A 57,671-nucleotide genomic window follows, 5' to 3' on the forward strand; every position below is an offset into this window, starting at 1 on the left:
TGAAGGCCTTCTTCGTCTCCCCGTTCGTGCGCCTCGAGGACGTCAGATACGAGTTCCACGTATCGGAGCCGGGCACCAAGCTCTCCGTGTCCATCACCGACCACGTCGATGACGCTCGGCTGCTGACCGCATCGATCGCGCTCGGCGAGCAGCCCCTGACCGATGAGAGCATCGCACGGGCAGTCCGCCGCATGGGACCGATGAGCGCACGCGCGCTCATCCTGATCCACTGGCAGGCGTTGCAGTTGATTCTGAAGCGGGTACCCTTGATTCCACACACTCCTCCCCCAACCCAGGAGACCTCGCTGTGAGCTCGTCGCCCGCCGAACAACTCCTGTTCACCGCGCTGCGGCACGGCCTCGGCGCAGGCGAGCTGACCATCGTGGGCCGAGACGGACGCGAGCGGGTCATCCGCGGCCGGCTACCCGGGCCCGCGGCCACCGTGGTGCTCAGAAGCCCCGTCGCCGCGCGGCGCACCCTGTCCGGAGGGGGCCTTGGGCTGGCCGAGGGATACCTGGACGGCGTGTGGGACACGCCGGATCTGCAGTCCGTCCTGGATCTGGGCGTGGCCAACATGCCCCCGCACAAACCGACGCGACCTTCACTCAAGACCAGAGCGACCCGCGCCTGGCACGCCCTGCGCGACAACGACGTTGCAGGGGCTCGCAAGAACATCGAATACCACTACGACCTCGGCAACGACTTCTATCGGCTCTGGCTGGACGAGTCGATGGCTTACTCGTCCGCGCTCTTCTGCGAACCGGGAGCCGAGGATCTGAGCTCCGCACAGGTGCGCAAGTGGGACCGCCTGCTCGACCAGCTCCAGCCGGGATCGCGCGACCATCTGCTGGAGATCGGCTGCGGCTGGGGCGGCTTCGCGATCCACGCAGCACGCGAGGCTGGCTGCCGGGTCACCGGCGTGACGATCTCGGCCGAGCAGCACGACTGGGCCGTCGCCGCCGTGGAGCGGGCCGGCGTTGAGAACCTCGTCGAGATACGGATGCAGGACTACCGCGAGATTACCGGTCAGTTCACCGGCATCGCCTCGATCGAGATGTTCGAAGCGGTCGGCGAACGCTGGTGGCCCACGTTCTTCGGCCGCGTCCGGGATCTGCTTGCCCCGAACGGGGCGGCCGCTATCCAGGGCATCACCATCGAGGACGCCCGCTTCGAGGATTACCGCGACCATCCCGACTTCATCCAGCGCTACATCTTCCCGGGCGGCATGCTGCCGAGCCCCGAGCGCTTCCGCGTCGCCGCCGAGGCGCAAGGGCTGCGCATGTGCGAGCCCCACTTCTTCGGGGCCAGCTACGCCGCAACGCTGTCGGAGTGGGCCCAGCGCTTCGAGGCAGCCGCCCCGGGGGTGCGGGCGCTCGGCTTCGACGAGCGGTTCATGCGTATGTGGCGCTACTACCTCGCCTACTGCCAGGCCGGCTTCAAGGCGGGCACGATCGACGTCATGCAGGTGCGGCTGGAGCGCTGACGCGGGCCTGAATTGGCTATTTCGCGGCGCACCGTGCATACTACGTGCATCACAGGACTCCGAAGAGCGAGTCCGAACACCCAAGACTCGGTTCATCCTATCGCGCCATCTCCACGTCGCGCGTGCCACCAGGATCGACTGCGTCTGACACGCAGTGCGGTTCTATTTGAGCGCGCACAGACAGGAGAATACGCGTGAGTTTTGACAACCTGGGTCTCGACCCTCGTCTGATGAAGGCGGTGGGCTCGATGGGCTACACCGTGCCCACCCCTATCCAGACCGAAGCGATTCCGCTCGTTCTGGCCGGCCGCGACGTCGTCGGTATCGCCCAGACCGGCACCGGCAAGACCGCAGCGTTCGTGCTGCCTCTCATGCAGAACATCCCCGCCAAGCCCGGCGGCATTCGCGCGCTCGTCGTCACCCCCACTCGCGAGCTGGCCGTCCAGATCGAGGGCGTGGCCCGCGATGTTGCCCGCCATACCCGTCACCGCGTGGCCGTGGTCTACGGCGGCGTGGGCTACGAGCCGCAGAAGCAGGCCCTCAAGCGCGGCGTCGACGTTCTGGTGGCGTGCCCCGGTCGCCTGCTCGATCTCATCTCGCAGGGCGACTGCAACCTGGGTTCGGTCGAGGTGCTCGTGCTCGACGAGGCCGACCGCATGCTGGACATGGGCTTCTGGCCGGACGTGAAGCGCATCATCGCCAAGGTTCCGCCCACCCGACAGAACCTTCTGTTCTCAGCGACGATGTCACCTGAGGTCATGAAGATCATCCAGGCGACCCTCGACAACCCGGCCCGCGTCGAGGTCTCCCCGGCGACAACGCCGGTCGAGGCCATCGTGCAGTCCATCTACCCGGTCGGCGGCAAGGACAAGGCGGATCTGCTTCTCTCGATCGTGAAGGAGCACGGCCTCAAGAAGGTGCTCGTGTTCACCCGGACGAAGCACCGCGCCGATCGCGTCGCTCGCGTGCTGGACAAGGCGGGCGTCCGCGGAGCCGCCATCCACGGCAACCGCAGCCAGGCACAGCGCCAAAAAGCGCTCGAGAGTTTCCGCAAGGGCCACGTGCACGTACTCGTGGCAACGGACGTCGTTTCGCGCGGTATCGACATCGACGACATCACGCACGTGGTGAACTTCGACCTACCGAACGTACCGGCGGACTACGTCCACCGTATCGGCCGTACCGCCCGTGCTGGACGCAGTGGAGCCGCCATCTCCCTCTACTCTCCCGAAGAGCACGAGCAGCTTCGCGACATCGAGAAGACCATCGGCTCCACGCTCCCCTGCGAGGACCATCCGGGTTTCGCCTACCGCGATGCGCGGGTCGTGCCTGACCCCGAGCGTTCGGCCGCATCGCCGAACAAGCAGGGCGGCTCGAAGCAGGGTGCCGGTTCCGGCGGCGGCAAGCCGAAGCGCAACCGCCGCGGTGGAGGGCGCAGCGGCTCAAGCCGCGCAGGTGCCACGGGTTCCGGCACGCTCGACACCGTGGCCAGCATCGGCGCGAAGTCGAGCGGCAGCCACCACTCCGGCGCGAATCGCAGCCGCTCAACGGGCGCGGGAAGCACCGCAGCATCGTCCGGCGGCACGTCGTCAGGGAACACCGTGACCGCGGGTAACACCAACGGTTCGGGCGCTGAACCGCGGCAGCGTACGCGTCGCCGCAGGCGTCCGCCGACCGAGTAGTCCCGCCTCGAATCCCCGTCTGCGACATCGCAATCCGCCTCTTTGCGGGTTGCGATGCTCGTATCGGTCGATATTCGGGTAGCCTTACCAGTACACGCACACATGCCGCTCGATAGCTCAAGCGGGCGCAGCACAGAGGGAGCCCCATGGCTGAGGAGACCTGCACGTCGGTGACACCGGCGCCGATTGAGAACCCCAACGGTCGCGATGCCGCGCTCGACAACTGGACGTCGATCGCCCAGCAGCAGTGCCCCGTCGACCCGGGGCTGTACGTCGAGTACGACGTGAAACGCGGGCTGCGCGACCAGGCCGGTCGGGGCGTCTTGGCCGGGCTCACCCGGATCGGTGACGTCGTCGGGACCGCACGCGAAGGGGACCACCTGGTTCCCGCCCCCGGGCAGCTGCTGTATCGCGGCATCGAGGTCACCGACCTGGTTGACGGTTTCGTCAGTACCGGACAGGCGGGGTTTGAAGAGACCGCCTACCTGCTTCTGTTCGGTTCACTGCCGACCACCCCGCAGCTCGATGAGTTCGGCGCCTACCTGTCCGAGATGCGCAGGATGCCACGCTCCTTCATTCACGACGGGATTCTCCGCATGCCGAGCAAGGACATCATGAGCGCGATGATGCGCGGGGTGCTGGGACTCTACACGCTCGACCCGGCGGCTGATGACACGTCAACCCGCAACGTACTTCGCCAGAGCCTGCACCTCATCGCCAAGTTCCCCATGCTTGCGGTCTACGCGTACCAGGCGTACCTCGACGAGTTCCACGGCAAGAGCCTCGTGATCCACCGGCCCGAGCCGGAGTGCTCGACCGCCGAGAACTTCCTGCACATGCTGCGCCCGAACAGCGCCTTCACCAAGCTCGAGGCGCTCGTGCTCGACATGATGCTCGTGCTGCACGCCGAACACGGCGGGGGAAACAACTCGACCTTCGCAACGCACGTGGTTTCGTCGACGGGCACGGATACCTACTCCGCCATCGCTGCTTCGCTCGGCTCCCTGAAGGGTCCGCGGCACGGCGGCGCAAGCCTCAAGGTGGTCCAGATGTTCGACTCGCTGCGCGAGGACATCACCGACTGGAAGGATGACGAAGAGATCGCGGACTTCCTGCATCGCGTACTGGACAAGCAGGCCTTCGACGGTGCCGGTCTCATCTACGGCATGGGCCACCCGGTGTACTCGGTCTCAGACCCCCGCACAGTCATCCTGCGGCGCTACGCCGAACAGCTCGCGTCCGAGAAGGGCTTCAGCGAGGAATTCGAGCTGCATACCCGCGTGGAGCGCCTCGCGCCGCTGATCGTCTCTGCCAAGCGCCGGGTCTTCAAGGGCGTCAGTGCCAACATCGACTTCTACTCGGGGTTCGTCTACCGGATGCTCGACATCCCCGCAGAGCTCTACACGCCTCTGTTCGCGATATCGCGCGTAGTGGGGTGGAGCGCGCATCGGCTCGAGGAGCTCGCCGACGGGGGCAAGATCATCCGGCCGGCGTACAAGAGTGTCTCGCCCCTGCAGTCCTACGTTCCGATCTCCCAGCGCTGAGAATGGGACGAATGTCATCCAAGGGTGATGATTTTCTGCCGACTTCGCTCGATAACTAAGTCTACTTTGTCTGCTACTTCAGAGTCGGGCAGTTCCTGGATACTATCCGGTGCCTGGAACGCGTGTGGTTGCGGTCACTATCACCGAACATGCGTTTGGAACTCCTTTGTTATCAACATTCGCACCCACCGATAATGAACTGATAGCAGCGATGTTTTCGCAGGTCAAAGAAGTAGATGAATTATCAACCGAACAGACTCAACGTCGCGGCTCAGGAAACCTCGCTGACATTCGCCTTTATCATGCTTCTCAAATCTGGGGCGGGCACGAAGACATACTTCCTGCCAATACGCTTCTGAACCATGTAGCCGTCGTCGACGAGCGAGAGCAGGTCGGCCCGTGCGGTGGCATACGCAACATCGTGCGAGGCTTCGTGCGACTCCATCGTTACTTGGACGCCGGGGTCTTTGAGCGCACGAATCAGAATGGCTCGCTGGCGGTGATTCAGTTTGAGGTTACTCTTGAGGCTGCGCTGGAGACTCTCGTCTTCCCTCGCCTTTCTGCTCATGTACTCATGCAGTTCGTTCAGCGACTGCTCAATAGCATGCAGGTTAAAGGTAACAAAATAGGTCATGTCACAGCCGTCTTGCTCGGAATAGATGTATGCCTTGTCGTACTGTCCCCGCCTTCCAAGAATGACGCGTGAAATCGCCAGGTATTCAAAGAGCCAGTAGCCGCGCTTCAACATGTAGAGATAGAACAACGCCCTAGCAGTTCGTCCATTCCCGTCAACGAAGGGGTGAAGATACGCGAGCCAGAAATGCAGGACGATTGCCTTGAGGACGGGATACTCAAAGTCGCCGTCATTGTTATTGGCGTAGTCGCAGAGCGTCTGGAGTTGCGACTCTATCTCGCTCGCGTGGGGCGGCGTATGAAGAATCTCATTGCGCCTGTCGTCCACCACTACGATGTCATCGTCCTCAGTCCTAAAACGCCCCGAGTCCGCTGCGTTGTCGAATGTTCCCTCGGTCATAGATTCCTGCAAGTCGAGAATCCTCTGAGGGGTAATCGGCTCTGCGACGAAATCCCTGATTCTCTGGATAGTCTTGAAGTTGTTGAGGATCATGCGTTCGGCGCGGTCGGCAGGCGCTCGCCCTGTTCGAAGCATCTCCTTGGCGACCCGCGTAGTGGTAGCAGCCCCCTCTATCTGACTCGAAGCAATGGCTTCCTCCATGAGCGAGTTGACGAGAAACCTCTTTCGGTTCTCTTCGGGGATTCCCCCACTGTCCATGGTGATACTGCCGCCCGCTCGTTTATCTATTTCGTGAAGGCATCTCAGCACCTCTGGTGTGAGCGAGTACGAGAAAGTACCCCCGTCGACATCGGCGACGAGCGTATCTCGTCTATCCAGCGCCCTTGTAAGTTTCAGAAGAAACCATGCGATCTTCGGGTCGAGTCCTTCGGGCAGCGGAATGTGCTTGAACTTATCCCAGAACAGATAGTCACTGTTTGCACGCCTGAGAACATCCCGCACGAGTGGATTCTGTGCAAGAGTCATCACTTCATTCACGCTGAGTGTCGAACTGCTCAGGTCAACGCTTGGCGCGGGTTCAAGAATTCGCCGCTTCAAAACGTGCCCCCAAACTATCAGTCGAGTCCTTTGTTGATAGTATCACGGCACGGACACCCGCCGCCCACGACATGTGTTTCCATCAATACCCATCTGATGTGCCGCCCTGGAATCCTACCTTCCGCTTCAGGGCGTGAAAAAGCCCCACTCGTGTGAGCAGGGCTTCAGGTGAAGCATTGGTGGGCCCGGATGGATTCGAACCATCGACCTCACGGTTATCAGCCGTGCGCTCTAACCAACTGAGCTACGGGCCCGGCTAGGGCAAAACGCCCGCATACCATATCGAACACGCCTCGAACGCGCAACCGCTTCTTCCCACGGCCCACGGGGCCCCTTGGAAGCGTGCCCTCCCTGCGCCGACGGTTACAATGCGTTGACAGGGTAGAGACTACCCAGGGGCGTCGGCGTGCGAGCGGAGGTGAGCGCGGTGAGACAGGTTCGCATAGCCAGCCTGGCGGTCGATCCGCGCTCTGACCAACCGGTCATCATTCTCAAGCCGCTCGAAGAGGAGCCCGGCACCGGCGTCCTGCTGCCCATCTGGATCGGGCAAGCGGAGGCTACCGCGATCCTGCTCGCCATTGAAGGTGTTCCCCTCAAGCGACCGATGACGCATGACCTGCTCAAGGATGTGCTCGAAACCCTCGACACCTACGTCGAGCGCGTGGAGATAACGCGCGTCGAGGAGGGCACGTTCTACGCTGCGATCACCCTTCGCGGCGAAGAGAGAACGCGTGTTGTCGATGCCCGACCCAGCGACTCGATCGCCCTGGCGGTGCGGATGGGTGCCCCCATCTTCGTGGCCGAAGCGGTCCTCGCCGATGCTGCCGTCTCTGACGAATCGGTGGTCGAGACCGGCTCCGTAGAGGCCGCCGAGGCAGAGATCGCGCGCTTCCGTGACTTCCTCGAGAACGTAGACCCCGAGGACTTCACCGAGTAGGCGCTTGCATAGCGCGCCACCGGGCCGATCACCCCTACTCGTACCTGAGCGCGTCGATCGGATCGAGTCGAGACGCCTTCCAAGCGGGATAGACGCCGAAGAACACCCCGACCGCCGCACTGAAGAAGAACGCCACCGTGACCGCCCACCACGTGACTTCCGTGGGGACCCACCGCGTGAGCACCGCCGACCCCGCCCAACCGATCAGCACCCCGATCATGCCGCCCGCAACCGACAGCACGATGGCCTCGATGACGAACTGGCTCAGGATGTCGTGCGTACGTGCGCCGACCGCCTTGCGAATACCGATCTCGCGCGTGCGCTCCGAGACGCTCACCAGCATGATGTTCATGATGCCGATTCCTCCCACCAGAAGCGAAATACCGGCGATACCCGCCAACATCACCGTAAGCGTCCCTAGCAGCGACGAGAGGATGCCCAGCGTCTGTTCCTGGGTGAACACGGTGAACTCGTCTTGGAAGCGAGGCCTGAGGGTTTGTTCCATGCGCGCCTTGATCAGGTCGACCTTCTCGGCGTCGACCGCCTTCACTATGATCGACGAGATCACCTTCGTGGCAAGAAGGCGCTGCGCCGTGGTCACCGGCATGTAGATCTGGTTGTCCTGGTCGCCCGAGAGCGTGCCGCCCTGTTCCTTGAGCAGTCCGATGACCGTGAACCGCTCGCCGTTGACCGTCAGGTCGCGGCCCACGGGGTTCTGGCCGGGAAAGAGCTCTTTGGCCGGAGTCGCGCCTAGCATCACCACGCGCGCACCCGTCGAGTACTCGCTCTTGTTGTAGTGGCGTCCGGCCACGTAGTCCGCGTTGAAGACCTGGTCGCCCTGTTCGTTCGCTGCCGCAATCGTGGAGCGCGCCGTGCGGTTGCCCGCCTTCAAGACACCCGCCGATTGCACCACCGGCACCACGATGGCATCGGCGCCCAGTCTGCGCTGCACCAGTTCTGCATCGTCGAGACTGAACTGCTTGCGAATGGTCGATCCGGGGCCTCCGCCGCCTCCGCCGCCTCCCGGGCCGCCACTGAAGTTGCCGGGGAAGGCAAACAACAGATTGGAGCCGAGCCCCTCGATGGAGCCGGTGATCTCCCCTTGCACGCCGGTGCCGATGGCGACGAGCAGAATGACCGCTGCAACGCCGATGATCACGCCGAGCATCGTCAGTGCACTGCGCACCTTGTTCGCGTTGAGGGCCTTCAAGGCGATGCGGAAGCTCTCCACGAACTTCACTGCGCGCCTCCGTCCTGTGCCGCCGCGACAACGGCGCCTGCGTCTTCCGCTGCCTCTGCTCCTGCCCCGCGCGCCAGCGCCGCAAGCTCCTCTTCAGCATCGATGCGGTCATCGACGTGGAAATCCCGGACGATCTGGCCGTCCTTGATCTCGACGACGCGCTGCGCATGCCGGGCCACGTTGGCATCGTGCGTCACGATCACGATGGTCACGCCCTCATCGCGGTTGAGCTGCTGAAGGAAGGCCATGACCTCGATGCCGCTCTTCGAGTCCAGGTTCCCCGTGGGCTCGTCCGCAAGCACGATGCTCGGCTCGGTCACGAGCGCGCGCGCAATCGCCACTCGCTGCTGCTGCCCACCGGACAGTTGGTTGGGCATATGCCCCAGCCGCTCGCCAAGCCCTACCCGCTCCAGTGCCGCGCGCGCCTTGCGGCTCCGCTCGGCACCCGCCAGGCCCGCGTATATCAGCGGCAGCTCCACGTTGGCCGTGGCGGTGGTACGAGAAAGCAGGTTGAAGGACTGGAACACGAAGCCGATGCGTTTGTTGCGCACGGCGGCAAGCTCGTTGGGGTCCATGCGCGACACGTCGACGCCGTCGATGGTGACCGTCCCGGTGCTCGGACGATCGAGCAGCCCGACGATGTGCATGAGCGTGGACTTGCCCGAGCCCGAAGGCCCCATGATGGCGAGCATCTCGCCCTCGCAGACCTGCAGGTCGACGCCGCACAGTGCGCGCACTTCAACGCCGTCCAGCTCATAAGCCTTAGTGACGCCGAGCGCCTCGAGAACGACGCCCTCCCGGCAGGAGCCGGCTGCGGCGCCGTCCTCCCCCGGGCGGGTCGTTTCGTCTGTCATGTGGCCTTCCCGTTACTGCTTGATTCGGACCGTCATCCCGTCCGTGTACTGGGTCGAGCCGGACAGAGCAACTACCGCGCCCTCTTCGAGACCCTCGAGAACCTCGACCTCGGTGTCGGTCGTTGCGCCCACGGTGATCTCGGTCTTGGTCAACGTGCTGTCGACGACGACGTACACGTAGTCGGTGCCGCCTTCGCTGAACAGGGCCTCGACGGGAATGGTCAGAGCCGAGCCGCGCGAGCTGACCTCGATGTCCGCGTCACCCTTCATTCCCAGAAGGATGTCAGAGCCGGTGTCTTCAAGAAGGACTTCGACCTCGAACACGGTTCCACCGGTGGCGGTGGGCTGCGCCGCAGGATTGATGCGCGTCACGGTGCTGATGAACTCCTCACCCGGGAAGGCGTCGAGCGTGACGATGACCTTCATCCCCGGCTTCACGCGATCGATGTCGGCCTCGTCCACCTCGGCGGTGAACTTGAGTGCGCCCAAGTCGACCACGGAGAACGGCGCCGCCTGAGGCGAGACCGCGGAGCCCTCCGTCGGGGGGGCTCCGGCGCCGACGGCAGCGCCCGGAGCGTTGAAGATCACGACGCCGTCAATCGGCGCGGTGAAGGTGGCCTTGTCCAGCGTATCCTCGGCAACATTGAGGGCTGCTGCCGCTTGGCGTACGCCCGCCTCGGCTGCGGCCCGCTGCGATGCCGGGTCGGCTCCCTGGGCACGGGCGAGCTGCGCCCGGGCAGCGTCGAGGCCGGCCTGCGCCTGCGACACGCCTGCGGACGCCTGCGACACGCCTGCTGTGGCCTGACGGTAGCCGGCTTCCGCCTGGGCTTCCGTGGCGGCCAGCACCGAGAGCGTGGGGCTGTTCGACGGGTAGACGAGCTTCGCGGCGTCGTAGGCGTCACTCGCGTTCTCCCACTGGAGCTTCGCGGCGTTCCGCTGCGAGCTGGCCGCAGACTGCGCCGACTTGGCGGCGGTGAGCTGTTTGCTGGCGGCGTTCACCGCTGACTTGGCGGCCCTCACGTCGGCGGAGCTGCCGCCTGTGGCCGAGACGTTGGCCAGCTGCGCCCGTGCGGCCGACAGTCCGGCCTTGGCCTGGGTGACCTGCAGCTCAAGTGACTCGGTGTCCATCTGCGCGATCTTGGTACCTGCGGTCACCGTCTCGCCATCGCTCACGTAGATGACGTCGAGCGTGCCCGGCACGGGAGGAAACACGTCGGCGCTGATGCCCGCCTCGACCTTGCCCGAAGCAGTGACGGTCACCGCCAGCGTCTTGGACTGCACCTCGGCGGTCTCGATCTCAGGACCGCTGCCCTGCGAGCCGACGAAGGCGAACGCCGCCGCTCCGATGATGACGACGAGCGCTACCACTCCCAGGATGATCTTCGTGCGCTTTGACACCGCTACTCCTCATGTTCGAACGTAGAGGCCCTCTGAGAACCTCTTCGCATTGTTCCACAACCAGAGGGCAGAATCCCGCCCCTGGCTCACTCTCAGACCACGAATCCGGCTTCGTGACCACACAAGACCGCCGCGACCTCCGCCATCGAGTGCGTGGCGTACTGCGCGCCCGCGTCAGCCAGACGTTCACGCGACGACACGCCCCACGTCGCGGCGATGGCCACCATCCCGGCCGCGCGTGCCGCGGCCATGTCGTGGGGGCTGTCGCCGACATACACACAATGCCCTGGCTCGCCGCCCATGAGCCCGGCTGCGTGCAGCAGGGGAAAGGGGTCGGGTTTGTGGAGCTCGACGTCATCCGAGCCCACCAGCACCTCGAAGAATCGCCCGAGCGAGAAGCGATCGAGCCCGCGCTGGGCGCCGCGATGCAGTTTTGACGTGACCACTCCCATGCGGTAGCCGGCCGCGGACAGCTGCTGGAGCGCCGAGTCGACTCCGGGGTACTCGCGAATGAGCGCATCGTGCACGCGGTCGTTGTGGCGGCGGTAGACAGCGAGCAACTCCTCGGCGTGCTCAGGCGAAAACTCGCGCATCTGCACGGCCAGCGGCACGCCCACATTGTGCATCAGCACGTCATCGGGAAGCGGTGCCCCGAGCACTTCATTCGTCGTGTAGCGCATCGACTCGAGGATGAGCTCGAGCGTGTTGACCAGTGTTCCGTCGAGGTCGAAGAGCACGACTTCGATGGCGTGAAGGAGAGGAGGAGCTTTCGTCATGTATCGAGCGTACCGCAAAGGGCGCCCCCTCGCGAGGACAGCCCGGCTTGCGGTGGGCGCTAGTTCTAGCCCAGCTGTTCAGCCACGACTTCCCCGGCCCACTTCACCAATCGCCCCGACTGCTCGACGAGAGTCTTCGATTCAGACTCGCGCAGTAGTCGACTCTCATACTCAACGGCGTTCTTCATGCCAAGTAGCCCTGTCAGTTGGCGTTCGTGTGCCGCAGGAACGGAGGGAACTGTCTTCTTGAGAAGGTGCAGCGCGGATCCATGGTCCCGAGATGCACTGCGAACTCCGCCCGAAGCGATGACGACCGCGTCTGCTGCGCAGATACCCGCGTGTATTGCGCTCAGGCCGGCAGCGTTCCAGCGGCCCTGCTCAAGGTCATCGACGGCCCCTGCTGAGAACTCCTTCGCCTTGGCGAGATAGGTCCGCGCCTCTTCTCGAGGCACTCGCCGCACTTCACTGCCCCTGCCCATGACCCCTCCACTCATGAACACTGGTCCCTGCGACTCGCACGCCGTCACTCAACAGCGAGTCGTACAGACCAGGTCCTCTCTTTCTCAATTGCGACGCTTCCTGGGGCGAATACACGATGGTCGACAGCGTCGCCCCGAACTCGCGCCTGAACGCCTCACTGTCCGATATGATTCGCTCCTCGATGGACTGCTTGGTCGTCTCATTCTCCGCCACGACTATGACATCCACATCACTGTCGGGCGTCTGATCCCCTCTCGCGTAGCTACCGAAAAGAACGACCGATTGGGACCCCGCTTCGTATCGGCTACGGAGCCACTCGAGTAGAGCATCGGGCACCTGGGCTTCGGCTGAGAAAACGGGGTCGATCATCGTTCTCACGTAGACGTTTTCGCGATTCAACCAGTACACGCTGCCGCGGCCAACGGGAGCAGATTCGACAATCCGCAGACTCTCTAGCGCCCACAAAACCTCACTGGCCGCTGGGTGCGAAAGGTGAACCCGTCGTGCCGCCTCAGCCGCGGTCAGGGGTATGCGAACGCCCCACAGCAGGCGCAACACATCGACGCGTCCTCGCGTCGAAAAGATGTCCGTGACTGTGACAGTGGCTCGCATGCAATTAAGGTACACCTACAATCAATACAAGTCCACTTGCATTGCCCACTGGGGTCACACGTGCTCCCGGATACGCATCGTCTTCTTGAGCGATGCCCAAGGGCGCCCTCTCGCGAGGGACGCCGCCGGCTTAGTCGAAGGACGCGCCCCAAAGCGCGCTCATGGGCACGGCCTGCAGATTCGAGCCGAACGGCACCGCAACGTCTCCGGTATACAGAAGTATCCCGCGGAAGAAGCGCTCCCCCGTCGCCTCTTCAAGCGCCTTCAGCCCGCGGAAGTCCGCCGAACCGACCGACTTGCCCGTCTTGACTTCGACTCCGCAGATCCGGCCATCGGACGACTCGAGCACGATGTCGACCTCGCGGCCGGCGACCGTTCGAGTATGCATGAGCCTGACACGGGTCTTGGCCCACGCCGCCTGTCGCTGGAGCTCGTTCACGACGAAGCTCTCGGCGAGTCTGCCCATCTGTGAGGGGTCTGCCAGAAGCCGCTCCACATCCAGCCCGGACAGTGCGGCGGCCAGACCTGTGTCGATAATCGCTATCTTGGGCGACTTCACCATGCGCCGCGCGATGTCCGGCGCAAATGCCGGGACCATCCTCACCAGCATCGCCGCTTCCAGCAGGGCAACGTATCGGCGAACCGTAGAGGCGGGCATTTCCATCGACCGCGCGACCTCGGCCAGACTGACCAGCGTCATGGTGCGAGCTGACAGCAGCGCGAGCAGTCGAGGAACCGCCGCCAGGCCTGCGATGTCGGTACGCAGCGCAATGTCCCGCCGGACAACCAGGTCAACATAGGAGCGATGCCACGGTTCCCTGTCGGCTCTCTCTCGGCTCACCGGCTCAGGGAATCCTCCTAGGCAGATCGCCTCGGCCAGGGCTGCTCGGTCGAACCCCTCGCCCTCGAGCCACCTGCCGCTTGCGGAGAACGTCGTGTCGACAAAGGAACCGCGCTTTGAGCGAAGCTCTGCTTGCGTCAGGGGCCCCAGGGTGAGCACCTCGAGGCGCCCGACCAACGCTTCTGCTGCCGCCGGCAACACACTAAGGTCCGCAGAGCCCGTCAGGAGAAAGCGCCCCGGACGTCGATCGCGATCGACCTCGTACTTGATTGCCCGGAACAGCTCGGGCGCTAGCTGTATTTCGTCGATCACCGCTGACGCTCCTGCGCCCGCGATGAACCCCTCTGGGTCCGTACGCGCGCCGTCAAGGACCGCAAGCTGATCCAGCGTGAGATACCGCTGTACTGTGCCGTCTTCAACGAGCATCTTCGCAAGAGTGCTCTTTCCCACTTGCCGGGCACCGTTCAACAGCACCACCGGGCTGCGCCGGAGGGCGTCGCGTACCGTCGATTCGAGGCTGCGGGAGTACATAGGTGGATTATCCGCCACACTGTGGTCGTATTGCAACCACGCAGCGGCGCCTTCGCACACCGCCCACGGCGATCACGACCGCGTCCGCAGCGCAGATCCCAGCGTGGATTGCGCTCGCGCCTGCGGCCCACGTCCCCGCGACGCCGAACCGATCCCCGGGGTCGTCTTTCCTATGTAGCAGTAACTTGCCATGTATGGTAAGTTACTGCCATGAAACGAGATGCTCTTCTCGAGATTGTTGGCCAGGAGCCCCTGTTCGGCACCGGCTTGCTGCTTGGGCCGGGTGCAGATGTCCCGGATGTCCAGAGGCAGCTGTCTCGGTGGACAAGCGACGGTACCGTGGTGCAGCTTCGCCGCGGCCTCTACTCGCTCGGGCCGCTGTTTCGCGCACGCGATCCGCATCCTTTCGAAATCTCGAATCGGCTTGTCCCCGGCTCGTACGTCAGTTTGGAGTCGGTTCTTGCGGCCCGCGGGATGATTCCCGAAGCGATGTTCGCGACCACTGCAGTGACGACCGGGCGGCAAGGTACCCGTAAGACGCCGTTTGGCTCCTTTGTGTATCACCACATCCGACCCGATCTCTTCTGGGGATACGTGCCCGAGCCGACGGGAGGCGATCGAATCGTGTTCGTGGCCGCTCCGGAGAAGGCGCTGCTGGACCTTGCCTACCTCAGGACGAACTCGGGTGAGTTCGGGTTCGCAGCCGAACTGCGGCTGCAGCACCTGGAGCGCGTCGACGCCGATCGTCTCGTCCAGTACGCTGCGCGCTTCGGCAGTCGAAAAGTCGAACGCTTCGCGCGCAACGTGATCGCATTGGCCGAGCGGGAACGAGAGGAGTATGGGAGCGAATGAGGGACTATCTGGATCAGCTCGTGGCCGCAGCTGGACAACGCGATGCGACGAACGTGATGCGAGAGTATCTCCAAGCAAGAATCCTCGAGGCGCTTCAAGAGCGAGGGGCATGGGGCTCACTCGCGTTCATGGGCGGCACCGCACTTCGCTTCCTGTATCGCATACCTCGGTTCTCCGAAGATCTCGATTTCTGCCTTGAGGGCTCTGCCGATGGATACGACTTCGCGAGACTCGTTTCCGCCACATGCTCGGTTTTCGAGCACGAAGGCTACGCGATCGACTCGAAGGTCTCCACTCACGGAGCGGTCAACAAGGCGTATGTGCGCTTCCCCGGACTCGAGCGCTCGTTGGGTCTGAGCCCCCATGCCGACCAAGCGTTCTCCGTGAAGCTCGAGGTCGATACGAATCCGCCCGCTGGCGCAGGAGTCGCGGTCACGACGGTGCGGCGGTTTGCGACGCTGCGTATCGCGCACCATGACAAGGCATCACTTCTTGCAGGCAAGACCGCGGCCATCCTGCTGCGAGACTGGGTCAAAGGCAGAGACATCTACGACCTGGTCTGGTATCTCAGCGATCCGACCTGGCCCGAGCCCAACGAGGAGCTGCTCCTGAATGCGTGCCGCCAAGCGATGCGCCCCGACCTCTGGGAGGACCGCAACGCGTGGAAAGGGGCATTGCATGCGCGCCTCGAAGAAGCCGCCTGGGACCACGTGCTCCAAGATGCGCAGAGATTCCTCGAACGACCCCAGGATGCCTGGATGCTCGAACGAGAAACGGTCCTCTCGGTGCTTCAGCAGCGCGGTTGGGTCGACTGACCGGTAAGGGAATCTTGGATGCAACGCAAGGGACGTCCTCACTCACGAGGACGCCCCTTGGTTGATTCGCTTGTGTCGCGCGGTACTACTTGACGACGATTCGCTTCGTGTAGCTGCTGTAGGACAGCGCGTTGCGCGAGCTGGACTTGTTCGAACCGTACTGTGCACGGAAGCGATACGTGCCGGCGCGCAGCTTGACCGCCTTGCGGTACGAACCCGAGCTGTTCGCGGTGAAGGACACCGAGCTCGTGACCCAGCGCCCACGGACGAGCCTCTGGACCTGGATGCGCCCATAGGCCGTGCCCTTCGGCAGCACGTTGCCGGACAGGTAGAAGGTGCGGTACGGACGCGGCCTCGCAGTCGACGCGCGCGGCGTCGAGAGCTTGGCCTGCGGCACCACGGCGAACGGCGCCTCGACAGCGGTGTAGAGCCCGTTGGCGAGCATCTTCACTCGGAACAACGTGCGCACGCCGCCGACCGGAGCCGCCAAGACGCGATACGCTCCGGGGACGCCGGCAACCGGGGCCATGGCCGCGTAGTCAGACCACACGCCGCCCGCGTAGCGCTGTAGCACGACCTCGAAGCCGTCGAGGCCCACGCTAGCAGCGTCGTTGAGACGAACCGTAACGTTCGAAGAGCGGGCGAACACAGGATAGTACGCCGAAGGAACGGCCAACTTGGCCAGCGTGTTGGTAGTGCCAGGCTCAACCACCGACAGCGGCGAGAGCGAGCTCAGCTGGAAGGTCAGCGTGTGGTTCACGGCGTCGACGGCCACCGGCACGGTCTCCCACACAGAGCCATTCCAGTGCCTGACGCCCAACGCCGCCGCACGGGCCGCAGGAATGCGCGGATCGTACGGCATCCGGACGGTGATCAGTCCGGTGAAGGTGCCCGTGAACGAGAGATCGTAGTTCTCTCCGAGGAACACGAAGCCTGCCGGAGCGGCTGCGGGCTCCTGTGCGAGCCTAACCAGCTTGAGGGTGCCCGCTCCCGTCACTCCGACGATGGTGACAGACGCCTCGCCCGCACCGCTCAGTCCGCCTGCGGGAACACCGATCGTGGTAGTGACGCTGGCCCCCGGGGCCACCGGCGCAGTTGCTCCGGCCGCAGGGAACGTGACCGCGCGAACGGCGCCCGTGGACACGTTGCCCACGCGGTCAACCGCCGCCACGGAGAAGGTGCGCGTCGAGCCCGGCGTGATGCTCGTCAGGGTAGAGGAGAGGGCCGTCGTCGTTGCCACTCGCGTGGCGCCGTCGTAGACCTCGTAGAACGCTACGCCGGACCTCGTGTCGATAGCGGCGGGCCAGACGAGCTTGATTCCCGTATCCGTCAGCGACGAGTAGTTCAGTGCGCTCGGCCCCGTCGGGGCGCTCTTGTCGATGAGCACGTAAGCCGTGCGCGCGGCCTCGAGGTTCCCCGAAGCGTCGACAGCGCGGTAGACGATGGTGTTCGTGCCGTCCATCGTGGCGAGGAACGGCGCAGTGTACGTCGTCTCGAAGCCGCTGTTCAGAGTGTACCGAATACCTGCAAGGCCGGAGCCGCCCACGTTATCGGTGGCGGTGATGGAAACAGTCACATCGGTGCTGACCCAGCCCGTCGGAAGAGTCGCCACGGTCGAGACCGGGGGCGTCATGTCCTTCACCACGAACGTGCGCGATGTCTGGGTCGATACGTTGCCGGCCTTGTCTACGGCCCAGGCGATGACCGTGTGCGTGCCGAGCTGGGACACAGGGGTCGTAGTCGCAACCGCAGACATGACGGTCTGGGTGGCGCCGTTGTCGATGCGATACTGGATGTAGCTGATGCCGGATGAGACTCCAGCCGATGTCGGATCACTCGCCGTGATGGTCGTGACCGCCGCCGCGCTGTAGCTCGCGGTCGCGTCGATCGCCGCGGTGGGCTTGGTCTTGTCGATGCGAATCGTCGCGGACTTAGTGGTCTCGACGTTGAGGGTGGCATCGGTTGAGTAGAACTCAAGGAGCGTGGCGCCCTCAGTCGGCACGGCGGATAGCGTCACACTCGTGGTGTTGTCCACGGTGGTGGTTGCTCCAGCGCCGCCGACGCGGTACGTGATGCTCTTCACTCCCGACATGTTGTTGTCGGTGGCCACAATGGACGGAACCACCGTCACCGACGTGTAGCCGCTGGCCGGGATGGCGGGATTCGCTGTCCAAGTGGTGACCGGCGCGCTCAGGTCCTTCTGGATCAGAACTGTCTTGGGGGTGGATGTCTGGTCCAATGAGTTCGTGGCCGAATAGGTGATCGTCGTAGTTCCGTCAGCGGCCACTGCCAAATCGATTGTCGCGGGCGACGTCGTGGTAGCCACAACCCCGGGCACGCCGTTGACGGTGTAGTTGATGCTCTTGATGGGTTCTGACGGTGAGGCTTCAACGGCCGTGATGCTCACCGTGACCGTCGCACTGCGAACCCACCCGCCCTCGGCGTCAATCGGCGTGGTGACGTGCGTGACCGTTGGCACAGGCAACGATACCGCCCAAGCCACCAACTGCATCGCGAACAACGCCGCGACTATCACGGCAGCCACCAAGGCAGCCTTACGCTTCGAATTCATTCGGGTACTCCCTCTCGTCAAACGGGCCCCTGAGGGGCAGTACAACGTAGACGAGTCTATCACGCAAGTCCTTACGGATTCCCAACCACACTGCGGGGCGCAAGGCCGAAGTGGCGACACCGGGGCATAGCGAGAGGCGGGGCCCTTTCGGACCCCGCCTCCGCGGTGAATCATGTTGCTTCGGTCAGACTACCTGACCGACCTGCTCCCCGAAGCCCTTGAGGAGAAGGGGTGCGGCGTGTCACCGTGCGACACGACCACGCGGTAGGTGCCAGCGGAGCTGACGCCGATGTTTCCGCTGAACTTGTTCGTCGAGGCGCCGTTGGAAGTAACCCACACGGACCTGACCGAGCTCCACCTGCCGTTCACGAGTCGCTGAGCAGTCAGCTTGACCTTGAACTGCGTCGTGCCGTTGTACTCAGCAGGACCGCTGACGGTGCCGGACACCCTGAGCGTACGACCGCTCGTGGAGAGCGAAGGCGTCTGGAACCTGAGCGGGGCCTGGAGGTAAACGTCACGCTTGACGACGGTGGTGTAGCCACCATAGTAACCGTTCGCGGCCGCCCGCATCGTCGGCCAGGTGATCTTGGCGGTGATGGTGTGCTTGCCACCGCTGAGACGACCGGTCGGGATGACGAACATGCCCGTCGAAGCAGACTGAACCAGCTTCAGGTTGCCAATCCAGACCTCGATGTTCTGAGCGCCATAGGCCTCAACATTGAGGTTGTAGTTCTTGCCCGGGGCGATGTAGATCTGATCGCCATTGCGGGCGCTGATGTTCTGGATTTTGATCTGAGCCTGGTTGAACAGGTTCTTGATGACGAGACCGTCCTTGAAGACCAGTCCGTCAACGGTGATGTCGTACTCGCCGGGAGCCATCTGGCCGACGCCATTGAAGACGCCAGTCGGAAGCAGCGAGCCATCACGGCCTACGTACGCCTCGCCGACGTAGTTGGAGTTGTTACGACCGTGGGTCGTGATGTCGCCAAGGTAGATCTGGACGGCATCGCTCACGTGGGCCGGCGTGAAGCCAGCACCGGTGAGGTTGAGACCGGAGTCGAGCTGGGTGCCCTCGGCCATCAGCGTGGCTTCCTTGATGAAGTCAACCTCGGGGCGAGCCGGAGCTGCCACGACGGAGATCTCATCGTAGAAGACGTTGTTGTACCACGTGGCGAGTTCGAACGATCCACCAACGAGCGCGTAGCGCTTGCCGGCCGACTCGAAGGTGATCGACGAGTCGTCGAAGGCCGGGATGGAGAACGACACGGCGTCATACTTGCCGTTGTTGTCGGTGTCGACCATGGGGTCGCTGTCGAGAACGATATCGTTCGTCCACTGCGGGACGTTGACGCCGTCGCCGTGAATGTTGTTCACGTCGTAGCCGTAGACATTATCGCTGTAGAAGTCGACGTCGTTAAGGTCGTCCCACTGGACGCGCTGACCGGTCTTGATGTTCTCGGCCCAAGCGATGACCTTGGCGAGGGCACGATCGCCCGCACGCATGGTCGGCTCGACGACCGTGAACTTGGTCGCGTAGTCGGTGAAGTCAACGCCGGTGGTGAAGGCGTTGCGCCAGCGATCGAACACGCGCAGGTACGCGGTGCCCGCGTTGGCGGACTTCACCGGAGCGGAGGCCTTACCCATGGCGTCGGTCGTCACGGTGACGGCCTGGCTGCCATTAGCGAAGCTACCGAAGGAGGTCGTGAACTTCAGGTCCCAGTTGGGAATCGGAGTGTTGAACGCCGAGTCGGTCACCGTGACGTTGTAGCCCATGGTATCCACGCCGTCAGCCAGCGCGATCATCTTGGCATCGCCCTCGGGAGTCGTGGCAAGAGCAGCCTCGACGCTCGCGCCGTGGAAGTAGGTGAAGCCGTAGCCCTCGAAGGCCTCGGTGTCGCCACACGGGTTGGCCCAGTCAGCGCTGCCGAAGAACACCGACGTGGTCGCACGAACCGGCGAGAACCAGCTTGAAGTACTGATCGGGCTCGGTGCGTTGCGGCGGCTGAGCGTGGGCTCAAACGACTTGACCTCGACGGTGGCAACGCCCTGGGCGTTGGTCGTCGTGTTGTAGACGTGACCCGTCGGCATGATCGCGTTGACCCGGTCGAACTTCGGAATCTCGAAGCGGACGGGGATGTTCGCGGTGCCGTTGGTGATCGTGTTGCCGTAGGCGTCGACAACGCGTGCGGTCAGGACGATCTTGTCTTCGCCGCCAGCGGCTGCGTAGCCGAAGGCGTCGTCCATGTAGCTGTCAGACTTGTCGTTGTAGAAGGTGTCGCCGTCAGCGTAGGCCGCGGGAGCCTTCTTGTCAGCGGTGATCTTGAAGCCGACCGGCACACCGGCGACTTCCGGGTCCTCGCCTGTGATGTCAACGGTCGCAAACGCCGCGGGCATGACGCTTCCGCTGCGGTGCTTCGCAGACACGGTCCACGTGTCGGGACCATTGGCAGTCATGAAGTTGAACGTGGTCGGCCAAGCGCTCGAGCTCGTGTTCGGGCCGGTGCCCGGGAAGAACGAGCCACCGCTACCGGAAGAACCGGCCGACTTCGACCAGCCGCGCCAGATGTAGCGGCTGACGATCGAGAGTCCGACGCCGTACTGGAACAGCCCGTTCTGCGAGTGAGCGTTCAGCTGGAACCAATCGGTGTCAATCGAGTGCTCGTCGAGCCAAGACGTGGGATTACCGTTGGCGTCCTGGAGCTGTATCTGGAAGCTCGGGGACGAACTGTCGGCCCACGTCATGGCGGTCGGCAGGATGACGACCTTGGCCGGCTCGCCGATGCCGCTCGTGTTGTTCGAAACGCTCACGGGGAGTGCCTCGTTGACAGTGGTCGTGCGGGTGTCGTCAACGAGAATCGATGCCGTGTTGACGCCCGGGGTCTTGGCGTACTGCCAGATCCACGAACCGGTGGAGTAGTTACCCACCTGCGCGCCATCGGTGAGGCCCGAGATGACCGGCGACGAATAGGTGGCGTAGCCGCCGACGTCGTTGCCGAACTGGTCCTTCGCGGTCGCGACGAGAGCAGTGTAGCCCTCAGCGCGGTTCACGTCGGCTGCCAGCGAGACGGTCTTGATGACGTCGGGAGCGACGGTCATGCTCTCGGGACCGCAGTAGCAGAAGACCGGAACCCAGTCGGTATCCGCTACGCCGTCAGGCAGGGAGTCTCCGTTGAAGATGCGGACGGAGTCCGAGTAGCGCGGGTCGATCAGCTGGGTAACGGCGGGGTTGGCCGTCCACGGCGTACCAACGTTGTGGAGCCAGATCTTCGCGCCAACGCCCACGGCACCAGCGGTGGTCGGGGCCTTGAGGGCTACGTTGAACGTGAGGCCGTCGTCCGGATCCGCGGACTGGCGATCCACGAAGTTCGACAGCGTGACGAGCCAGCCTTCGGCCGTGTTCGTCGTCTCCACGGTCGGAGTGGAGCCGAACGAGTAAGCAAGATCGGCAATCCAGGCCGCGTGGTTCGGACCGTTAACGAGCTCGAACTCCTTCGGGAAGAGCACCGAGACTCCGTTGTAGTCGTTCTCGTTCGAGTCCCAGTTGCCAGCGGTAGAGTCGGGATCGTCGATATCGACGGTCCAGGTCGTCACTGCGCCGACGGTAGGGGTAACGGACGGGAGGACCTTGTATCCATCGCCACCGTCGCAGCTCTGCTCGATGGCCGGGTCACGAACGCCGTTGCCGAAAGTAACGAGCGAGGTGCCGTCGCCGACGGGAGTGTAGCGGCTACCAGTGTACAGCCAAACATAGCCACCGCTCCAGCTCGTGCTGACGACCGCGGTGTACTGACCGGTCATGGTGTCCGGTACCGACTGAAACTCGTCGGGGTCGACGATGCCCCCGTCGAACGAACCGTAGTCGAACGCGCCGCCCAAGCCGCCGATGGCGGCACCGTGGAGCGGCGTCCAGGTAGCGGCGATTGACTCCATATCAGGAGTGACGCCGGTCTGGTAGGTGTCGTTGTAGGGCGAGTAGCGGCCCCACGAGAACCCGAGGTACAAGGGATCCAAGTTCTGACCCATCACCGCTTCAGCGACGCTGAGCTGGCCGATCGGGTCCGTTGTCGGATCGTTGGGGTCCGATGACGAGTGGACCCAGATCTCCGCATCGTCATTCGCGTAGCGCTTCACGACGCGGATCTTGCCGCCGCTCGTGAAGTCAACATCGCCGGCCCAGTACCACGGCAGCGCGCCGAGGGCGGCATCGAGAGCGTTCACGACACCCTGGACCGTGGTGGACGACGACACGACGACCGGAACGGTGGTGGTGTCGTACGAGAAAGACGGGTCGAACGACCCGGAGAGGTCACCGGCGTCGACCGTCACGTAGAACTCATAGAAGGTGACACCCAGGGCGTTGAGGCCGCCACCTCCCAGCGTCTGTGCCTTGCCGGTGGCGTCGTAGCTCTCAGAGCTCTGCTGCTGCGCCTCTACTCCGGCGGTGCCGGTGGTGAAGACGCTCAGCGTGCCGTGAACTCCACGGTCGTACTCGCCGCCGGTGGCAGCGAAGTTCGCCGCGAGCACCGATGACGTCACGTTGCCGGTTTCGGCTGCGCCTGCGGGCATAACGACGAGCGACGCGAGCATCGCCACAGCACACATCGTGGATACGACGCGCCTGAGACGACTGTTGCGTACGAATTTCGTCATTGACTTACTCCTTTCAATAACTCTCGAGTGATCGTTCGGATGGATAGGTATTACTGACACTGACACCTGTCCCGGGTTACTTCGACTAAGTGATCGCGTCGCCGGGACCTCTCAGGTGGAACGTCGACGTGCCTGACGCTCTCCGTCCCGAGGCGCTGCGTGCCCCAATCCATCCCCCCTCACGGGCTTCTGTCGGTGCCCCAGAAGGCACCCTTCTCCCTCACGTACATGACACAAAGCGGCAGCGAGCAGCGCTTTGCCGCTGCCACCCGATGGCATTGAAGCACAAAAGCACTGAGTGCAACAAGCCCATCGGAGTGGTGGATACCCTTCTTTCCGCTGCTCTGACACCCTGCATAACGAACTCTTCGTGAGTTTCTTACACGCTGAGGCAAAACTCGTCCGCTATTTCGGTGTCTACGGCTCGGTCTACTCCTCCTCCTCGAACTCTTCGGCAACGAGCTCTTCGGCTTCCAGTTCACGGGCGTCGTGACCGAGCAAATCCGTGGGCTCTTCCGCTCCCGGAGCGCCTTCCAGCTCGAGCGTCTCCTGGCCCTCGCCCACCACGCGCGGCTTGACCGCCTTCTTCCCGGCGCTCACGCGGGCTATGGCGGTCACGCGGTCGGTCTCCGAGACGTTCATCACCTTCACGCCCTGCGTGGAGCGACCAAGCTGGCTGATGTCGCCCGCCTTGACGCGAATGACGACGCCCTCTTCGGAGATGAGCATCAGCTCGTGGCCGGGGCCGACGATCTTCATGCCCGCGAGCGGCCCCTTCTTCGGCGTGATCGCAATCGTGCGAACGCCCTGACCTCCGCGGTGGTGCTCCGGGTACTCGCCCACCTTGGTGCGCTTGCCGTAGCCGCGTTCGGTCACCACGAACAGCTCGCTTTCGGCGGGGGCTATCTCCATCCCGAGGCACAGCTCGCCGGGCTTGATGTTCATGCCCTTGACGCCCATGGTGTCGCGGCCCATCGGACGCGCCTCGGACTCGTCCCACTTGATGGCCTTGCCCGCCGTCGACACCATCATGACCTTCTCGCCGTCGCGCACGCGGCGCACGCTGATGAGCTCATCGTTGTCGCGCAGGTTGATGGCTATGATGCCGTCGCGGCGGCTGCGGTCGTACGCGCCGATGGCGGTCTTCTTCACCATCCCGTGCGAGGTGGCAAACATCAGGTACTCGTCCGGGCTGAACAGCTTGGTGTTGATGACCGCCGCGATCTTCTCTTCTGTCTCGAACGGCAGCAGGTTCACGACCGCGGTGCCCTTGGCGTGGCGGCTTCCCAGCGGCAGCTCGTGCACCTTCATGCGGTAGACCTTGCCGCGCGTGGAGAAGATGAGCACGTAATCGTGCGTGCTGGCGATGAAGAGGTGCTCGACGAAGTCGTTGTCTTTGAGGTTGACACCCTGGAGTCCCTTGCCGCCCCGCTTCTGCTGGCGGTAGGTGGCCACGGGAAGACGCTTCACGTAGCCGGTGTTGGTGATGGTGACGACCATGTCCTCCTCAGCGATGAGGTCCTCGATATCCAGATCCTTGGCCGCGTTAGTGATCTCCGTGCGCCGCTTGTTGGCGAACTTGGCTTTCAGCTCGCCCAGCTCCTGCTTGATGATGTCGAGCACGAGCTGCGGCTCGGCCAGAACCCGCGTGTACCACGCGATCTTCTCGCGCAGCTCGGCGAGCTCTTCTTGGATCTTGGCGCGCTCCAGGCCCACGAGACGGCGCAGGCGCATCTCGAGGATAGCGTCCGTCTGGATCTCGGAGAGGCCGAAGCGCTCGATGAGCTTGGACTTGGCCTCCTGGTCCGTGTCCGAGGCGCGGATGATCTTGATGACCTCGTCGATATTGTCGAGCGCGATGACGTAGCCCTCGAGGATGTGCGCCCGCTCCTCGGCCTTGCGCAGTTCGTAGCGCGTCCGGCGCAGGATGACGTCCTTCTGGTGCTCAAGGTAATAGAAGAGCATTTCCTTCAGGGTGAGCGTGCGCGGCACCCCGTCAACGAGCGAGAGCATGATGACGCCGAAGCTCTGCTGCAGCTGGGTGTGCTTGAAGAGCTTGTTCATCACGACCTGCGGGATGCAGGCCTGCTTGAGCTCGATGACGACGCGCATACCCTTGCGGTCGGACTCGTCACGCAGGTCCGAGATCTCCGTGAGCTTCTTCTCGCGCACGAGGTCGGCGATCTTGGTGACGAGCTTGGACTTGTTCACCTGGTAGGGGATCTCGGTGATGATGATGCGCGTGCGCCCGGTGGAGGTCTGCTCGATGTGGGCCTTGCCACGGACCGGAATCGAGCCACGGCCGGTCTCGTAAGCCGACACGATGCCGTCGCGCCCCATGATCATGCCGCCCGTGGGGAAGTCGGGGCCGGGCACAGCGGTCATGAGCTCTTCGATCGTGACCTCGGGGTTGTCGATGAGCATGGTGACCGCATCAATCACCTCGCCGAGGTTGTGCGGCGGGATGTTGGTGGCCATGCCTACCGCGATGCCGGCGCTGCCGTTGACGAGCAGGTTGGGGAACCGGCTGGGCAGTACCTTGGGCTCGGTCAGCGACTCGTCGTAGTTGGGTCCGAAGTCGACGGTCTCCTTGTCGAGGTCACGCAGCAGCTCCATCGACATCTTGTGCAGGCGGGCCTCGGTGTAGCGCATGGCCGCCGCAGAGTCGCCGTCAACAGAGCCGAAGTTGCCGTGGCCGTCGACCAGCGGCACCCGCATCGCGAACGGCTGAGCCATGCGCACCATCGTGTCGTAGACGGCGGAGTCGCCGTGGGGGTGATACTTACCGATGACTTCACCGACGGTCCAGGCGCTTTTCTTGTACGCGCGCGTGGGGGTGAGGCCGGACTCGTTCATGGCATAGAGGATGCGGCGGTGCACAGGCTTGAGGCCGTCGCGCACGTCCGGCAGGGCACGGGCCACGATGACGCTCATCGAGTACTCGAGGAACGAGGTCCTCAGCTCCTGCTGTATCTCGATGGGCAGCAGGGTCGTCCCGCTGGTATCGATCGTCGTGTTCTCGTCGCTCACCTAGAGGTCTCCTCGCTGCTTCAGCAATCGGTAGATCAGCCAGAAGGCCGATCCGACGAACCCTGCCCCGAACACAATCAGTACCGCCGCACCCGTACGGGCCACTCCGGCCCCGGCCTGGGCTGACGCCGCCTTGGCAAGCGCCGCCATGCCCCAGAACAACATCATGACCCCGATCGGCAGGAGCACGATCGAGGCTCCGATCGTCACCTGCACCGCTGGCGCTGCCACATCCGGCTCCTGCGCCGCGAGCCCCGCCAAGAGCTCCGTCACCTCGGCATCGCTCGGGCCGCTGCGTGTTGCCGGCGCCTCGGGCTCCGGGCTCGATGCCGTCGGCTCCACCACCACAACCACTTCGGCCGCCTCAGGCGCCCCCGCCGCTCCAGCGGCCTCCGGCGCCTGGTCAGGCTCGACCGCGCGCCGCAGCTGCAGCTCTTCGAACGCGTCGCGCTCCCACGGCGGCGGCTCGAATCGCTTCGGCTCCCTGCGGTCGGACTCCTTGCGGAAGTCGAATCCCTGGTCGTCCACGACCCGGTCGCGCTCCCCTCGTCTTGGCTAGATGTCCAGGAACCGAACGTCGCGAGCATGGCGCTGGATGAACTCCTTGCGGGGTTCGACCTGGTCGCCCATCAGGTCCGTGAAGGCCTGCTCGGCGGCAAACGCATCATCGATGGTGACCTGAAGAAGCGTGCGCTTCGAGGGATCCATGGTGGTCTCCCACAGCTGCTCGGGGTTCATCTCGCCCAGGCCCTTGTAGCGCTGTATGGCGTACTTGGTGCCCTCGGGATGACGCGCGATAGCCTGCTGCAATTGGGGGTCGCTGTAGCAGTACTCGTGCTTCTTTCCCACCGAGAGTTTGTACAGCGGCGGCTGAGCGATGTAGATGTAGCCCTGCTCAAGCGCTTCGCGCATGAAGCGATAGAAGAACGTGAGGATGAGGCATCTGATATGGGCGCCATCGACGTCGGCGTCGGTCATGATGATCACCTTGTGATACCGCGCCGCGGACAGGTCGAACTCCTCGGCCACGCTCGTGCCCATAGCGGTGATCATGGCTTGGATCTCTTCGGAGCCAAGCGCGCGATTCAGTCCCGCGCGCTCTACGTTCAAGATCTTGCCGCGCAACGGCAGAATCGCCTGGAACGAACGGTCACGTGCCTGCTTCGCCGAGCCGCCTGCCGAGTCACCCTCAACGAGGTATATCTCGGAGAGCGCCGCGTCCTTGATCGAGCAGTCTGCGAGCTTGCCCGGCAACGTGGAGGACTCGAGCAGTCCCTTGCGGCGCGTGAGCTCGCGCGCCTTGCGGGCCGCGGCCCGGGCCTTTGCGGCCTGCGCTGACTTCGTGATGATGGCGCGGGCGGGCTTCGGGTGCTCCTCGAGAAACTCACCGAGCCCCTGGGCAACCACCGACTGGACGAGCCCGCGCATCTCGGTGTTGCCGAGCTTGGTCTTGGTCTGTCCCTCGAACTGGGGCTCGCGGAGCTTCACCGAGATGATCGCGGCCAGCCCTTCGCGGATGTCCTCGCCGGTCAGGTTCTCGTCTTTCTCCTTGAGGATGCCCTGGCGGCGGGCGTACTCGTTGATGGTGCGGGTGAGCGCGTTCTTGAAGCCCTCGAGGTGCGTGCCGCCCTCGTGCGTGTTGATGTTGTTGGCAAAGGCCAGCACCGAATCCGAGTAGCTGGTGTTCCACTGCAGCGCAACCTCGACGGAGCCTTCGGGACCCTCGGCCTCGAAGTAGATCGGCCGCGCGTGTACCGATTCCTTGTTCTCGTTGAGGTACTTGACGAAGTCGACGATTCCTCCGGCGTAGCGGAACTCCTCGCGGCGCGGCTCGAGCTCTCGCTCGTCGGTCATCGTGATCTTCAGGTTCTTGTTGAGAAAGGCCGTTTCGCGGAAACGGGTGGCCAACGTGTCGTAGTCATAGACCGTGGTCTCGAAGATGTTCGCGTCGGCCCAGAAGGTGATCTTGGTGCCCGTGGCCTTGGATGTCCCGCGCGTTGCCAGCGGAGCTATGGCCTTGCCGTGATCGAACTCCATGTACCAGATCTTGCCGTCGCGCTTGACCTCGGCACACAACTTCGAGGACAACGCGTTGACTACCGAGACGCCGACACCGTGCAGGCCGCCGGAGACCTTGTATCCGTCTCCACCGAACTTGCCTCCTGCGTGCAGAATCGTCAGCACGACTTCAAGGGCGGCCTTCTTGAGCTTGGGATGCTTGTCTACCGGAATTCCGCGCCCGTTATCGGTGACGCTGATGCCGTTGTCGGGATGGATCACGACTTCGATCGAGGTGCAGTAGCCGGCCAAAGCCTCGTCGACTGAGTTGTCCACCACTTCGTAGACGAGGTGGTGGAGCCCTTTGGGGCCGGTCGAGCCGATGTACATGCTGGGGCGCTTGCGAACGGCTTCAAGGCCTTCGAGGACCTGGATGTCCTTGCCCGAATATGAGTCCGCCTTGTTCGTCACGCGCGCTCCTTCGCTGTCAGTCTGATCGCGATGTGCGGGTCCACCGGTGCGTCCGCCGCGGCGTAACCACGCTCGCCCACGGCCCACCACGACATATTGTGGTTGCGGTAGGTAGTCTACCACAACCTATAGGGTGAAACAGGTCGAAATGGCTCTCAGAGGCCCCCAGACGGCTCCTCGCGCGTTTTGACAGCCTTCTGACCCTTCTGCCACTCCATCGAAGCCACCGTGGCCTTCACGACCGCCTCACGGAGCTGCGGGTCCTCTATGACTCCCGCCGACGCCTCGACCTGAGCGCGTTCGTTCAGGGACAGAGGCTGCGCGAGTTCCGGGGCCGGCTGATAGTAGGTGTCCTTCTCTTCCTCGACTCCCTCCTGGCGCACGCGCTCGCGAACCGCTCGAGAGACAGTGAAGCGGATGGTCCTGACCAACTCCTTACCGAGTTCTTCATTGAGACGCTTCGCGTAGGGGCCGGCCAGCGCAGAAAGCTCGGAAGCCCACACGTTGGAGTCCACATGGACCACGAGTTCGCCCGAGCGCAGATGGACCCGGGCCGTATGCTCGGCCACCGTGGGCCCAGCCGTCTTCTCCCAAGCCTCATTGATCCGCATCTGCAGATAGCGCCCGTCGCTCTTCACGTCGAGCCTTCGACCCAAGACGTCCAGCGCGCTTGCTAGCGGGGTCTGTTTGCCGGCCCTCTTCACGGCAGCTCCACCACCTTTGCTCGAGCGATGAGCTCCTCGGAGAAGTAGCCGAGGTTCGTCGTCGAGATCACGGTCTGGGCCGCTTCACCGACAAGGGAGGCCAGTGCGTGTCGCCGTCCCTCGTCGAGTTCAGACATCACGTCATCGAGAAGAAGGATTGGCTTTGCTCCCGCCACCTCTGCAACGACGGCCACCTCTGCAAGTTTGAATGCGAGAGCTATAGACCGCTGCTGCCCCTGTGAGGCAAAAGCTCGTGCGTCCTTCCCGTTGATGTGAAACACGATCTCATCGCGGTGCGGGCCTGTGAGGGTGGTCCTTCTTGTTCGCTCATCGTCCTTCTTGGCTGCGAGATGCCTCTCCATGGACGCCGCCTCATCCTCATCTGAAACCGCTGTGCCGTCTCTGTCCCATGACGGTACGTACCAGGCCTCCAGCGGCCCGTCGCCGGCGATATCTCCGTATACCTCAACAGCTTCTTCCATGATTCTGTCGAACAGTCTCCTTCGATGAATGACCAGTCTCGAGCCTAGTGAGACGAGGCGCTCATCCCAGGGGGCAAGCAGATCATCAGAAGTGTCGTCCTGCCTCAGAAGCGCGTTCCTCTGTCTCACCACGCGCTCATACTCGAGCCGGAGTCTTCCGTACGTCTTGGACAGCTGGCCGCCTATCCCATCAAGAGCAGCCCTTCGGCGCTCGGCCGAATCCTTGACTATCTTGAGATCCTCGGGCGTGAAGACGACACAGGGAATGATGCCTGACACGTCTGACACAGACTTCTTAGCCTTGCCGTTGACCCGATAGAGTCTGCGACCCCCCGCGGTGATGGTCAGTTCAACGGTGTGGTGGCGCTCGCCCTCCGCTGCTTCAAGGGTCAGCTTGGCTTCAGGGGCTCCGATTCTCACGAGATCTGCCCACGCCGGCCGGCGGAAAGAGTCGGCTTCGGTGAGCATCTCGAGAGCTTCGACCAGGTTGGTCTTACCTACGGCGTTAGGACCAACAAGGACCGTGAGCTGCGAATCGATAGTGAGTCCGTAGTCCTCATAGTTCCTGAAGTCCTTGACCAACAGTCGGGTGACCGTAAAGCCCACGGTCTAACCCAAGCGAACCGGCATGAGAAGGTAACGGAAATCCTCGCCCTCGCTCGACCTGAGAAGCCCGGGCTTCATGGCACTTTGGATCAGGAGGGAGACAGTGTCGGTACTCACGGAAGCCAGACCGTCCGTCATGAAGGAGTGGTTGAAAGCGATCTCGACGTCTTTTCCTTCGACCTTGACCATGAGGTCTTCTGAGGCATCTCCGACGTCTTGAGTTGTGGCTGACAGGGAGAGAGTCTGATCCTCAACACTCACAGAGACCCTCAGGGGAGCATTGTGTAAAGCCAGAAGAGAGACCCTCTTTACCGCCGCCGCCAGTTCGTCGGTGGCTATGGTGATGACCGTGTCATCGTCTGAGCGCTCAGGCACAAGCTGCTTGTAGTTGGGGAACGTCCCCTCTATGCGCCGAGCTACGAAGGTGGTTTCTCCCGACTCAAACACGACCTGGTTGTCTGAAACGCCCACGATCACATCAGACGAACCCGCGGCGATCTTGGTCGCTTCATCCAGAGCGCGACCAGGAACCACCACCTCGATCTGTGCGCCAGCTGATTCTTCGAGGATTACCTCATCCATCGCTAAGCGGTAGCTGTCGGTGGCAACCATCTTGATCATCGGCCCATCGATGACCATGAGTACTCCGGTGAGAACCGCCCGTGTCTCGTCACGCGAAACCGCCTTAGCCACCTTTCTCACCATCGAGGAAAGCACTGAAGACGGAAGTTTGAAAGACTCCGAAACGGCTACCTCGGGGAACTTCGGAAAATCAGATGAATTCAGTGTCTTCACCGTGAATGCGGACTGTTGACACCTCACAAGAACATGATCGCCTTCAGTCTCAAGGGTGACCGCTGCTTCGGGCAGTGAGCGAACAATGTCGGTCAGGAGACGTCCTGGTATGACCACCTGTCCACCGTCATCGGTCAGGGCGGGAATGGAGTGTTTCACTGAGACTTCCAGGTCGGTTGACTGGAGGGTCAACAGGCCATCGTCTGCAGAGAAATAGATACCGGAGAGTATAGGAAGCGTTGACCGAGAGGACATTCCCTTTGACACGATAGACAGAGCCTCTACGAGCTCACTACGGGCGATGCTTAACTTCATTGTTTTCCTCTCTTAGATATCTACACTCAATAACAATCATCATAAGGACGGTGGATATGTGGACGCTGACCGTTTGTGCTGGTGGCGAACCGCGTATCCATTCTTTTGCGGGTGTGGATAGACGGCTCATCTCATCCACAGTATCCACACCCTCTGTCAAGAATCCACACAGGAGACGAGTTGTCCCCCTCTAATCCAGAGGTTGTCCCCATGTATTTCAACAGGCCCCCGGGTCTAACCCTTCTGTTTGACGATGTTTGTCAGTTGTTGAATCTGGTTGTACACGTCGCGTTGGGCGCTCATCAACTTCTGGATCTTGTCGTTGGCGTGCATGACGGTGGTGTGATCGCGCCCTCCGAACTCCTCTCCTATCTTAGGAAGAGACAGATCGGTGAGTTCACGGGCCAGGTACATAGCCACCTGTCGAGGATAGACGATTGGCTGGGATCGTTTGCTTCCAATCAGCTCAGAATCACTGATGTTGTAGAAGCGACAGGTTTCTCGCTTGATTGTGTTGATGGATATCGGCTGCTGTGACTGATCGGGAAACAGGTCACGCGTGACCTGTTCGGCCATCTTCACATCCACCACATCGCGTCGCGAGAGCTCACAGTAGGCCATGATCCGGTAGATGGCCCCCTCCATCTCGCGGATGTTTGGCGTGGAGCGTTCAGCCACGTAGCCCAGTGCCTCATCTTCGAATACCACGCGCTGGGATTCGACGAACTGGCGAAGGATGGCCAACCGGGTCTCATAGTTCGGAGGCTGGATGTCAGCCTCAAGGCCCATCGCGAACCTGCTTTGATAGCGCTCATCCATATTGAGGTCGCGGGGCGGTCTGTCGGATGCGAGAACGATGGCTTTTCCTCGCTGGCGCAACTCGTTGAAGGTGTGGAAGAACTGGTCCTGTGTACCCTGCTTCTTCTCAAGAAACTGAATGTCGTCGATCAGCAGAACGTCGACAGAACGATATTTCTGCCGAAACGTGTTGGTGGTCTTGGCGCTGATCGACTCGACGAAGTCGTTGATGAATTCATCAGACGTGACGAACATGACCTTCTTGTGAGGGAAGTTCAGGTTCACGTAGTTGCCGATGGCCTGCAGAAGATGCGTCTTCCCAAGCCCGGAGCCGCCCCACAGGAACAGCGGGTTGTACTTGAGTCCCGGCTGCTCGGCCACGGCCATCGCGGCATTTCGAGCAAAGGCATTGGATTCGCCGACGACAAACGAATCGAAGGTGAACTTAGGATCGAACAACGGCCGCTCGCGATCCGCTTCTGATGTCTTGGTCGCAGGGGCCACCCTCTGCGGTTCGGGAGCAGGTGCCTCTACCGGAGCGGGTTCGGGTGTGGACGGAGCCGCCCCGGGGTCCACGACGATGCGGACCCGAAGATCGGTCCCTACCACCTGACGCAGGGCCGAGCTGAGGCGCTGCGCGTAGCGCTCTTCAAGCCACGACCGAGCGAACTCGTTTTGAACTCCCACGACGAATACGCCGTCATCAGTGAGGTCGAGAGGGACGGTGTGTTCGAACCATGTCGTGAAGCTCGGAGGATTGAGTTCTTCGCGGATGACCGCAAGAACGTCCTCCCAGATAGCCTTGATGTCCGGCATACGATAATCCCCTGTCGAGCGAGTGTGTGACTAAAGAGAGCTGGTGAGACTATCGAGATAGGACAGGCCGCGGTCGGTCAGCGTTCGCTTGCCGCCCTCTGCATCGATCAGGTCGAACTCCTCAAGCGACGCAAGGTCGCGATAGGCTGTGGAGATCCCAATGCCCAGCTCCTTGGACACGAGGCTCGGACCGGCCGAACCACTCTCCATCACAAGGGCCAGCACCTGCTTCTGTCGCGTTGTGAGAAGGGGGCCGGCCACATACTCGGCTTCCGGTGCGCTCAGAAGCGAAGGGTCTGCCGATTGACCAGGATCAGACTCGGGGGCTTGCGGCAGATGGCCTGTGGACCGGAAGACCCCGATGGGTGGTTTGGAGTTGGAGCCCGAAGAGACGGTGACCACGGCGCCGCGACCGAGGTTGTCCTCGATGGTGAGGGCTCCTCCGCTGAAGCCAAGATAGTCTCGGACCAGCGGAAGACCCGAGCCCACCCCCCGGATATAGGGCTTCATGGATGAGTCGGCAGTGGTGAAGCCCGGCAGAACGGCGTGATCCTTGTCGGCGATTCCCGGGCCCCGATCGGCGAAGCGAATCGTGCGCCCCGAGTTCAGGATCGAGACCACGGGCTCCGAAAAGTCCGCATGGATGAAGTTCTCGGAAACCTCTCTGATGACGGAGTACGGGATGTCCCCGCCCTGGTCGCTCGCGAGACGGTGAACGGTGGACGCCAGGGCTTCGATGTACTCGGCCACGGGGCCGGGTCCGACGTCGACAACCCGAGGCGAAGAGCCGGGACCCTCATATACAGCTACGCGCGCGAGAGAGCAGACTGCGCCGTGGCCGGCAACGCCAGCCGAAGAGCGCCGACCGAGGCTTTCCATGCTTGATGAGTAGAACGCCTTCATTTCCCCCAGCTTTCCACAATGAGTCGGTATTCCACAGGCAAATCCACACGGTTGTGTTGCGGACCGGCCTGCTTCGAGATCAAGCGACAAGCCCTCTGAGCAGCACGTTCATCTGATGCGAACAGGTATTCGACCTGCGCGACGTGGCGTTTCTTACCTTGTCCACAGAACTTTCCACACTGTGGAGAATGTGGGCAATCCAGCACCGAGCATGTCGGGCACGAACCCGCTGCTGACAGCGGGTGTATCCAGCACCAGAGCAGGTCGGGCTTTCTGCGGAGACTGTGGAAAGTGCCCTAGCCGGGCGGGCTTGCTGTGGAAACGCCCACCAGGCGAAGCGCCTGCCAGAGGGTCGCGGAGGGATCCGAACCAAAGCGGCAGACCCGCCACGTTCCCGAGATGCAACACGTAGATGAAAAGCACTGATAGAGAGCTTGTTTCAAGGTACGGCGCCAGGGGCTGAGCCCCCAGTAGACACGGCGGACTCTAGCACTGGCCCCGGAGACCCTCAATCATTCTTGAGAAGTTATCCACAGGTTCCACAAGCACGAGTCCTGCCTTTTCCACAGTGTCCACAGATTGCGCTCCGAGTTATTGGCTGGCAGGAGCGCCCGATTCGGACTATTCATCATTGACGGGTGCGACAAGCCGCACATATAATCGTCGGGCTTTGCCCCGGGAACGACGGGGACAGCCCTAGGAGGAACAGTGAAGAGAACGTACCAGCCTAATGTTCGGAAGCGTGCGAAGACGCATGGCTTCCGTGCTCGCATGGCAACCCGCGGAGGGCGCGCCGTTCTGGCTGCCCGTCGCCGGAAGGGTCGCAAGGTTCTAAGCGCGTAGACCACCGCGATCCAGTGTGGACGGTGGCGTAATGAGCACGATCAAGTCGTCGCGCGACATCCAGGCGATCTTCAGTCGGTCCCGGCGGGTGGCTCACCCGCTCGTTGTGGCCCTCATAGCTCGGACACCAGAAGGACGCGGCCGTGAGGGCCGCGTCGTCTTCGTGGCGGGCAAGCGAATCGGAAATGCGGTCACGCGCAACCGTGCCAAGAGGGTCTTGCGCGCGGCGTACCGTATTAGGGGTGGATCGTGGCCCGGCTACGATATCGCCCTGGTCGCCCGAGAGGGCACCGGCACCGCGAAGCCCGATGAACTACTCGCAGCGCTTGAGGATGTCGTTTCGAGGGGCGGGGCCGCCTGATGACCGCAGGAGAGTCTCTCCGGGCCACTCCTCGGCGCATCGCCGTGCTTCTGGTACGTGGTTACCAGATGTTCATTTCGCCGCTCACTCCCCCATCTTGTCGGTTCACGCCGTCTTGCTCGTCATATGCGCTAACATCATTCGAGCGCCACGGGTTGCTCAGGGGCGGCTGGCTCGCCGCTAAGCGGATCGCCCGCTGCCATCCCTGGTCCCCGGGCGGACACGACCCCGTGCCCTAGCCGGCCATATCAGATAAGGAGTCGACCCTCGTGGGTGAACTCTGGGAAGCATTCAAACAGATCATCTTCGACCTGCTGCAGTGGATCGAGGGGTTCACGGGTGATTGGGGCTTGGCGATCATCGTGCTGACGGTGCTCGTGAGGCTGGCGCTGATGCCCCTGACCATCAAGCAGACGAAGTCCATGTATGAACTGCAGCGGATCCAACCCAAGATCAAGGAACTGCAGAAGAAGTACGCGGACGACAAAGAGAAGCTGCAGGAGGAGACCCTCAAGTTCTACCAGGACAACAAGGTCAACCCGTTTGGCGGCTGCCTCCCGATGCTCCTGCAGATGCCGCTGCTCTTCGCCCTTTACCAAGTTCTGGGAGGAACCGCCGGCAGCCCGGGGATCATGATGCAGTACCTTGAGAACACCGGCGAGGTGGGGAAGTTCTTCTTCCTTATTCCAGATATTGCCAAGACGCCGGGCATGGTCTTTCAAGCCGAGGGGCTGGTCGCTACCCTGCCCTATGTGATTCTCGTCGCCCTCTTCGGACTCAGCGTGTGGCTGCCGCAGGCGTTGATGCCCGGCGAGAAGCAGCAGAAGATGATCGGCGCCTACATGGGCGTGATCATGCTGTTCTTCGGCTGGACCGCGCCGGCTGGCGTGCTTCTGTACTGGGATGTATCGAGCATCTGGGGTGTTGCCCAGCAGCAGATCATGATGGCTTCGATGAAGAAGGGCGAGCACGAGGAGCAGGAGCTCGCCGCCTTAGCCGCAGCCGAGGCAGCGGCGGCCAAGAAGGACTCCGCCGCCAAGGCGCGCTCCAATAAGAAGAAGAAGTCATAGAAGAGCGAAGCATCTGTCATCGCGTCCGACAAGGAGCGTGAACATGGAACGGGAGTGCATCACGGTAGCGCCCACGGTCGAGGAGGCCGTTGACGCCGCACTCGAGGAACTCGGGGTCCAGCAGGACGCCGTGGAGTACGAAGTCCTCGAGTCACCGGGTAAGGCCATCTTCGGTCTCGGCTCGGACAAACAGGCTCGCGTGCGCGTGTGGATCCGGCAGTCATACTTGGAGGACCTCGAGGAAGCCAAGAAGGTGGCGGACGAGGTGCTTGACCTGGAAGTGGAACCCGCTACCACTCAGGCAGCTGCAGAGGCGGCCCCCGAAGAGCCCGAGCTGAGCGATGAGGACCTTGATAAGGTGGCCGACACGGCCGTTACCGCACTGAAGCAGACGCTCGCCCATCTGGGGCTGCCCGAGCCGACGATTGAAGAGTACGAGGGCGATGAAGGAGAGATTATTCTCGACATCATCGGTGGCGAACTCGGCATCCTCATAGGACGGCATGGGCGCACATTGGACGCTCTTCAGACCGCGGTTGGTGCTATCACAACGCGCCAGCTGGGCTTCCGGTATCCCGTGGTTGTAGATGTTGAGGGCTATCGGCACCGCAGGCGGCAGAAGATCGAGGACATTGCTCGTAGGGGTGCCGAGCGCGCAGCGAAGCATCGCCAAGACGTGAGGCTGAGACCCATGACTTCGTTCGAGCGCCGCGTGGTTCACGTAGCGCTTCGAAGTGATGCGAGAGTCGTCACGTCCAGCGAGGGCCAGGACCCTTATCGCCAGGTCGTGATCTCCCCGAAGTAGGCGACGCGCACGGGAAGCTCCGAGCAGGGCCCCGTGAGGGGCCCTGCTTCGTTCGGGGCGGAAAACGGGGCCGAGTTCCCGACCTCTGTCTGCGAGACGATGTTTCACGTGAAACATCGTCGGATATGATGATGGTCGGAGTCCTTGGAGGTTTCACGTGAAACATCAGACATCTCGGCAGGAACAGAAACTGACCCATTGGCTCCTCTCAGCGGGCATACCGGTTGAGCCTACGGCGGTGGCGCTGATCGTCCGACATGCCGAGTGGCTGCTTGAGACGAACAAGTCGCTCAACCTCACGTCGCTCTCCGATCCCGAGGACATACTTCGCCTCCACGCCTTGGACTCTCTCCTCGTTCTGCCGGAGGTGCGCTCCGCAGGCAGCGGGCTGATCGTGGATATCGGCAGCGGTGGGGGCTTCCCCGGACTACCGCTCGGCGCAGCCCTTGGTCGAACCACGCTCCTGGTGGACTCGGTGAAGAAGAAGGCTGACGCACTTAGGCGCTTCACGCTGCAGGAAAACCTCGAGTCGTGGGTTTCTGTCAGCGGAGAACGCTCTGAAGCATTGGCGCGCTTGCAGGGAGCCGTTGCCGACTGCGTTGTGGCTCGCGCGGTTGCTGAACTGCCGGCACTGGTCGAACTGGCCGCTCCCCTCTTGCGTCCCCAGGGAGTTCTGGTGGCTCTGAAGGGGCAGCCGGATGCCGAGGAGCTCAGGAGGGGCGAGGTCGCGGCGCGACGTTGCGGGCTTGTGGTATCAGCCGATCGGGCCTACGAGCTCCCCGATGGAGGCGAGCGACGGCGGGTGATCACCTATCTCAAGACCGGAGAGCCGGAGGTTGAGCTCCCTCGACGTGAAGGAATGGCGACGAAGCGCCCTCTCGCCTGACTGTTGTGTTCCGGCGTGGTGGTCTATACTCTGGTCACATTTCCATCTGAGGGAGGGGTCACATCGTGAGTGCGTCTGGACCCGTGGCTGGTCGTGCCCGCGTTCTCGCAGTGGTCAACCAGAAGGGCGGGGTCGGAAAGAGCACCACAGCAGTCAATCTTGCTGCCTCGCTGGGCGAGCTTGGCAAGAAGGTGCTCCTGATAGACCTCGACCCCCAGGGAAACGCCACTTCCGGCTTCGGGCTGAACAAGAACCAGCGTCAGCTCTGCGTATACAATGCGCTGCTCGGAGACACCGATATTGCCGAGATCATCGAGCCCGTCCAGATCGAGCACGTCTTCGTGGTGCCGGCGACCATACAGCTGGCGGGTGCTGAGATCGAGCTCGTCTCGGCGATGAGCCGGGAAACCCGTCTCAAGGGCATGGTTGATTCGGTGACCCACGACTTTGACTTCATCATCATCGACTGTCCGCCTTCGCTGGGACTCCTGACGATCAACGCGCTGACGGCCACCGACGGTCTCCTGATCCCGATCCAGTGTGAGTACTATGCTCTCGAGGGGCTTTCGAAGCTTCTTGACAGCGTTCGGCTGGTCAAGACCCATCTCAATCCCGACATCGAGGTCTTCGGGGTCGTCATGACGATGTATGACTCCAGAACCCGACTTGCGGCGCAGGTGGTGGACGAGGTCAGGGACTTCTTTGAAGAGAAGGTCTTCCAGACGATGATTCCTCGAACCGTTCGACTGTCCGAGGCTCCGAGCTTCGGAATGCCGGTGAACCTGTACGATCCATCGGGCAAGGGCGCTCTGGCCTACCGCGAGCTGGCGAAGGAAGTGATCGATCGTGTCTAGAAGAGGACTCGGACGAGGACTGTCCGCGCTCATCCCGAGCGCCTCACAGGAGTCGCACGCCGGCGAAGAGGTCACCGAGCTGGCCACCGACCTCCTGAGCCCGAACCCGGATCAACCAAGAACCGATATCGACGAGCAGAGCATCACCGAGCTCGCCGACTCGATCAAGAAGGTGGGCCTGCTTCAGCCCATCTTGGTCAGGCCGCTTGGCGAGGGCTACCAGATCATCGCGGGCGAGCGCAGGTGGAGGGCGTGTCGCGAACTGGGGCTCGAGCGCGTGGCGGTCCGGGTCAGGTCATCAGATGACGTCGAGTCACTGGAACTGGCTTTGATCGAGAACCTGCAGCGAGAGGACTTGAACGCGATCGAAGAGGCCAGGGGCTACCGTAAGCTCCTGTCCAACTACCAGATGACTCAGGCGGAGCTGGCCGACAAGGTTTCAAAGTCCCGGTCTGCAGTGACCAATGCGCTGAGGCTCCTCGACTTGCCCGAGGAGGTGCAGGAGATGGTGTACTCCTCTCGCCTGTCGGCGGGCCATGCGCGGGCCATCCTCGCCGTTCCCGAGGAGTCGGCACGCATTCGGCTGGCTGAGAAGATCGTCGCCGAGGGGCTTTCGGTGCGCGCGGCCGAAAGTATCGCCAAGCTCCTGGCATCCGGACAAGGCGAGAGGGCGCCGCGCCCCGTCGCTCCTAAGTCCTTTAAGCTGGTGGCCCGCAAGCTCAGGCGGCTCTTGGGCACGAACGTGCGGGTTCGCGCAGGGAAAGACAAGAACAAGATCGAGATCGAGTTTCGCAGCGAAGAGGACCTGGAGCGAATTGTCCGGACCCTCACCGAGGGTGAGATTCGAACGGCGGAGGCAGACTGATGCGAAAGGGTATGGAATATTTTGCCATTGGGCTGGCGGCAGGCGCGTTAGCCGGGTTCGTGGTCGGGCTGCTTGTCGCTCCCTCAAGTGGAGCCACCACCCGCCGGCGATTGGCGAACGAGGCCCAGCGTGCGGCGGAGTTCGCCCGCCAGATGGCTGACAGAGCGGAGCAGGCCGCTGACGCGTTGGGGGGCCGTGTCGACCACTACCTTGGACGCGACGAGGAGGTAGCTTGGCGCAAGGTCAACGAGATACGCGAGGAGCTGAGCGGCTACACGCCCATGCAGGGCTGAGTCGAGGAGATGTCATACCCCTGTGCCACGCTGCCTTCTGAGGGGGTGGCGGAGTGGCGCTGAGACTCATACTGGGGCCTGCGGCCTCGGGCAAGGGCGACAGGATCTATGAGACCCTGGCTGATGCTGCGTGCCGCGAGCAGCCATCCCTGGTGCTACCCACAGCGATCGACGCCAGAGCCTCGCTGCTCGAGCTCGCGCGGCGGGGGATCCGCGGCGTGGCGGTCAATACGTTCGACGAGGCGGTCGCCCGGATGTGGATGCTCCACGGGGACGGGCGACGCCTGGTGACAGCGGCGAGCCGGGCTACGCTCGTGCAGTCAGTCATAGAGCGGTCCGCGAGCAACCAAATGGGAGAATCTGGGAGGACCCGGGGCTTCGCCCTGTTGGTGGCTGATGTTGCCCGCCGCGTGTCGGTGCCCGCTCCCGCTCCTGCAGACACCGCCGCCCGGCAGATGGCCGAGATCATTCGTGAGTACCACCGGGCCCTGGAGCTCGCAGGATTCATCGAGCCGGTGAGCGCGACGGAGCTCCTCGCGCGGCGAAAGCCCGATCCGGGGGGCCCTTGGTGTGCGATGCGCTTCACGGACTTCGACCCGGCGCAAGAGGCACTGCTGCTCACGCTGGCACAAAGCAGAGACGTCGTCGTGGCGCTGACCTGGTCTGACGGGGCCGCCACGGAGGGGATCACTCCCTTGGTCGACCGTCTACGCACGCGAGCGGAGACCGTTGAACTTGCCGCCGAACAGGGGAGGACTGATCCACACCTGCGGGCCTTCACTTCGGCGCTCTTCGAGGCGTCAGAATCTCTCGTGATGGGCGACGCGGTGTCGTTCCATGAGGCGAGCGGGGGTGACGCCGAATGTGTGCTGGTGGCCAACGCCGTCCGCGAAGCCCTGAATTCAGGCGCTGACGCAGGAAGCATCGCAGTGACCTTCCGTGATCCGGGCCGTCGGCTGGACTCGATCGGTGCTGCGCTGAGTGCCCGGGGCGTTCCCACCCACGTCGACGTGCGCGTCCCCTTCTCCCGAACGGCGTTCGGCGCCGCGAGCCTGGCGCTGCTCGATGCGTGCGCGGGGAGGGGAGAGCCCAGAGAGCGCCTGTTAGCCTTCTTGATGAGCCCCTGCTCGGGACTCGACAAGGACGTGGTGGCACGACTGGATCGAACCTGGCGCTCGAAGGGGTTAGACCCTCGGAGCGGCGTCGAGGAAGCCATCAGGGCAGCGGGAGGAGGAGCCTCATCCGCCGCGCGCCTCCTGCAGCTGGGCAAACAGGTCGTTCGCAGTCGAGTGGATGTCCGGAGCTCCGCGGATTGGCAGAAAATGGCAGGGCTGCTGCTGGCGCATGCGTCTGCCTCTGAAGACGCCTTCTGTGGTGCATCACCCGGGCCTGACAGCGCCGCCCACCGCGCGCTGCTGGCTGCCGTCTCTGACACCGCGGCGATCGGTGAGGGGGTAGGCGAAGAGCAGTTCTCGCAGGCCTTGCGCTCGGTCGAGGTTTCTACTGCCCCGGGGAAGCGTGCCGACGAGATTCTGGTGACCGAGGCCCATCGACTCAAAGGGCAGCGCTTCGACGTGGTCGTGGTGGGCGGGCTGAACGCAGACGAGTTCTCGCCCGAACCTAGGGAGTCGCTGGCAGCAGCGATGCTGATGCGCCTCGGAAGACCGGTCGGTCACGACGAGCGGCTGGTCGAGAGGGCCTTGTTCCACTCGGTGGCCACTCGTGCACGGCAGAAGCTGGTTCTCGTCCGGCAGGCCTTCGATGAGCGGGGAGAGGCGTTGAGGCCTTCGGCTTTCTGGGAGGAGGCGCTTGATGTGTACCGGGGCATCGAGGCCGCGGTCGACGGCTCTACGCCGGCCAGCATCCCCATCGGGAGGCTTTCTCTGGCCAGCGCCGTCGAGGCCGCTCCGGCGTACCTGCCCGGACGAGTTCAGGCGCGCGCAGCGGCTCGCTCCCTGGCTCCGCGCGTTCCGGACAGAGGCATCCTCGCCGATCAGACAGTCCGATCCGCACTGGCAGACAGGCGAACCTTCAGCGTCTCGGAGGTCGAACGCTACCTTCAGTGTCCGTACAAGTGGTTCATGGAGACGGCCTTGAGGCCAAGGGAGATCGACCGTGCGTTCGACGTTCGCGAGAAGGGGAGTCTGGCGCACGAGATCCTGGCCGAGTTCTACCGGGCGTGGCGCGCGCTCGGGCATGCGCGGGTGACGCCCGGTCACCTCACCGAGGCGCTCGAGGAGCTGGAGACAGCGGGCCGTGCGTGCGCGCAGGCTCGCACCCGCTCAGGCGGCCAGAGGCTTTCAGAGGAGCTGGACATCGCGGACGCGCACGCGTGGGCGCGGGCCGTGGTGATCGACGACGCGGAGTTCCTGCCGGGCTTCCGGCCGGCACAGCACGAGGTGGCGTTCGGCTCCGACGATGAGCAGCCGATGGTCCTTGCCGGGCTGGAGCTCAAGGGGTTTGTCGACCGCATCGACGAAGGACCAGAGGGGCTCGTCGTCATCGACTACAAAGCAGCAGCTCAGCTGAAGGGATGGAGCAGCTTCGCCACAGCGGGGTTGATCCAGGTGCCCATCTACGCGGCGGTCGTGAGCAAGCTCCTCGGTCGTCCCGTGGTGGGCGCTGTGTATCGCTCGCTCTCAACGCTGAGTGCCCGAGGGGTATGGATCGACGGCGCTATCGACCTGGGCGGGCGCGGTTGCGGTCGAGACGGAGTAGATCGGGAAGAGCTCGACTCCGTCGTCGCGGACGCCGTCGATCGACTGGAGGGGGCCGTGAGGCGTATCAGGTCGGGCGATATCGCGCTCGACCCAGCAACCGGCGCCTGCAGAAGGTGTGGGTTCGCCGGTCATTGCGAGGGCGCGCGCCGATGACACACGATCTGAACCAAGAGCAGCGCGCAGCGGTCAGGGCGCTTTCGGGACCCGTGCTGATCAGTGCCGGGGCGGGCTCCGGCAAGACCCGTACCCTGTGTGAGCGATTCACCCTCGCGACGCACGACGTTCCGGATGACGGCTGGAGCTCTGCGGCCGTGGACCAGATCCTCGCCATTACCTTCACGGACAAGGCGGCCGGAGAGATAGCCGAGCGGGTCAGAGCCACGCTCAGGCAGCAGGGGAGGAAGGCAGACGCCAGCCGCATCGACGGTGCGTGGATCTCGACGATTCACGGCCTGTGCAACCGCCTGCTTCGCCGGTATGCCCTCGAGGCGGGACTCGATCCCGCGTACACGGTCGCTGACTCCGTGGAGCTGGAGCGCCTGAGAGAGAGCGCGTTCGACGCCGCCGCCCGCCGAGAGGTCGAGCACGCGGACGTGCGGGGGCTGTTTGAGGCACTGAGGTTTGCCGATGTCTACGGTGCGGTCATCGGGGCCGCAGGCAGCCCCTCGGTGCAGCTTCGGGGCCTCTCGTCACTGCGTCCCCCGCAGACCGAACGCTCGAGCGCGGAGGTCCTATCAGATGCGCGGGAGCTGTTTCTCGGTGCCGCGGGGAGTGTGGCGTTCTGTGACTCACAGGCCAAGACCGCGGCAGAGGTCGAGGAGCACTGTTCTCGCACGTGCGCGGCACTGTTCGACATCGAGGCCGAGCGGCTCGACGAGGTCGAGCTGGCCCGGCGCGTCCAGGCGGCTCTCGCCACGTACGGTCCCCGGCGCACGGCGGTGGCGGCCATCGCCCAGGTTCGGGAACACATTGAATCACGCCACCGGGAGCTGTGCGTCGAGATCACCGAGATCGTGGGAGCCATCCAAGCACGGGCTATCATTCGGCTCGTGACTGCCTTTGCGGAGGAGTTCGCTGCGCTCAAACGGGCGCGCGGCGTACTGGACTTCGACGACCTGCAGATCGAGACCCGCCGCCTGTTGCTGGCGCGTCCGGACGTCAGAGAGCGGTGCCGAGCGCTGTTCAGGCTGACCATGGTCGACGAGTTCCAGGACACGGATGCGCTCCAGACAGGGGTCATCCAGCAGCTGGCCGGCGATGACCTGTGTACCATCGGCGACGAGAGACAGGCGATCTACGGCTTTCGGGGAGCGGACGTCGGGGTCTTCCGAGCGCACGTCCGGGCGATGGGCACACGCGGAGCCCGGGCGTTTCAGCTGCGCACCAACTACCGGTCCCACCGGGACATCCTCGGTTTCGTGAACGCGCTGTTCGGCCGGCCGGAGGTCTTCGGTGAGGAGCTGATCGCGCTTGCGCCGGGGCGGACAGAACCAGATCCGCCTGTGATCACGGGGGACGGGCCTCGCATCCACCTCGCGGTCGGTGACCTTGAGTCGTACGGTCGATCGGCCTCGCGCGAGCTGGAGGCGATGTGGGTGGCCACGCGCTTCGCTCAACTCAGGGACGAGCAGGGACTCGACGCGAATGACATGGTGGTGCTGGTGCGGGGGTACACCCATGCCGACGTGTACGCCGCCGCTCTGCGCCAGAGAGGCTTCGAGGCCGCGGTGGTCGGTGGCAACCGGCTGTTCGGGTTGTCAGAGACCGCCATGGTACGCGTTCTTCTCCGGGTGATCGCCAACCCTCACGACGAGACGGCGCTCGTGCATCTTCTGGCCGGCGAGGCGGGGCGCATCACCGATGACGGTCTGTGGCTGCTCGCTCGCCTTCGGCATGCGGACCAACCGGTGGGTGACATGTGGGAGGCGCTGGCATCGCCGCCCGACGAACTCGGCGAAGAGGATCGCGCACGGGCAAGGACGGTGCGGGAAGCGGTTGACGCGGCGCGCGTACGAGTGGGGGGCGCCTCGCTGGCGGAGCTGCTACTGACGGCGCTTGAGCAGCTGGATGCCGATCTTACGATGCTATCGCGAGGGGCTGAGGGAAAGCAGGCGTTTGCCAACGTTCTACAGCTCACCCGCATGATTCGTTCGCTGGAGGATCAGGGGGTGGTGGGCCCGGCCGCCGTGGAGGCCCGCCTCGCGGCCATGCAGGAGTATGGGGTCAAGGCGACGCCGGCGGTGGTTGTCGACGAGGGCTCCCGGGCGGTTCGGATCATGTCGGTACATGCCGCGAAGGGGCTTGAGTTTCCCGTTGTCGCTGCCGTTGAGTTGGACGGATACGTGAAGGCGGGCGCCTCGGGTCCGGTGAGCATGGGGGCGCTTTCGGACGAGCAAAGCATCACGGTCGCGGTGAAGCCCCACTCCGATATCGCCGCGCACGTCGGCGACCGGGGCACGTTCGCGCGCATGGTGACCGAGGAGAAGGCCGCGGAGGCCGAGGAGTCCAAGCGCCTCTTCTACGTCGCCTGCACCCGTGCCCAAGAGGCATTGCTGCTGTCGGGCGCCGTCAAGCTCAGCAAGCCGCCGAGCGAGAACGACCCGCAACCCATGACTCTGCTGCGACGGGCCGTGCTCGACGTCACGGAGCGCTCTGCTGACGGACGGGGCGGTGCCGTCGTCGGAAACTGCACCGTTACGGTGGACGTGCTCTCGATGCCGGATGAAAGCCAGGGCGTCGACGACGCGGAGCCCACGCCGGACGAACCGGGGGCAGGGCAAGCTCCGCAACGAGGTTCTCAGGCGCTGCCAACCGCCGGCCCCGAGCCCATCACGGCTTGCGGCTCGACGCAGGCACCGGTGCGGCTGTCGTTCAGCGACGTATCGATCTATCAGCGCTGCAGTATGCGTTTTCATGCCGAGCGCGTGGCGCGGGTGGGGAGGCTCGAGGTCGTTGAGAAGGGGGGCTCCGCGGGATTCGGCTCCGCGGTGCACCTGGTGCTGCAGCTGGCCACAACGGGGCAGATGCCCGCGTCTGAGCGGATCGACGCGATAGCCCGTGCGTTCTCCCTTGGCGAGGAGGGGAGGGCCGAACTCGAATCGGCGGCCCAGGCGTTTCTCGGCTCCGCCGTGGCCGCAGAGCTCCTCGCGTGTGACATCGTGAAGCGAGAGTGGCCTTTTGTGATTCGCCTGCAGGACGACGAGCACTTCTTCGATCTCTCGGGCAGTCTGGACGCGTACGGCCGAAGCGGGGATGAGGCGCTCATCATCGACTACAAGACCGGAGGCCGAGCAGACGACGAGGGTCTGGAAGAGAGGTACCGGTTGCAGGCGGGCTGCTACGCCCTGGCTGCGGCCCACGATGGATGCAAGGCCATTCGCATCGTCTTCGTCCGACCGCAGGTGTGCGATGAAGCCGGTCGCCCGCAGGTGGTCGAGTTCAGCTTTGGGCGCGACGACGTCGTGCACGTCGAGTCACAGCTCAAGAGCGTCCACGAGCGCATGCGCTCGTGCGAGTACGCTCCGCTTCGGCACTGGGACAGCAGTGCGTGCGAGGAGTGTCCCATCGCCCGGACGGCGTGTCGCGTACCGGCGCCACCGAGCAGACCGCGAAGCTAGCGAGGGGCGGATTCGTCCGCGGCAGCTCTTTGTCGAAGCTGTCCGCAGGCAGCGTCGATATCGGCACCGCGTTCCGTCCTCACGGTCGCGTTCACTCCCGCTGCATCGAGACGGCGCGCGAACTCGTCCACGCGCGCTCCCGGCGCTCGCCCGTGACCCGTGCCCGCAACGGCGTTCATCGGGATGAGGTTCACGTGCACGAGCAGGCCCTGACAGAACGAGATGAGCGCGCGGAGCTCGTCGTCGGTGTCGTTGGCGCCTTCGACGAGCGCGAACTCAAGCGAAGGGCGGCGCCCGGTCGCTTCCGAGTAGCGCTCGAGCGCGCCGCGAAGCCGCGTCAGCGTTTGTCCCCGGACACCCGGCATGAGGGCGTCACGGGTCGTTTGCACGGCGGAGTGCAGCGACACGGCCAGGGTGAACTGCTCGGGCTCCTCGGTGAACCGTTCGATCCCGGCAATCAGCCCGCAGGTGGAGACGGTGAGGTGCCGGGCTCCGATTTCCAGCCCATCGGGTGAGTTCATGAGACGCAACGCGCCGAGTGTCGGCTCGTAGTTCGCGAACGGTTCGCCTTGGCCCATCGCCACGGCGTTGGATACGCGCGCGCCGAAGTCGTCGCCCACCAGCCGAACCTGGTCGAGCATCTCGCCCGGTGCAAGGTCGCGTGTCAGCCCCGATGCCCCTGTCGCGCAGAAAGAGCACCCCATCGCGCAACCCGCCTGCGTCGAGAAGCAGACGGTCAGCCGATCCATAGCCGGGAGCCCGACGCACTCCACGGTGGCCCCGTCCGCCAGACGGATGAGGTACTTGCGGGTGCCGTCGCTTGAGACCTGACGCTCTAAGACGCTAGGGAACGGCAAAGCGAACCGGTCTGCGAGCTGGGCTCGCAGACCGGTAGGCACATCGGTCATCTGGTCGTAGGACCGGGCTCCACGCCCATACACCCAGCGCACGATCTGGGCCGCCCGGTAGCGCGGCTGATCGAGCGACTCGACGAGTCGGGCGATGCCGTCCGCGTCAAGCGTCTTGAGACCCACCGCTTCGGGGAAGCGGGATCGGGTGGGCGTCGCTTCCACGAAGGCTAGCGGCCCTCGAGCTCGGCCAGAGCGCTCAGATACTCCTCGCGGTGCTCGCCCTCGAAGCGACCGACGGCGCGGAAGTACGACGCGATCTCGGGGAAGCCTTCGTCTTCGGCGATCTGCGCAAAGCCCGGATACATGTCCGTGGCCTCGTTGTCCTCGCCATGGGCGGCCGCACGCAGGTTGTCAGCGGTCGTGGTCGCACCGCCGGAGATATAGGCCCAGTGGCCCAGTGCGTGCGCAGTCTCCTCGGCAGCAGCTCGGTCGAACGCCTTCATGGCGCTCTCGGGGGCACCTTCGAGCTCGGCGATGCGCTTCCACAGGGTGTAGCGCCTGTTGGCCTGCGACTCGCCGGCGAAGGCCGCGAGCAGGCTGTTGAGCGTCTCGGTACCGGTCAGATCGCCGGGGCCGTCGTACTCCTTGAACGCGGTCTTGGGCGCTCCGCAGACGGGGCAGTGCTCCGGCGCAGGGCCGATGTGGTAGTAGCCACATCCCAAACAACGATACTTCTCAACCATGGTCGTCCTCTCTCTCGTTTCATTCGGTCCGTTATCAATACCCCCGATTCGCCGTATGAGGCGGGGGAAGTGAACGCGATCGGGCGGGGAGGTCAGGCCTCAGAGCACGGCGGACACACCGCGTGCAGCGTCACGTCGATCCGGCGAACGGGCACACCGGCGGCCCGCTGGAGCGCCGCGCCCGTGTCAGGCGGCAGAACCATGTCGTCGACGCGACCGCAGCGGTCGCACACGACGTGCGCATGGTCTGCCGGCTCAGGGTCGAAGCGCAGGGTGCCTGACACGTCCAGCTCGCGGATCATGCCGGCCTGTGCGAACTCGTGCAGCGTCTTGTACACGGTCGACAGCGAAACACCGGGGAGCTGCTCGGAGACGTGCCGGGCGACGCTGTCGGCACTGGGGTGCGTCACGTTGCCCTCGAGCGCCGCGATCACCGCGCGCCGTTGCGGGGTAACCCGGTAACCCGCGGCTCTCAGCCGGGTGATCGCCTCGTCGGACGTGAGCATAGCAGCCTCAATTCGGAACGAATAGCAATTAGGAAACATTGCGAATAATAGCACCGCCGCGGGCGAAGTCAAGGGTGCAGTATTCAGCAGCAGTGGGGTAGCATAAGCGGTCACACGGTCAGGTCATGCGGGAGAGGGCCTGAAACGGGTACCAAGGAGTTGCAGAAGAGCAGGCGGTCGCCTAGACGGCGAAACGACTTGAGTACGGGAGGGGCAGGATGAGGATGAAACACAGAGCAGTCGTGGCGCTTGCTGTGGTACTGGCGCTGACTCTTGGGGTTGGCGCGACGATGGCACTGGCTCAAGGTGTGCCGGTCGAGAAAGGCAACGCCAAGCCAGAGGACTTCCCGCCGGTGGTGGGATGTGGATGCCACTCGGCCCTCATCGATCAGTGGTCGAAATCCATGCACGCGCAGGCGCTGACCGACCCGCTCTACCTCAGCAAGCTCGCTGAAGGCCAGAAGGCGACGGATGGCGCTCTTGGGGCGTTCTGCAACAAGTGCCATGGCCCCGCGGCGACCATGACCGGCGAGATCGGCAACAAGCAGCTCTCTGCGGGAGTAGCGGGTGGCGTGAACTGCACCTGGTGCCACCAGGCGGTGGGCAATGCGGGCGAGCCCGCGAACGTCTCGCAACTGGTGGTGCTTGATGGCGTGCGACGCGCGCAGATCAAGGACCCCCAGGCTCCGCACCCCGCTCAGTACTCCGCGTTCCACGAGAGCGCCGAGATATGTGGGGGATGCCACAACGTGAACCACCCGGTGAACGGCATGCACCTGGAGGCAACGTACACTGAGTGGCAGAAGAGCCCGTGGGCCGCAGAGGGAGTGACCTGCCAGGATTGCCACATGAGCAAAGCTCCCGGCGAGATCGGGCCCTTCACGGGACAGGCCGCCGGTGGTGCTCCGGAGCGAGACAACCTGTATGCGATGACGTTCACGGGAGCCCAGGTTGAGCTGGGCGATCCCGTACTGGCTACCGCCATGCTGCAGTCTGCGGCGACCGTCAAACTGGAGGCGCCGGAGATCCTTGCCAGCGGCTCATCTGACGTGACGGTCACCATCACCAATGTGGGCGCGGGGCACTATCTGCCCACGGGACTCACTGAGATTCGTGAGATGTGGCTGGAGGTCTACACCGTCGATGAAGCCGGTGCAAAGGCCGTCATCGGCGAGCACATGTTCGGGACGATCCTTGAAGATGCCGAGGGCAACTCGCCGGCCGAGCTGTGGGACGCGGTCAAGATCAAGTCGGACGACCGCATCCCGCCGCGCGAGTCCGTGACCGACAAGTTCTCATTCACGATGCCGGCAGGCGCCGAGCAGACGACGCTGACCGCAGCACTGTTCTACCGTTCCGCGCCCGAAGAGATGGCGAAGAAGGCCGGACTCAAGAATCCGACGACAGAGATGGCGAAGGCCACACAGGTCGTCTACGCCAGCGAGCAGGCGCAGCTCCAAGCGGCGAAGACGGACGTGGGCCAGGGCAAGTTCTTCGACGGGCTGAACCTGTTCGTGGCGCTGGCCGGGCTGGCCGTCGTCGCGGGTATCGTGTTCTGGTTCACGCGTCGCAAGAGGACTGCCTAGCACGCACGTCGGGAGCGGGAATGACGACGGGCCCCGGCATCGCGCCGGGGCCCGTTTGGCATCCTAAGGCACGGACCCGGAACAACGTCAGGGTGTCGCGTCCTCGCTGGGCGTGGTGTCTTCGCTGCCGACAGGCAGCTCTTCCGGCTTGTCGCCGACGACGACGTCCGTCGTGACCTTCTGGCCACCTCGATTCAGCTCGAGCGAGACGGTGTCACCGACCTGCTTGCGTCGAACCAGCAAGATGAGGTCGTCCATCGAGCGAACCGGCTTCCCATCGAGCGTGACGACGACGTCACCGGGCTTGACGTCGGCCTTCGATGCTCCCGATCCGGGGCCGACGCTCACGACATAGGCTCCCTCGTCAACCGACAGATCCTCCTCAGCAACCAGCTCCGGGATGACCGTCCGGCCGACGATTCCGATGTAGGGGTGGCTCACCGAACCACCTGCGATGAGCTGCTCTGCGACTCGAACAGCGGTGTTCACCGGCACGGCGAATCCGATTCCGCCGCTTGCGCCCGAATCCGAGTAGATGGCTGTGTTGATGCCGACGAGAAGGCCGGTGCGATCAACGAGCGCTCCGCCGGAGTTTCCCGGGTTGATGGCAGCATCGGTCTGGATCACATCGACGAGGGGGTAGACGTTCTCAGCGCTGCCAAAGTCGGGCAGAGACCGTCCGAGTGCCGAGACGACTCCGGAGGTGACGGAGTGCTCGAGACCGAACGGGGAGCCGATGGCCACGACGGTCTGTCCGACGAGGAGATCAGTTGAGCTTGCCGCCTCGATCAGCGGGATCGAGGAGTCGACCTTGACCACGGCGATATCGGTCTCCGGATCCTTGCCGATCAGCTCGGCCGGAACGGATGCGCCCGATGCGTCGCGCACGGTGATCTTCGTGGCGTCGTCAACGACGTGGGCATTGGTGATGATGTAGGTTCCGCCGCCCTCAGCGCGCTTGTACGCCACACCTGATCCGGTACCGCCCTTGGGAACGCCGGGGTGATCGCCGGGGAGTCCGCTCTGGCCGCCGCTGACCTTTTCGCCGCTCACGTCGAGATTGACGACCGAGGGGACCGCGGCGGCCGCGGCCGCGACGACCGGCTCCTCAGTCTTGGACGGGACGACCGTGACCTTAGTGGCGCTCCGGCTTGCCGTCGGAGCATCGCCAAGAACCAGCTGTGCGCCGATGAAGCCGCCTGCAAGCCCCGCGAACAGCGCCACGATGAACGAGAGCACAACGGCGACCAGCACCCCACTGCCAGGGCGGCGAGGTGCGGGCGCGGAGGGCTCGGCAGGAGCCACCGGGGGTACAACCGGGGGTACTGCCGACGGCACCGGGGAGGGCGTCTGGGCCACCGGCGGAGGCACTGCCGCGGGAGACTGAGGCTCGACAGGTGGTGTTGCCGAAGGCGTCGTTGGTTCGACGGGTAGCCCCGCGATGGGAGGCGGTTGGGGGGGAGTGGGTTGCTGGGGGGTTTCTTCGGTCATGGAGTGCTCCTTGAGTCGAGGCTTCTCCGCACATCGGTGAGAGCGTGCGATGATGGTCGACGGCCATCATTCACCGTGAGGATACCCCCGGATGTCAGCGATTCACGAACACACCACAGAAGAGCCGCTGACATGCGTGCCCGGAGCCGTGAGGCCGGGGGCCGTCCTGACCGTGCTGGTAGCGGGCACCATTCTGGCCCCGCTCGATGCGAGCATCGTGAACATAGCCCTGCCTTCGATGGCGGCCCAGTTCGACGTTCGGCTCACCCTGGTCAGCTGGGTCACCACGGCGTACCTGCTCACGAGCGCCGCGCTGCTGCTATCGATGGGGCGACTCGGCGACGTGTGGGGCCTGCGGCGTCTCTACATCGCCGGCCTCATCGTCTTCGGAGTCGGTTCTCTCGCGTGCGCTGTCTCGCCGAGCATCGGCTTTCTGATCGCGGCGAGGGTGCTTCAGGCCAGCGGCTCCGCGATGCTGTTCGCGGCGGGGCCTGCGCTCGTCACGCGAACGTTCCCTCCGAACCGAAGAGGGTGGGCGCTCGGGTACATCGCACTCGCGGTCTCACTGGGACTGACCGCCGGGCCCGCCCTGGGTGGGGTTCTGGTCGGGACATGGGGATGGCCCAGCATCTTCATTATCAACCTGCCGATAGTAGCGGTCGTCACCGTCATGTCGTGGCGGCTGCTACCCGATGAGTGTCCGGCGGGCGGCCGTTTCGACATCCCCGGGGCCCTGCTGTCGGGGATGGCACTCTTCTTGGTCCTGATCGGACTTGGTGGGGCCGACCGCGCGGGACTCATCTCGCCGGCGGTGATCGGGCCGGTTGCGGTAGGCCTGCTCCTGGGGGCGGTCTTCGTGTGGTGGGAGCATCGAGCGATTGCCCCTATGGTCGATATGGCGATCTTTCGCGTCAGAGCGTTCTCGGCGGGAATCACAGCAGCGACGCTCGCCTACCTTGCCCTGTTCGCGGTCACGTTCACGATGCCGTTCTACCTGGTACGGGTGCACGGGTTCGACGCCAGAATCGCAGGCCTCGTTCTGACCGCTACGCCCATCACGATGGCGGTGTTGGCCCCGATCGCCGGAAGACGGTCGGACCGTAAGGGAAGTCGCACGCTGGCGACAGCAGGCATCGCGGTGCTGGGCGGCGGGCTGTTCATCGCGTCGTTCCTGGAGGAAGGCACTCCGATCGCGCTGATCGTCGCCGCGCTCGTGGTGGTTGGCTCGGGCATGGCGGTGTTTCAGACGCCCAACACTTCAGCAGTGCTGAGGGCGACCCCTCGCTCCAGCTCAGGAGTCGGCTCGGCGTTCGTTGCGGAGGCCCGAAACGTCGGGATGTCGTTGGGGATCGCGCTGACAGCCGCCATCGTCAGCGCCGCGGTCGGGGCGCAGGGTCTGCCGGGAGGCGAAGGCCCGATACCCGAGGCGGTCGCCACCGCTTTCGTGGGCGGTATGTCGACGGCACTGAGGGTGGCCGCGGTCATTGCGTTGGGAGGCGCCGCGGTTTCGTGGTTCGGTCGCGAGGCCGACCCGGTTGAGGGTGTCGGGGTCAAGCACTAGACTGGCTGAAGCCACGAACAGGAGGCACGGTGACCGACGAGACAAGCGCGCCCGATCCGATCGAAGAGCAGCCCCAGGTGGCTTCCGATCCCGAGATCGCTGCCATCGCGGATTCGCTCGACGAGCCTGAGCCCGACGCGGAGCCGGAGCCTGTGCTCGACGATGCGGCGCCGGTGGAGCCAGAGGCTGTCGTCGCGGCGGCCGTGCACGATGCGGCGGCCGACCGAGTGTCGTGGTGGCCATTCCTCGTCTATCTGGCGCTCTGGTTCGTCTTTGCTGGAGTGACCGTGTGGCGCTTCTACAACATGTCCCCCGGTCAGGCGATCTACGATTCTTCAGACTACGCGCTCTCCGTCTTCGCCGGGATCGCCCTGGCTCTTGCCGGTCCCATCCTGGTACTCGCCACGTGGGTTGCGGCGTGGGGCAAGCCGGGCTCAAGTAAGTGGGGGCTTCTCGTCGATGCGCTGTTGAAGGGTTCTGTGGTAACGCTCGGGGGCGTCGCTCTGTGGTGGATCGCTCTCATGGTCGTCGATCAGCTGAGGCTCGGGCGCATCTTGTGAGCGAGGGAGTGGAAGTCGCCATGACATCGATCGGAGCGCACGATGTGCGGGTGGCCGTCCTCATGGGGGGACGATCCGCAGAACGCGAGGTTTCCCTCAACACGGGAGCGCAGGTCTCTTCCGCTCTGGAGGAGAAGGGCTTCGGCGTTGTGGAGATCGACACGGGAGACGCCGACTTCGTCGCGCGCTTCGCCTCGAGCGACTGCCACGTGGCGTTCATCTGCCTGCACGGCAGGTTTGGCGAGGACGGAACGGTTCAGGGCCTGTGCGAGCTGCTCGAGACCCCTTACGTCGGCAGCGGAGTGCTCGCCAGCGCTTTGGCGATGGACAAGGTGATGAGCAAGCTGTTCTACCGGGCGATGGGTCTACCAACACCCGAGTTCATGGTACTCAAGCGCGGCGAAGAGCTCGATACCGGCGCGGTTGTCGCCATGCTCGGAGACAAGTGCGTGGTCAAACCCGCGAACGAGGGTTCGGCCCTCGGTGTGACCATCGTTCACGAGCCGGCTGAGTTGGCACAGGCGGTGGGCCTTGCCCTGACGTATGACCGGACTGTTCTGATCGAACGCTTCGTCGCGGGCGTCGAGGTGACCGTCGGGGTTCTGGGTAACGAGCACCCCTTGGCGCTTCCCGTGATCGAGATCGTGCCGGAGCACGAGTTCTACGACTACGAGAGCAAGTACGTGCCGGGCATGAGCCACCACATCATTCCCGCGCGAATCAGCGAGGAGGCGCGTGCCGAGTCAGAGCGCCTCGCTATCGCAGCGCACGAGACCCTAGGCTGTCGGGGCATGTCGCGTTCGGACTTCATCGTGTCCGCGAACGGGGCCGTGCAGCTGCTCGAGACCAACACGATCCCGGGAATGACCACGACCTCGCTGCTCCCGGACGCGGCACGGGCTGCGGGAATCGAGTTCCCGGACCTGTGTAGCCGCCTCGTCGAGCTGGCGCTCGAGCCGCGCAGGTAGTGGCCGATAGCCCTCGTGGCGGGCACTTCTTGGTGTAGTCGAGGCGTGTGGGGGATACTGACTTCGAGGGGAACGCGGAAACGACGCGCCAGGGAGGATCCGATGAACTGTTCGAACTGTGGTAACGCCAACGCCGAGGGCTCTCAGTACTGTGCAAGTTGCGGCGCCCAGCTCTTTGGTCAGGCGGCTCCGCCCGCCCCGCCGGTACCACCCGCTCCTGAGGGATATGGGCAGCCCGCCGCCGCCGGTTATGACGAGCAGGTCGCGGGGGGTTACACCGTCGCGCCGCCGCCGGCAGCTCCGGCTCCGCCCGCTTATGGCCAACAGTACACGCAACCGCAGATGCACCCCCAGCCCGGCTACGCTCCGGCCCCGCCGGTCAAGAACCACCTGGTCATGGCGATTCTTGCCACGGTTCTGTGCTGCATTCCGCTGGGCGCAGTCGGCATCATCTACGCAGCGCAGGTGAACTCGAAGCTGGCATCGGGTGACTATGCCGGCGCCCAGCGGGCATCGAAGAATGCCTTGATCTGGTCGTGGGTCGCTATCGGCGGAGGACTCATCGGTGGAGTGCTGTACGCGGTGCTCGCCATCCTCGGCGTCGTGGTCGACAGCCTCTAGTCGGCGGACGAATGCATAGCGCGACGGGAATCACCGATGGACCAGCGGCGAAGGCGTCTGCGGTGGAGCGCTGGTTGCCCGTTGCTGGCTGGGTCGCTCTATTAGGCGGTGCTGCGCTCATCGTGTCCGGATGGGATCGGCTGGTTCCGCCGTGTCTGTTCAGAGAGATCACGGGGCTCTACTGCCCTGGGTGCGGCAGCGGGAGAGCGCTGCTGGCCCTGTCACGGTTCGATCTGACCGCCGCACTCAGCGCAAACCCGCTCGTGACGCTGGGTCTGCCGCTCATTCTTGCCGGGCTCGCTATTGAGACCGCCGACTCATGGGGGCTCGTGCGCAGACGATCGCGTTTCGCCAAGATGCTGCCCTTGGCCGTACTGATCGTGGTGTGTGCGTTCTGGGTGCTGCGCAACATCCCCGTGTGGCCACTCCAGACGCTCGCTCCGCATTAGGAGAGCGGCAGCTCCAAGCGCACCACGGTTCCGCCTCCCGGGCGATCAAGGACGATGGCGGAGCCGCCCGAGCTCTCGATCACGTTCTTGACCACGACCAAGCCGAGGCCCGTGCCCGGCGAACCATCGTCTCGCTCGAGCCGCACGAACGGCTCGAAGACAGTCGATTTCTCTGCATCGGGTATGCCGGGGCCGCAGTCGGCGACCTCGATCACCGCCACCCGACCCTCAACGCTCACGCTGACATCGATCGGTCCCTCGGCGGCGTACTTCGCGGCGTTGGACAGTAGGTTCTCCATGACGCGTGCCAGCGTCACAGGGTCCACGTTGACCGCTGACGTTGTCCGGAGTTGCACCTGGACATCCCTGCCGGTGGCGACTCGGGCGTCCGCGACGGATTGGTCGGCGATGGCACCCGTATCCGCTGTGTCGTGCTTGCGATGGGCACCGACGCGGCCTGCGATGGTGTCCCCCACGAGTTCATCCGCGCGCGCGATCGCGGCGTCTATGCCGCTGTGGGCGGCATCGCGTTCTGTTGCCGAGAGGTCAGCGCGGCGCAGCAGTGCGCTGTAGCCGGCGATGACGGTGAGGATCCCGCGCAGGTCGTGTGCACACAGGGCGAGGTCCGCCGGTGCGGGTCGGGGGTCAGCCATGCACGCTCCTCAGCGGTCCGAGCGGTCGCCACTCCGCGGATGCGGAGCGTTACTCCCCCTCGACAGCTACGAAGGTACCCCTCCACGCCGCCACAGGCAACGGTCTACCTGCGGGGAAGCGATGAAGCTGCGAGGGCTCTTCCTGTCGGGGTGGCCGCCAGCCCGCCGGTGGATGTCTCGCGCAGGCTCGGCGGCAACGAGCGGCCGACGTGGGCCTGGGCATCGACGACCTCGTCGAAGGGGATTCGACAGCACACATCGGCCATCGCGAGTTCGGCGGCAGCAAGGGCCACGGCGGCGCCGGTCGCGTTGCGATGCACGCAGGGGACCTCGACCAGGCCTCCGACGGGATCGCAGATGAGCCCCATCAGGCCTTGAAGCGCGAGGGATGCGGCATGGCCAACCTGCTGGGGCGACCCGCCCGACAGCGTCACGGCTGCCGCTGCTGCCATTGCGGCTCCCGAGCCGATCTCGGCCTGACAGCCCCCGGCCGCTCCGGACAGCGTGGCGCGCGAAGCGATGATGCCCCCGATGCCCGCCGCGACGAAGAGCGCGTCGATCAGCAGTTCGTCATCGGCTGCGGCGCGCTCAGCGATGGTGAGCACCACGGCGGGCAGGATGCCCGAGGCGCCACCGGTCGGTGCGGCGACGACTCTGCCCATGGTCGCGTTGACCTCGGCTGTTGCCAGAGCAGCTGCCAGCGTAGCTGCGAAGGTTCCACCGATGGGTCCCCCCTCAGAGGTGCTCACCCGCTTGGCGTCGCCGCCCACGAGTCCGCTGCGCGACCGCGTGTCCGCAGCCAGTCCGCGGGCGACCGCCTCGCGCATCGTTAGCAGGGTGTCGAGCATCCGCGTCCTGAGGACGACGACTGCCTCACCGGACTCCTCGGCCTCGCGCGCTATCACGGCTGCGACGAGCGAACCGGCTTCGAGCCCATCCTGGCTCAATTCTGCGTAAGATGTGTATGCCACTGACGTCTCCTTGCACAGTGTCTTCTCAGGGGTGATTGTACGCTCGTGGAGGATTGCGTGAGGTGGCCCGCGCGTGGCACCGCACCTGCTCAGCACCGGGCACGGTTCGACGCGACCGAGTTGCGGAGTCTGGACACGAAGGGGTTTGCCATGCACAGCCGTACCGCCGCACTCGCCGCACTGATCGCGCTGCTCACCGTCTCTCCGGGCATCGCCGTAGCGCGTCCAGCGGCCCCGGTCGCTGTCGACGCGTACGTTTCAGACGTCTTCCAAGAGAACGTACACCCCGAAGACTTCCTCCGGGTCGTGAATCTTGAGTGGCCCTTGGTGGAGGATGCAGGCGCATACGAAGTGAGGAGTCCGAACAGGGGGTGGTCGTTCCGGTGCCAGTCGGTGTTCGAGACGCTGACCCCGAGCGATCCGCGCACCGCGGTTGTCGACGGGTTGCCTCTTGAGATGATCTTCGCGAAGGGCTTCTCGGCCACGTGGCACCTTCCGCTCGGCACCGTGACGACGCCCGGCGGAGGTACGGTGACGCTGTTCCCTGCGGGCGAGACCGAAGTCGAGATTCGGGCATTGCCA

Annotated in this window: 48 protein-coding genes and 1 tRNA gene (2 of these 49 only partly in view); 25 read left to right on the forward strand and 24 right to left on the reverse strand. The window is 64.0% G+C overall.

Annotated elements, in window-relative coordinates:
• The 4 genes from U1E26_01820 to U1E26_01835 all read left to right on the forward strand — a co-directional run.
• Positions 1 to 311, forward strand: the end of a protein-coding gene (locus U1E26_01820) for a DUF1365 domain-containing protein (protein ID MDZ4168380.1). It extends 454 nt beyond the left edge of the window; the window shows 311 of its 765 coding nt (coding positions 455-765); the start codon falls outside the window, past its left edge; its stop codon occupies positions 309 to 311.
• A complete protein-coding gene (locus U1E26_01825; protein ID MDZ4168381.1) occupies positions 308 to 1,483 on the forward strand; it encodes a cyclopropane-fatty-acyl-phospholipid synthase family protein in 1,176 nt (391 codons plus the stop codon). Before U1E26_01820 ends, U1E26_01825 begins: the two co-directional genes overlap by 4 nt.
• Positions 1,484 to 1,677: 194 nt before the next feature.
• Complete coding sequence (locus tag U1E26_01830) at positions 1,678 to 3,165, forward strand: DEAD/DEAH box helicase (protein ID MDZ4168382.1); 1,488 nt, start codon at positions 1,678 to 1,680, stop codon at positions 3,163 to 3,165.
• A gap of 146 nt (positions 3,166 to 3,311) precedes the next feature.
• On the forward strand, positions 3,312 to 4,709 hold the full coding sequence (locus U1E26_01835; protein ID MDZ4168383.1) for a citrate/2-methylcitrate synthase: 1,398 nt from the start codon (positions 3,312 to 3,314) through the stop codon (positions 4,707 to 4,709).
• Between the two features lie 271 nt (positions 4,710 to 4,980).
• Here the strand turns inward: U1E26_01835 and U1E26_01840 are convergent, their stop codons facing one another.
• Complete coding sequence (locus U1E26_01840) at positions 4,981 to 6,339, reverse strand: Fic family protein (protein ID MDZ4168384.1); 1,359 nt, start codon at positions 6,337 to 6,339, stop codon at positions 4,981 to 4,983.
• A 177-nt stretch (positions 6,340 to 6,516) separates the two neighbouring features.
• A tRNA-Ile gene (locus tag U1E26_01845) sits at positions 6,517 to 6,593 on the reverse strand.
• Between the two features lie 173 nt (positions 6,594 to 6,766).
• Here U1E26_01845 and U1E26_01850 point away from each other — a divergent pair.
• The gene (locus U1E26_01850) at positions 6,767 to 7,276 is read left to right on the forward strand and encodes a bifunctional nuclease family protein (GenBank protein ID MDZ4168385.1); all 510 of its coding nucleotides are present in this window, start codon (positions 6,767 to 6,769) and stop codon (positions 7,274 to 7,276) included.
• A 34-nt stretch (positions 7,277 to 7,310) separates the two neighbouring features.
• Here the strand turns inward: U1E26_01850 and U1E26_01855 are convergent, their stop codons facing one another.
• From U1E26_01855 to U1E26_01880, 6 genes are all read right to left on the reverse strand, one after another.
• Positions 7,311 to 8,516: an ABC transporter permease gene (locus U1E26_01855; GenBank protein ID MDZ4168386.1), complete on the reverse strand. Its 1,206-nt coding sequence runs from the start codon at positions 8,514 to 8,516 to the stop codon at positions 7,311 to 7,313.
• Entirely contained in the window at positions 8,513 to 9,370 is an 858-nt protein-coding gene (locus U1E26_01860) for an ABC transporter ATP-binding protein (GenBank protein ID MDZ4168387.1), read from the reverse strand. Before U1E26_01860 ends, U1E26_01855 begins: the two co-directional genes overlap by 4 nt.
• Before the next feature lie 12 nt (positions 9,371 to 9,382).
• Positions 9,383 to 10,768 (reverse strand): efflux RND transporter periplasmic adaptor subunit, encoded by a 1,386-nt coding sequence (locus tag U1E26_01865; GenBank protein MDZ4168388.1) that lies wholly within the window; start codon positions 10,766 to 10,768, stop codon positions 9,383 to 9,385.
• Positions 10,769 to 10,860: 92 nt separating this feature from the next.
• Positions 10,861 to 11,562 (reverse strand): HAD-IA family hydrolase, encoded by a 702-nt coding sequence (locus U1E26_01870; protein ID MDZ4168389.1) that lies wholly within the window; start codon positions 11,560 to 11,562, stop codon positions 10,861 to 10,863.
• A 47-nt stretch (positions 11,563 to 11,609) separates the two neighbouring features.
• Positions 11,610 to 12,038, reverse strand: coding sequence for a hypothetical protein (locus U1E26_01875; protein MDZ4168390.1), 429 nt, complete (start codon positions 12,036 to 12,038; stop codon positions 11,610 to 11,612).
• A 728-nt stretch (positions 12,039 to 12,766) separates the two neighbouring features.
• Entirely contained in the window at positions 12,767 to 13,927 is a 1,161-nt protein-coding gene (locus U1E26_01880; GenBank protein MDZ4168391.1) for an ATP-binding protein, read from the reverse strand.
• Positions 13,928 to 14,218: 291 nt separating this feature from the next.
• On the opposite strand from U1E26_01880, the gene U1E26_01885 reads away from it, so the two are divergent.
• Both U1E26_01885 and U1E26_01890 read left to right on the forward strand, forming a co-directional pair.
• Complete coding sequence (locus tag U1E26_01885; protein ID MDZ4168392.1) at positions 14,219 to 14,860, forward strand: hypothetical protein; 642 nt, start codon at positions 14,219 to 14,221, stop codon at positions 14,858 to 14,860.
• On the forward strand, positions 14,857 to 15,675 hold the full coding sequence (locus U1E26_01890) for a nucleotidyl transferase AbiEii/AbiGii toxin family protein (protein MDZ4168393.1): 819 nt from the start codon (positions 14,857 to 14,859) through the stop codon (positions 15,673 to 15,675). Before U1E26_01885 ends, U1E26_01890 begins: the two co-directional genes overlap by 4 nt.
• Before the next feature lie 85 nt (positions 15,676 to 15,760).
• Here U1E26_01890 and U1E26_01895 read toward each other — a convergent pair whose 3' ends face one another.
• The 10 genes from U1E26_01895 to U1E26_01940 form a co-directional block, all read right to left on the reverse strand.
• Positions 15,761 to 18,247, reverse strand: coding sequence for a hypothetical protein (locus U1E26_01895; protein ID MDZ4168394.1), 2,487 nt, complete (start codon positions 18,245 to 18,247; stop codon positions 15,761 to 15,763).
• A gap of 189 nt (positions 18,248 to 18,436) precedes the next feature.
• The gene (locus U1E26_01900) at positions 18,437 to 22,897 is read right to left on the reverse strand and encodes an Ig-like domain-containing protein (protein ID MDZ4168395.1); all 4,461 of its coding nucleotides are present in this window, start codon (positions 22,895 to 22,897) and stop codon (positions 18,437 to 18,439) included.
• A 429-nt stretch (positions 22,898 to 23,326) separates the two neighbouring features.
• The gene (gyrA, locus tag U1E26_01905; GenBank protein ID MDZ4168396.1) at positions 23,327 to 25,906 is read right to left on the reverse strand and encodes a DNA gyrase subunit A; all 2,580 of its coding nucleotides are present in this window, start codon (positions 25,904 to 25,906) and stop codon (positions 23,327 to 23,329) included.
• A gap of 21 nt (positions 25,907 to 25,927) precedes the next feature.
• Complete coding sequence (locus U1E26_01910) at positions 25,928 to 26,455, reverse strand: hypothetical protein (GenBank protein MDZ4168397.1); 528 nt, start codon at positions 26,453 to 26,455, stop codon at positions 25,928 to 25,930.
• Between the two features lie 27 nt (positions 26,456 to 26,482).
• A complete protein-coding gene (gyrB, locus tag U1E26_01915; GenBank protein MDZ4168398.1) occupies positions 26,483 to 28,396 on the reverse strand; it encodes a DNA topoisomerase (ATP-hydrolyzing) subunit B in 1,914 nt (637 codons plus the stop codon).
• 155 nt (positions 28,397 to 28,551) lie between these two features.
• Complete coding sequence (locus U1E26_01920; protein MDZ4168399.1) at positions 28,552 to 29,100, reverse strand: DUF721 domain-containing protein; 549 nt, start codon at positions 29,098 to 29,100, stop codon at positions 28,552 to 28,554.
• Positions 29,097 to 30,188, reverse strand: coding sequence for a DNA replication/repair protein RecF (locus U1E26_01925; GenBank protein MDZ4168400.1), 1,092 nt, complete (start codon positions 30,186 to 30,188; stop codon positions 29,097 to 29,099). Before U1E26_01925 ends, U1E26_01920 begins: the two co-directional genes overlap by 4 nt.
• A 3-nt stretch (positions 30,189 to 30,191) precedes the next feature.
• The gene (gene dnaN, locus U1E26_01930) at positions 30,192 to 31,298 is read right to left on the reverse strand and encodes a DNA polymerase III subunit beta (GenBank protein ID MDZ4168401.1); all 1,107 of its coding nucleotides are present in this window, start codon (positions 31,296 to 31,298) and stop codon (positions 30,192 to 30,194) included.
• Positions 31,299 to 31,532: 234 nt separating this feature from the next.
• The gene (dnaA, locus tag U1E26_01935; protein MDZ4168402.1) at positions 31,533 to 32,912 is read right to left on the reverse strand and encodes a chromosomal replication initiator protein DnaA; all 1,380 of its coding nucleotides are present in this window, start codon (positions 32,910 to 32,912) and stop codon (positions 31,533 to 31,535) included.
• A gap of 30 nt (positions 32,913 to 32,942) precedes the next feature.
• A complete protein-coding gene (locus tag U1E26_01940; protein ID MDZ4168403.1) occupies positions 32,943 to 33,662 on the reverse strand; it encodes an ATP-binding protein in 720 nt (239 codons plus the stop codon).
• Between the two features lie 861 nt (positions 33,663 to 34,523).
• On the opposite strand from U1E26_01940, the gene rpmH reads away from it, so the two are divergent.
• The 11 genes from rpmH (at position 34,524) to U1E26_01995 (ending at position 46,129) form a co-directional block, all read left to right on the forward strand.
• On the forward strand, positions 34,524 to 34,658 hold the full coding sequence (gene rpmH, locus U1E26_01945) for a 50S ribosomal protein L34 (GenBank protein MDZ4168404.1): 135 nt from the start codon (positions 34,524 to 34,526) through the stop codon (positions 34,656 to 34,658).
• Between the two features lie 31 nt (positions 34,659 to 34,689).
• Complete coding sequence (gene rnpA / locus U1E26_01950) at positions 34,690 to 35,019, forward strand: ribonuclease P protein component (protein MDZ4168405.1); 330 nt, start codon at positions 34,690 to 34,692, stop codon at positions 35,017 to 35,019.
• A 68-nt stretch (positions 35,020 to 35,087) separates the two neighbouring features.
• Entirely contained in the window at positions 35,088 to 35,258 is a 171-nt protein-coding gene (gene yidD, locus U1E26_01955) for a membrane protein insertion efficiency factor YidD (protein ID MDZ4168406.1), read from the forward strand.
• 30 nt (positions 35,259 to 35,288) lie between these two features.
• The gene (locus U1E26_01960) at positions 35,289 to 36,089 is read left to right on the forward strand and encodes a YidC/Oxa1 family membrane protein insertase (protein ID MDZ4168407.1); all 801 of its coding nucleotides are present in this window, start codon (positions 35,289 to 35,291) and stop codon (positions 36,087 to 36,089) included.
• A gap of 43 nt (positions 36,090 to 36,132) precedes the next feature.
• On the forward strand, positions 36,133 to 36,894 hold the full coding sequence (gene jag / locus U1E26_01965; protein ID MDZ4168408.1) for an RNA-binding cell elongation regulator Jag/EloR: 762 nt from the start codon (positions 36,133 to 36,135) through the stop codon (positions 36,892 to 36,894).
• A 157-nt stretch (positions 36,895 to 37,051) separates the two neighbouring features.
• Positions 37,052 to 37,780: a 16S rRNA (guanine(527)-N(7))-methyltransferase RsmG gene (gene rsmG, locus U1E26_01970; GenBank protein ID MDZ4168409.1), complete on the forward strand. Its 729-nt coding sequence runs from the start codon at positions 37,052 to 37,054 to the stop codon at positions 37,778 to 37,780.
• A gap of 65 nt (positions 37,781 to 37,845) precedes the next feature.
• Positions 37,846 to 38,634: an AAA family ATPase gene (locus tag U1E26_01975; protein ID MDZ4168410.1), complete on the forward strand. Its 789-nt coding sequence runs from the start codon at positions 37,846 to 37,848 to the stop codon at positions 38,632 to 38,634.
• Entirely contained in the window at positions 38,627 to 39,499 is an 873-nt protein-coding gene (locus U1E26_01980) for a ParB/RepB/Spo0J family partition protein (GenBank protein MDZ4168411.1), read from the forward strand. The genes U1E26_01975 and U1E26_01980 overlap by 8 nt, the downstream gene beginning before the upstream one ends.
• Positions 39,499 to 39,792, forward strand: a complete 294-nt coding sequence (locus tag U1E26_01985; GenBank protein MDZ4168412.1) for a YtxH domain-containing protein — start codon at positions 39,499 to 39,501, stop codon at positions 39,790 to 39,792. The genes U1E26_01980 and U1E26_01985 overlap by 1 nt, the downstream gene beginning before the upstream one ends.
• Before the next feature lie 53 nt (positions 39,793 to 39,845).
• Entirely contained in the window at positions 39,846 to 42,665 is a 2,820-nt protein-coding gene (locus tag U1E26_01990) for a PD-(D/E)XK nuclease family protein (GenBank protein ID MDZ4168413.1), read from the forward strand.
• Positions 42,662 to 46,129, forward strand: a complete 3,468-nt coding sequence (locus tag U1E26_01995; protein ID MDZ4168414.1) for a UvrD-helicase domain-containing protein — start codon at positions 42,662 to 42,664, stop codon at positions 46,127 to 46,129. The genes U1E26_01990 and U1E26_01995 overlap by 4 nt, the downstream gene beginning before the upstream one ends.
• Here the strand turns inward: U1E26_01995 and rlmN are convergent.
• The 3 genes from rlmN to U1E26_02010 form a co-directional block, all read right to left on the reverse strand.
• The gene (gene rlmN / locus U1E26_02000) at positions 46,126 to 47,202 is read right to left on the reverse strand and encodes a 23S rRNA (adenine(2503)-C(2))-methyltransferase RlmN (protein MDZ4168415.1); all 1,077 of its coding nucleotides are present in this window, start codon (positions 47,200 to 47,202) and stop codon (positions 46,126 to 46,128) included. The two genes, U1E26_01995 and rlmN, sit on opposite strands and share 4 nt — an antisense overlap.
• Positions 47,203 to 47,207: 5 nt before the next feature.
• Positions 47,208 to 47,723 (reverse strand): ferritin family protein, encoded by a 516-nt coding sequence (locus tag U1E26_02005; GenBank protein MDZ4168416.1) that lies wholly within the window; start codon positions 47,721 to 47,723, stop codon positions 47,208 to 47,210.
• Positions 47,724 to 47,815: 92 nt separating this feature from the next.
• Positions 47,816 to 48,229, reverse strand: a complete 414-nt coding sequence (locus tag U1E26_02010) for a Fur family transcriptional regulator (protein ID MDZ4168417.1) — start codon at positions 48,227 to 48,229, stop codon at positions 47,816 to 47,818.
• A gap of 224 nt (positions 48,230 to 48,453) precedes the next feature.
• Here U1E26_02010 and U1E26_02015 point away from each other — a divergent pair, with 224 nt between their 5' ends.
• Positions 48,454 to 49,815: a multiheme c-type cytochrome gene (locus U1E26_02015; protein MDZ4168418.1), complete on the forward strand. Its 1,362-nt coding sequence runs from the start codon at positions 48,454 to 48,456 to the stop codon at positions 49,813 to 49,815.
• An 87-nt stretch (positions 49,816 to 49,902) separates the two neighbouring features.
• On the opposite strand, the gene U1E26_02020 is transcribed toward U1E26_02015, so the two are convergent.
• Positions 49,903 to 51,054, reverse strand: coding sequence for a trypsin-like peptidase domain-containing protein (locus tag U1E26_02020; GenBank protein ID MDZ4168419.1), 1,152 nt, complete (start codon positions 51,052 to 51,054; stop codon positions 49,903 to 49,905).
• Between the two features lie 343 nt (positions 51,055 to 51,397).
• Here U1E26_02020 and U1E26_02025 point away from each other — a divergent pair, with 343 nt between their 5' ends.
• The 5 genes from U1E26_02025 (at position 51,398) to U1E26_02045 (ending at position 55,465) form a co-directional block, all read left to right on the forward strand.
• Positions 51,398 to 52,867, forward strand: a complete 1,470-nt coding sequence (locus U1E26_02025; protein ID MDZ4168420.1) for an MFS transporter — start codon at positions 51,398 to 51,400, stop codon at positions 52,865 to 52,867.
• Between the two features lie 29 nt (positions 52,868 to 52,896).
• Complete coding sequence (locus tag U1E26_02030; GenBank protein MDZ4168421.1) at positions 52,897 to 53,427, forward strand: hypothetical protein; 531 nt, start codon at positions 52,897 to 52,899, stop codon at positions 53,425 to 53,427.
• Positions 53,428 to 53,447: 20 nt separating this feature from the next.
• Entirely contained in the window at positions 53,448 to 54,395 is a 948-nt protein-coding gene (locus U1E26_02035) for a D-alanine--D-alanine ligase (protein ID MDZ4168422.1), read from the forward strand.
• 102 nt (positions 54,396 to 54,497) lie between these two features.
• On the forward strand, positions 54,498 to 55,016 hold the full coding sequence (locus U1E26_02040) for a CD225/dispanin family protein (protein MDZ4168423.1): 519 nt from the start codon (positions 54,498 to 54,500) through the stop codon (positions 55,014 to 55,016).
• Between the two features lie 11 nt (positions 55,017 to 55,027).
• A complete protein-coding gene (locus tag U1E26_02045; GenBank protein ID MDZ4168424.1) occupies positions 55,028 to 55,465 on the forward strand; it encodes a DUF2752 domain-containing protein in 438 nt (145 codons plus the stop codon).
• On the opposite strand, the gene U1E26_02050 is transcribed toward U1E26_02045, so the two are convergent.
• Entirely contained in the window at positions 55,462 to 56,118 is a 657-nt protein-coding gene (locus tag U1E26_02050; GenBank protein MDZ4168425.1) for a HAMP domain-containing sensor histidine kinase, read from the reverse strand. The two genes, U1E26_02045 and U1E26_02050, sit on opposite strands and share 4 nt — an antisense overlap.
• A gap of 104 nt (positions 56,119 to 56,222) precedes the next feature.
• Complete coding sequence (gene sdaAA, locus U1E26_02055; GenBank protein MDZ4168426.1) at positions 56,223 to 57,089, reverse strand: L-serine ammonia-lyase, iron-sulfur-dependent, subunit alpha; 867 nt, start codon at positions 57,087 to 57,089, stop codon at positions 56,223 to 56,225.
• Between the two features lie 150 nt (positions 57,090 to 57,239).
• Between sdaAA and U1E26_02060 the strand changes: the two genes are divergently transcribed.
• Positions 57,240 to 57,671 carry the beginning of a hypothetical protein gene (locus tag U1E26_02060; protein MDZ4168427.1) on the forward strand. 846 nt of this gene lie beyond the right edge of the window, so only the first 432 of its 1,278 coding nucleotides appear in the window; the start codon lies at positions 57,240 to 57,242; the stop codon falls past the right edge of the window.

Source organism: Coriobacteriia bacterium (assembly GCA_034370385.1).
Taxonomy (GTDB): Bacteria; Actinomycetota; Coriobacteriia; order Anaerosomatales; family PHET01; genus JAXMKZ01.

Bases quoted from the DNA above. Each gene is read 5' to 3' on its own strand.
- U1E26_01835 (MDZ4168383.1), top strand. From the start codon at position 3,312: ATGGCTGAGGAGACCTGCACGTCGGTGACACCGGCGCCGATTGAGAAC.
- U1E26_01860 (MDZ4168387.1), bottom strand. From the start codon at position 9,370: ATGACAGACGAAACGACCCGCCCGGGGGAGGACGGCGCCGCAGCCGGC.
- U1E26_01875 (MDZ4168390.1), bottom strand. From the start codon at position 12,038: ATGAGTGGAGGGGTCATGGGCAGGGGCAGTGAAGTGCGGCGAGTGCCT.
- U1E26_01885 (MDZ4168392.1), top strand. From the start codon at position 14,219: ATGAAACGAGATGCTCTTCTCGAGATTGTTGGCCAGGAGCCCCTGTTC.
- U1E26_01890 (MDZ4168393.1), top strand. From the start codon at position 14,857: ATGAGGGACTATCTGGATCAGCTCGTGGCCGCAGCTGGACAACGCGAT.
- U1E26_01895 (MDZ4168394.1), bottom strand. From the start codon at position 18,247: ATGAATTCGAAGCGTAAGGCTGCCTTGGTGGCTGCCGTGATAGTCGCG.
- U1E26_01900 (MDZ4168395.1), bottom strand. From the start codon at position 22,897: ATGACGAAATTCGTACGCAACAGTCGTCTCAGGCGCGTCGTATCCACG.
- dnaN (MDZ4168401.1), bottom strand. From the start codon at position 31,298: ATGAAGTTAAGCATCGCCCGTAGTGAGCTCGTAGAGGCTCTGTCTATC.
- dnaA (MDZ4168402.1), bottom strand. From the start codon at position 32,912: ATGCCGGACATCAAGGCTATCTGGGAGGACGTTCTTGCGGTCATCCGC.
- rnpA (MDZ4168405.1), top strand. From the start codon at position 34,690: ATGAGCACGATCAAGTCGTCGCGCGACATCCAGGCGATCTTCAGTCGG.
- yidD (MDZ4168406.1), top strand. From the start codon at position 35,088: ATGTTCATTTCGCCGCTCACTCCCCCATCTTGTCGGTTCACGCCGTCT.
- jag (MDZ4168408.1), top strand. From the start codon at position 36,133: ATGGAACGGGAGTGCATCACGGTAGCGCCCACGGTCGAGGAGGCCGTT.
- U1E26_01985 (MDZ4168412.1), top strand. From the start codon at position 39,499: ATGCGAAAGGGTATGGAATATTTTGCCATTGGGCTGGCGGCAGGCGCG.
- U1E26_01995 (MDZ4168414.1), top strand. From the start codon at position 42,662: ATGACACACGATCTGAACCAAGAGCAGCGCGCAGCGGTCAGGGCGCTT.
- U1E26_02005 (MDZ4168416.1), bottom strand. From the start codon at position 47,723: ATGGTTGAGAAGTATCGTTGTTTGGGATGTGGCTACTACCACATCGGC.
- U1E26_02010 (MDZ4168417.1), bottom strand. From the start codon at position 48,229: ATGCTCACGTCCGACGAGGCGATCACCCGGCTGAGAGCCGCGGGTTAC.
- U1E26_02015 (MDZ4168418.1), top strand. From the start codon at position 48,454: ATGAAACACAGAGCAGTCGTGGCGCTTGCTGTGGTACTGGCGCTGACT.
- U1E26_02025 (MDZ4168420.1), top strand. From the start codon at position 51,398: ATGTCAGCGATTCACGAACACACCACAGAAGAGCCGCTGACATGCGTG.
- U1E26_02035 (MDZ4168422.1), top strand. From the start codon at position 53,448: ATGACATCGATCGGAGCGCACGATGTGCGGGTGGCCGTCCTCATGGGG.
- U1E26_02040 (MDZ4168423.1), top strand. From the start codon at position 54,498: ATGAACTGTTCGAACTGTGGTAACGCCAACGCCGAGGGCTCTCAGTAC.
- U1E26_02045 (MDZ4168424.1), top strand. From the start codon at position 55,028: ATGCATAGCGCGACGGGAATCACCGATGGACCAGCGGCGAAGGCGTCT.
- U1E26_02050 (MDZ4168425.1), bottom strand. From the start codon at position 56,118: ATGGCTGACCCCCGACCCGCACCGGCGGACCTCGCCCTGTGTGCACAC.